Genomic DNA, 57172 nt, shown 5'->3' with positions numbered 1-57172 from the left:
CCGGTCGGATGTGGGCGCGTCGACGCGGACTGTGTGGCGGTGGGCGCCCACGGGGCGTCAGGGGCGGGGCAGCTCGCTCCACCCGGCCTGTGGCCGATTCTCCGGGAACTTCGCCGTCCTCCTGGCCGACTCTTCTGGAGAACGGTGGGCGCACGGCCGTGGCCGGAAACGGGTGGATGTTGGCTCGCTGGCCACTCCCCGGGTGGCGCGGCGTCGGTGAGGATCTGCAGGTGTGATTCGAGTGGATGTGCTGGTCTTCGACGGCGTCGACGACCTGGATGTGGTGGCGCCCTTCGAGGTGCTCGACATGGCGAGGCGGATGGGTGCCGGGATTTCGGCCGGGGTGGTGGCGCTGGCAGGCACCTCGGTGACCACCCAGGGCGGGCTGCGGCTGGGCACCACGGCGGACTGGGCGCCGGGTGGGGCAGGCGTGGTCCTGGTCCCGGGCGGCGGGTACGCGGCCAGGGACGGCGCCGGGGTGCACGCCGAACTGCGGTCCGGGGTGCTGCCCGAGGCGCTGCGCGCGGCGGCGCGGCAGGAGCTGGTGTTCGCGTCGGTGTGCACCGGTGCCTTCCTGCTCGCCGCGGCCGGGCTGCTCGCCGGACGGCCGTGCACCACGCACCACCGGGCCGCGGCCGAGTTGGTGCGGGCCGGCGGCCGGTACCAGCCGGAACGCGTGGTCGACGACGGTGACCTGGTGACCGCGGCCGGTATCACCTCCGGTCTCGATCTGGGCCTCCACCTGGTGGAGCGGTTCGCGGGCCCCGGCTACGCCACGTCCGTGGCGAAGGCGCTCGAATACGATCGGCGGCCGGTCTCGTGCGGGTGATCGCGCTCGCGTTCGTGCTGCTGCTGGCCGGTTGCGGGAGCAGCCCGGCGGCTGCCCCGGCCGGGGCCGTCACCGTGCCGGACTGCCGGGGGCACGAGCGCACCATCGCCGGGCCACCACGCCGGGTGGTCGCGCTGGACGGCTGGGCGGCGCAGTCACTGGTCCGGCTCGGGCTCGGCGACCGGATCGTCGGGGTCGGGTTCACCGGGCCGTTCACCGCCGAACGTGAGCCGTTCCGCGCCGAGCTGGCGAGGATCCCGGTGCTGGCGGAGAACTCGATCCCGGTCACCGAGGTCGTCGCCGCCCAGCGGCCGGACGCGGTGGTGACCGCCTTCTCCAGCTTCGGCGGCCCGCCCGGCACGGCCAAGGAAGCCGACCTGGCCACCATGGGCGCGGTGGGCATCGCGGCCTGCCAGGCCGGGCAGGCGGGCGATCTGTCGGTGACCTACGACTTCCTCGCCGAACTCGGCCGCGTCTTCGGCGTGACCGACCGCGCGGACCAGCTGATCGGCGAGCTGCGGGCACGTGAGTCCGCGGTGGCGAACCGGGTCGGCACCGCGCCGAAACCCCGGGTGCTCGCGCTGGCCGACAACCCGGTGCCGGGGCAGCCGGTCAAATCCCTCGGCGGTGGCACCATCGGCAACGCGCTGATCCGCCTCGGCGGCGGCGAGAACGTCTTCGCCGATGTGACCGCCATGCACGCCGACGTCTCACCGGAGACGGTGGCCGAACGCGATCCCGAGGTGATCTGGGTGATCACCGACTTCAGCTTCGCCAAGGCCACCGGCGCCGAACTGGTCGAGCAGGTGAAGGCCAATCCGCTGCTGGCATCGACCACGGCGGCGCGGCAGGGCCGGATCCTGAGCGGTTCCCAGTACCTGGTCGGCTTTCCCACCCCGCTCAACGTCGACGGCCTGGAACAGCTCACCGCCGGACTGCACCCGGGGGCGAGGTGACCACCATCGAGCGCACGCACCGCTACCTGGCGGTCCTCGGTTCACTGGGCGCGGTGCTGGTGGTCAGCGTGCTCGTCGCGACCGGCATCGGCCCGGTGGGCGTGCCCGCCGGGGAAGTGCTCGGCATCCTGGCCGACCGGCTCTCCGGTGGCACCGGCGGGCCGGGCACCGCGGAGGTGGTGATCTGGCAGTTCCGCTTCCCGCGCGTGCTGCTGGCGGTGTTGGTCGGCGCCGGGCTCGCGCTCGCCGGCGCGGTGGTGCAGAGCGTGGTGCGCAATCCGGTGGCCGATCCGCACCTGCTCGGGTTGTCCTCGGGCGCGTCGGTCGGCGCGGTGCTGGTGCTGACCTCCGGTGTCACGCTGCTCGGCACGCTGACCGTGCCGGTGCTGGCGTTCGCCGGGGCGACCGGGGCGATGGTGCTCGTGCTGGCGCTGGCCCGCCAGCACGGCCGGTTGCTGCCGTTGCGGCTGGTGCTGGTCGGGGTGGCGTGCGCCCACCTGTTCAGCGGGGTCACCTCGTTCCTGCTGGCGAGCACCAACGACGCCGCCGCCCAGCAGCAGATCATCTTCTGGCTGCTCGGCGGGCTCTCCGGCACGCAGTGGCCGGCGCTCCCGGTGCCCGCGCTGGTCGTGGCCGCGACCACCGGCGTGCTGCTGGCGCGGGCCCGGCGGCTCAACGTGCTGGTGCTCGGTGACGACGCCTGTGCCGCCCTCGGTGTGCACGCCCCCCGGTTGCGGTGGCAGCTGCTGATGCTGACCACCCTGCTCACCGGCACCGTGGTGGCGGTGTCCGGCGGCATCGGCTTCGTCGGGCTGATCATCGGGCACCTGGCCAGGATGGTGGTCGGCGCCGACCACCGGCGGGCGCTGCCGGTGGCGGCGGCGCTCGGCGCGATCTTCCTGGTCTGGGCCGACGTGCTGGCCCGGCTGGTCATCGCCCCGGCGGAACTGCCCATCGGGGTGGTCACCGCCTTCCTCGGCGTCCCGCTGTTCCTGCTGGTCATGCGCGGGCGCGGGCAGCGGCTGGAAGGAGCGGCATGAGCCTGGTGGTTTCGGGCGTCAGCCTCGCCCTCGGCCCGGTGCAGGTGCTCGACGACGTCTCGCTCACCGTGCCGGAGGGCTCGTTCACCGCCCTGCTCGGCCCCAACGGCAGCGGCAAGTCCAGCCTGCTGCGCACCGTTTTCCGGGCCCGGCGGCCGGATCGGGGCCGGATCCTGCTCGACGGCGACGACGTGTGGCAGCTGCCCGCGGCCGAAGCCGCCCGCCGCACCGGGGTGCTGCTGCAGGAACAGCACTCCGGCTTCGAGTTCACCGTCGCCGAAACCGTCGCCCAGGGCCGGACGCCGCACCTGAAACCGTTCGACCGCCTCGGCCGCGCCGACCGGTCCATCGTGGACGAAGTGCTCGAGCGCACCGGCCTGCACCCGTTCGCCCGGCGGCGGCTGGCCGAGCTGTCCGGCGGGGAGCGGCAGCGCGTGCTGCTGGCCAGGGCGCTGGCGCAGCGGCCCGGGCTGCTGGTGCTCGACGAGCCGACCAACCACCTCGACGTCCGGCACCAGCTGGAGTTCCTGGAACTGGTGCGCGGACTGGGCGTCACCGTGCTGGCCGCGCTGCACGGCCTGGAACTGGCCGCCACCTACGCCGACGCGGTGGTGGTCCTGGCCGGCGGCCGGGTGGCCGCAGCCGGTACCCCGGCGAGCACGCTGACCGAAGCCACCCTGCGCGAGGTGTTCGGCGTGGAGTCCGCGGTGGACATCGACCCGGTGACCGGCGGACCGCGGTTCGCGCTGCGCCCGGCGTGCGTGTGCCCGCGCCTGGCCTGCCACTGGAGCTGCGCGCGGCGGGCCGTCGATGCCGGCTGATCCCCACACGGTGGCGGTGCTCGCGCCCGACGGCGTGGTCGGGTTCGACCTGTCCATCCCGTGCCAGGTGTTCGGCACCGTCCGCCTCGCCGACGGTTCGCACCCCTACCGAGTGCTGGTCTGCGGGCCCCGCCGGGCGGTTTCCGCCACCGCGGGCGGGACCAGTTACTTCGACATCGAGGTGCCCCACCCGCTCGACGCCGCCGGGGACGCCGGCACCGTGCTGGTCCCCGGGCTCGCCGCGCCCTACCGGGTCCCCGGTGAGCTGCTCGACACCGTGCGGGCGGCGGCAGCCCGCGGCGCGCGGGTGGTGTCGATCTGCACCGGGGCGCACGTGCTGGCCGCCGCCGGCGTGCTGACCGGGCGCCGGGTCACCACGCACTGGGCCACCGCCGCCGAACTGGCCTCGCGCCACCCGGAGGTCACCGTGGACGCCAAGGCGCTGTTCATCGGCGACGGCCGCGTCTTCACCTCGGCCGGGGTGGCCGCGGGCCTGGACCTCTGCCTGCACCTGGTGGCCCGCGACTTCGGCGCGGCCGTGGCCGCCACCGCCTCACGCGTGGTGGTCATGGCCCCGATCCGCGACGGCGGTCAAGCCCAGTTCATCCCCGGGAACGAGCCACCGGCCGACACCGGCTCGCTGGCCGCGACGCTGGCGTGGATGCAGGCGCACGCGGGCGAGCCGCTCACCCTGGCCGACATCGCGCAGCACGCCGCGCTCAGCGTGCGGACGCTGACCCGGCGGTTCCAGGAACAGGTCGGGATCAGCCCGTCGCGCTGGCTGCGCGGGCAACGCCTGCAACTCGCCCGTCGCCTGCTGGAAACCACCGACCTGCCGGTCCCGCAGGTCGCCGAGCGCAGCGGGTACGGGTCCGCGAACGCCCTGCGCGCGCACTTCGGCCAGGATCTCGGGACGACACCGCAGCGGTACCGGCACGCCTTCCGGCCGGCCCCCGGCTAGCATCCGGGCATGGACAGGTCCGAAGAGGACGAACTCGTCTTCGAGTTCTCGCCCGCCCTGGTCGCGGTGCTGCTGGCTGCGGAACGCGCGAAGGGCGATCCTCTCACGGAGGAGGAGGTCCTCGACCTCCGTGACGGGGCGACCTGCATCCGCGTGCCCAGGTCGCTCGCCGAGGCGATGGCGGAACAGCGCGGATACCCCGACCTCGATCCGGAGCGGTGCTGGGAGCAGTGGCGGGCCGTCCGGGCCGAACTGGTGGACCGACCGTGACCGGTACGGCCGATCCTGCGCTCTCCCCACTGGCTGGTGCGCTGGCGCGCACGGATTTCGCGGCGAAGTGGTACCGCTGGTGCGACGCCGGGCGCGACTGGTCCGCGGAAGCGGCAGTTGCCCGCGAGGACGACTCACTGCTGACCACGAGCGGTGCGTTCGCCCCGCTGCCCACGGGCGAATTCGTCCAGGCTTTCCGGGCGGCCGGGGCCGAGGTCTCGCGGGGTTCCCGATTTCCGGGCCCGCGCCACAGGTCGTTCACCGTGGAGGTCGCCGCGGGGCAAGCCGTGTGCAGCTCGGCGATCCGGCTCGGGCGGGGGCTCAACTCCCTGGAGTGCGCCCTGGTGGTGCTCGTGCGCGGCGAGCCGCAGGGTGGATCCGAGATGCTGCACGTGATCGCGCGGAACATCCTCCGGGCCCGCGGCGAGCCCGGCCCGGACCCGAGCGCGCCCTACCCCCGGCCGATCATCGGCAGCCGCAGCCAGCTGGAGGTCGTCTCCCGCGAGCTCGTCGACGTCCTGGAGCAGACCGCCCGCGGCTGGACACCGTGACCTCGCCGACGTGGCGGTAAGCCTGCCCGGCGTCTGATTGGGGCCGGGTGGTCCGGGTGGGACGGCGCGCCGGGTCGTAGGCGGTCATCGCGACGACGCTGTGCCGAGCAGCAGTTCGGCGAGCTCGGCGGGCGTGGTGATCATGCAGTCGTGGCCGGTTGGCAGTTCGCGCACCCGCTCGCCTGCCGGGACGGGCCGCCGGGTGATGCCCGCCGGGGTGTCCCCGACGCAGTGGATGTGCGTGCGCGGGATCGTGCGCGGCCGGGTTGTCCAGCCGGACCGGTTCCTGGAGGCACCGTACCGGCTGGTCCGACAGCATCGAGCGCAACCAGGCGACGTCGTCGGGATCGGTGACCCCGAACAGGCCGAGCGGCGGTGGCTGCTCCGGCATCGGCGGCACCCGCCAGCCGTCCACGGCGAGGTCGATGAGCTGCTTGGTGACGGGAAGGACGTCGACCGCGGTTTCGCCGTCTTCGGGGACCATCGCGTCGAGGAAGACCAGTTGCGCGATCCGTTCCGGGACCCGGTTGGCGACCCCGGAGATGACCATTCCGGCGTAGCTGTGCCCGACCAGCACGATGTCGCCGAGGCGCTCGTCGCGGATCAGGGTGGTGATGTCGTCGATGTGGGTGTGGAGCCCGATTCCGGGGTCCAGCAGGTGTGCCTTGTCGCCGTAGCCGCTCAGCGACGGCGCGAGCACGCGGTGCCCGGCCGACTCCAGCAGCGGCACCACCCGGTCCCAGCTCCGCCCGCTGTGCCAGGCGCCGTGTACCAGCAGGAAGGTGGCCATGATCGTGTGGTTCCTCCTCGTGCCTCGGTACCCTTCGGTAACCGGCAACAGCATGATCCGCACGACGCGCACCGGGCAATACGGCACTTTCCGGTGCCCCGGTTCTCTGGAGGTAACCATGCAGGACCCGTGCCAGGCCCGCGAAGTACTCGGGATCGTCGGGGACAAGTGGGCGCTGCTGGTCGTGCGCGTGCTCAAGGACGGGCCGCGGCGCTTCACCGAACTCAAACGGGCCATCGACGGCATCAGCCAGCGGATGCTCACCGTGACACTGCGCGACCTCGAGCGCGACGGGATCCTGACGCGCACCGTCCGCAACGTCATGCCGCCGCACGTGAGCTACGAGCTGACCACGATGGGCCGGACCCTGCGAGAGGCCACCGCGCCGCTGCTCGAGTGGAGCATCACGCACTCGCCGCACATCGACGCCGCCCGCGAGGCGTACGACAACCGCTAGGTCCCCGCGTCGCCGGCTCGCCCAGCCGGCTGCTTCCCGGCGGAGCGGCAGCTGGCAACTGCCGCTGGTGACCGGTGAGCATCACCGGCACCCCGGACCATTGAGCGCCTTGAGCCCGGAGGTGCCGTTGCCGACGGTCGCAGGGGTTGCAGCGCGGTTCCTGGATCGCGGCCAGCCTTCAGGCGGTCGTCACGGTGCTCGGTTGGTCGGCGCCGAAGCGGCGCCGGCGGCGGGAGTATTCATCGATGGCGGCCAGCAGGTGACGGCGGTCGAAGTCGGGCCAGAGCACGTCGGTGAAGACGAGTTCGGCGTAAGCGGTGTGCCAGGGCAGGAAGTTGCTGGTCCGTTGTTCCCCCGAGGTCCGGATGAGCAGGTCCACGTCGGGTAGGTCCGGCAGGTAGAACTGCCGCACCAGGTCGTCCTCGCCGATCTCCTCGGGCCGGACCAAGCCGGCGGCCGCGTCGGTGGCCAGGGCCCTGGCGGCGTCGAGCACTTCAGCGCGCCCCCCGTAGTCCAAGCAGGACGTGAACGACAACCTGCGGTTGCCCGCGGTCAGCCTTTCCGCTGCCTCGCTCTCTTCCCGCAGACGCGGCGGGACGCGATCGCGGCGACCGCACCAGCGCACCCGTACCCCGAGCTCGTGATAGCGGTGGAGGTTCCGCTGGACCAGGCCGAGGAACAAGTCCATGAGCGCTTCCAGCTCGGTGGAGGCGCGCCCCCAGTTCTCCGTGGAGAACGCGAAGACGCTCACGTGCGGAATCCCCAGTTCCAGCGCCGAGTCGACCAGTCGCTGCAAGGCGTGCTCGCCGGCGCGGTGGCCGTCCACCGGGGGCCTGCCCCGGTCGGCGGCCCACCGCCGGTTCCCGTCCATGATCACCGCGATGTGGCTGGGCGCCGTCACCGTGTTCAAGGGCCGGGGGGAGCGTTGCCGGGCGAAGTAGCGCCGTAGCCGTCCCGGCCTCGACGTTCGGGACGCCACGGGGCGGGTCGACAGCAAGGCGTTCGACAGGGAGAGCGGGGATACCGCCTTCGGCAGCGGGATCCTCTCGCGCAGCACGGCCGATTTGCGTCGCTGGACCTCATCGAGGTACGCGTGGGTCCCCTGGATGCACGTCTGCAGGAACGGGTGGCTCGACGGGTGCACCAGGGGCACCACCGCCGCACCCTGGTCCAGCAGCTGGCGCGTGCGCCGGACCTGGAGTTCGACCAGCTCGTTCAGTGCGCTGCGGTGTCCTCGTGCCCGCAGGTCGTCTTGGGACAGGCCCAGTCGCCGCAGATCCCGCATCGGCAGGTAGCACCGGCCCCGGGACAGGTCGATGGGGAAGTCCTGCAGGATGTCGGCCAGCTGGAACACCTCGCCCAGCGTCGACATCAGCCGCCGCGGCAGGACCGGGTCGTCCGCGGTGGGCTCCAGCAGCGGTGTGAGCAGCTCGGCTGCTGTTCCGGCGACTCCACGCAGATAACGGCGCAGATCGGCGAACGTGGAGAACGCCGGTGGCGCGGCGCTGTCCGCCGAGAGCGCTTCCAGCATTTCCTCGATCAATTCCACGTCGAGGTGCCACAGGTGCACGGTGTGCACGAACGCCCGCCGCAGCGGGTGCTCGCTGTGGCCCGCGCGCAGTTCTTCGAGTGAGTCCGCGCACCACCGTTCGAGGTCGTGGGCGGCCCCGGCCGTGCTGATCTCGTCCGCCAGGTGATCGGTTCGTGCGGCGAACGCGGACACCGCGTGGACGTGGGGCCGGACCTGCGCCGGCAACAGCGCCGACGCGACCGATAGCGGAGCGAGGTCGTCCCGCAATTCGCGCTCGCAGCGCCGGAACGATTCGCGGAGATCCGGTGTGCCGATCCCGGCCAATGCCAATTGCTGGTCCATCGCGCCTGCCTTTCATGCCGATGTCGGCGAATGGTAGCCGAGGCGATTCGTGACCCGTCTCAACCCTTTCGGGTGGTTTGTTGCACTCTTTTGTGGAGCGTGGACGGTGGTAGCGTGCGATTTCGGAAAACAAATTCTGACAACGTTCCGCTCGTGGATCGCGGAACCCTATTCCGGGTGGAGCAAGGTGAATCGGCTGGGACGGGTCGTGGTCCGCCGCGGTGGAATCGTGATTTCCCTGTGGGTGGCCCTGGCGGCCGCGTCCACCGCGCTCCTGCCCCTCCTGCTCGGCGCCGCGGCGCCGTTGTCGATCAACGCGGCGGACACCGAGTCGCACCACGCCGGCAACCTGGTGGTGGAGGGGTTCCCCGCGCTGGGCGACGAGCAGTTCATGCTCGCCTTCGACTCCGCCGAGTGGCTCGCCGCCGAGACCCGTTACCAGCAGGTGGTCGACCAGGCGGTGGGTGCCGCGACCGCTTGGCCGGAGGTGGGCTCGGCGGTCCCGATCCCGGCCACGGACACGCAGGACCCGCACCACCACCACCTGGCGATCGGTGTCACGGGGGACGATCGCGCACGCCAGCTGCTGTCCCGGGAACTGGGCACCGCCGTGCAGCAGGTGGTCGACCGGGCCAGTGACGGCCACATGGTCGTCGGCCTGGTGGGGGTGACGCCGGTGCTGGACCAGATGGTGCGCGGCGAGACGTCCGCCCTGTGGCGCATCGAGATGGTTGCGGTGCCACTGGCGGCCGTGGTGCTCGTGATCGGCCTGGGCACGGTCGGCGCCGCGGCGGTGCCGCTGCTCGTCGCCGGCGCGGGTGTGCTCACGGGCCTGGGCGTGCTGGCCGTGCTGAGCCTGGTCGTCCCCGTCGACGTCACGATGCTGACCGCCATGATGACGGTGGGCTTCGGCCTCGGCCTGGACTACTCGGTGCTGATCCTGCTCCGCTATCGCCGAGCCCGGGCCCGCGGCGCGCCTCCGCGGGACGCGGCGGTGGAGTCGATCTCCACGGCCGGGACCACCGTCGCCTGGTGCGGTCTGGTGATCGCGGTCGCCGCGTGCGCCCTGCTCACCGTCGAGGTCACGGCCGCGCGGACGTGCGCGGCGGGCGCGCTGCTGGCGACCGCGGCGGCGATGGCCTCGGCGTTGACCCTGCCCGCGGCCCTGCTGCCGCGGATGGACCGCCTGCTGGACCGGGGCCGGGTGCGCCGTGACCGGGCGGCCGGGCGGGGCTGGGAACGCTGGGCGCGGCACCTCATGCGCCACCCGTGGCGCTACGTCCTCGGCAGCGGCCTCGTGCTCACGGTGCTGGCCGTGCCGGCCCTGGGCATTGACCTCGGCCTGCGCCTCGACCGCGACGCGCTGACGGACTCCGGTACCGGCCACGGGATGGCCCGGATGGAAGGCGACCAGATCGCCGGCACGGCGGTGCTCGTGCTGCCACACCACCCGCAGGCGGGTCCCGCCGACGTCTACGCGCTGCTGCGCGAGCTGCGGCAGGACCCGCGCGTCTCGCTCGTCGTTCCCGCGGACAACGGCGACGACCTCACCGTCCTGATCGTGGGACAACGCGATCCCGTCGACAGCCCGGCGTCCGCGGCCCTGGTCCGTGACATCCGCCAGGACCTCGGCCCGCGCCTGCTGCCCGCGGGGCAGAAGCTGTACGTGACCGGTCCGAGCGCGATCATCACCGACCTGACCGGGGAGATCGCCGGCCGGTTCTGGCAGGTGGTCGCCCTGGTGCTGGCCTGCTCGTTCGTGTTGCTCGTGCTGGTGTTCCGCAGCCTGGTGATCCCGCTCAAGGCCATCGTGATGAACCTGCTCACCCTCGGCGCCGCCTTCGGCCTGCTGACCGCGGTCACCGGGCACACCTCCGACGGCGTGGTCAACGCACTGCTGCCCGTGGCGATCTTCACGGTGGTTTTCGGCCTGTCGATGGACTACGAGGTCTTCCTGGTGCACCGCGTCGCCGAGCGCTACCGCACCACCGGTGACAACGAAGCCGCCGTCGCACACGGACTCCGGCACACCGCCCAGCCGATCACCCTCGCCGCCGCCGTCATGGTGGTCGCGCTGGTGGGCCTGTGCTTCACGCCCCGACCGGACCTGCGGCAACTCGGCTTCGCCGCGGTCACCGCCATCGTCATCGACGTCACCCTGATCAGGCTCGTGCTGGTCCCCGCCCTGATGCGACTGCTCGGTGACCGCAACTGGTGGCTCCCGGCCCCCCTCGCCCGGCTGCTGCCCCCTGCGCCGACCGCAACCACCGTCGCGCCCGCACCGCCGTCCGGAGCACACCGCCCGGAACAACAGGAGGTCAAAGCATGACCAGTTCCACCACCGCGAAGTGGACCCGCCGCACCGCGCTCGCCGCGGGGATCGCCGCAGTCGTGTTCGGCGCCCTGCCCGCAGTGTCCGCGACCGGCCACTCGCAACCACCGGGCACGACCGGGCAAGCACGGATCGCGGCCGGCCCGGCCTGCCGGATCGAGGTGCCCGAGACCCAGCCGGTCGTCTTCACGCCCGCGGTCCGGCAGACCAGGGAGACCGTCAGCACCAAGGCGACCTACCAGCTGACCGACTGCATCAAGGACGACGGCTCACCCGCCACCCACCGCACCGGGGTGCTCACCTTCTCGGGTTCCGCGCTGGCTGACTGCACGCGTGCCGAAGCCATCAAGGGCACCGCCACGATCACCTGGCGCGGAATCGACGGGGCCCTGCTCGGCACGTCCACCATCACCCCGATCATCGACTCCGTCGACGAGAACAGCACCGCGGAAAGCCTGGTCGCCGGCCGCATCACCAAGGGGCGCATGCTGGGCCTGTACGTCGGCGTCGTGTTCTTCACCAACGACCTCAGCCGCTGCTCGACCGACGGCGTGGACAGGGTCTGGGGCACCGGCCGGGTCTTCTTCCCCGACCAACCGGCTGCCTGATCGGCCGGTGGCTCCCGGTGCCGGGCTCCCCGATCCCCATCGCCCGCAACGTGCTGGAAGCCGGCTGCACCCGGCGGCCGCGCGAGGTCACGGCCACTCGCGGCGTCTGCACCGCCACCGAGCTGGTGTCGCCGCCGCAGGGGCGGGGCACCGCGATGCCGTCCGGTACCGGGTCCCGGCCGACGAGTTCGGTCGTCACTGCGGCGCCACGACCCCCGATCCGGCCGCCGGGCGGTACCAGCCGCCGCCCCCCGGTGTTCGTGCCCGGCACGTGCCGGGCGGCCAAGCCGCGTTCCCGGAGCAGGCGGCCGACTACGGTGTCCGGATCGACCTGGTCCGGCGCCGGCGGCCGGCGGCGAACCCGCCGCCGACCGGTACGCGGACGCCCTGGAAGACCTCTTCCTCGATGCCGGAGGAGGCGACCGCGGTCAGCACCCGGCGGCCGGGTCGTGCCGCAGCACGGTCGCGGTGTCGACCCCGAGCAGCGCGACGAGCAACTTGCCGGGATTCCGGGTGGCTCAGCGCCGAATCGGCAATGGCCTCCAACGCGCGCGACCGAAGGTCTGCGCTGGGGGGTTCCGGCATCCAGCCAACCACTTCGGGGCCGCTTCGGGCCCCTGGCCGGATCCGCTGTGCTTTCGTGCGGAAGTCCTATCCGGCCTGCGTGCTGGCCATCGCCGCCGGGCAACCCGGAGAACTTCGCCGAACAATTGCTGCGCCGCGGGGATGGAAAAGTGAGCGAATGGCGTCCCTGCGCGTCGCACAACCGGGTATCGCGGTGTCGTGTGTTACACATGCGGCATGCTGTGCCCTTCACCGGAGACGCTGCTGTGGAGCGCTTTGCCGATTCGGCCGGGCGGTGTTCGCTGAGCCGCCGCGAACGTCCGAAGTTTTTTTCACTGACCGGGTGAATCTGCAACGGCAGCTTTCGCGGTAGGGCAGGTCGAGCACGATACCGGACCGGTTAAGCCATTCGGCCCATGGACCACGGGGCCGTTCGTTGCAATCCTGGGCGAGGTCGGTCAAAGGGAGGGTCATCGTGCCGGGTTCGACGGTTCTGCTGGCGCTCGGGCAATTGGACGACAGCTCGGTGATGGCCGCCCAGCTGGCGGGCATCTGCCAGCGGCTGGCGGAAGACGGGCACGACGTGGTTCGTGCCGATACCGAGCGGGACGCGCTGGCGCTGACGCAGAGCCGGGCGGACCTGTCGGCGGCGCTGGTGGGCTGGGACCTTCCGGGTGGAGCCGCCGAAACCGTGCTCAGGGCGTTGATGAGCCGGTTCAGCAAACTGCCGGTGTTCCTGGTGGCCACCGGCACGGGGGTGGACGACCTGCCGTTGTGGGTGTCCGAAGTGGTCTGCGGGTACGTGTGGTTGCTGGAAGACACCCCGGACTTCATCGCCGGCCGGATCGACGTGGCCGCTCGGCGTTACCAGGAGCAGCTGCTACCGCCGTTCTTCCGGGAACTGCGCCGGTTCGACGACACCCATGAGTACTCCTGGCACACCCCGGCGCACGCGGGCGGTGTGGCGTTCCTGAAGTCCCCGGTCGGCCGGGCCCTGTTCGACTACTACGGGGAACGGTTGTTCCGCACCGATCTGTCCATCTCGGTGGCGGAACTGGGCTCGTTGTTCGAGCACACCGGCCCCATCGGGGACGCCGAACGCAACGCGGCCCGGATCTTCGGCGCGGACCTGACCTACTTCGTGCTGCACGGTGACTCCACCGCCGACCGGATCGCGTGCCACGCCAGTATCGCCACCGACGAACTCGTGCTGGTGGACCGCAACTGCCACAAGGCGATCTACCACGGGCTGACCATCACCGGCGGCCGGCCGGTCTACCTGGTGCCCACCCGCAACGGCTACGGGCTGATGGGGCCCATCCCGCCCGCCGAGCTGACCCCCGGGGCGGTGGCAGGCAAGCTGGCCCGGCACCCGCTGGCGGAGCGGGCCGCCGGACCGGACCCGGTGTACGCGGTGATCACCAACTCCACCTACGACGGCCTGTGCTATCAGGCCGTGCGGGTGGCCGAACTGCTGGGGCCCAGTGTGCCGCGGCTGCACCTGGACGAGGCGTGGTTCGCCTACGCCCGGTTCAACCCGCTCTACGCCGGGCGCTACGCCATGGCTGTGGACGCCGGCTCGCTGCCCGGGCCGTCACGGCCCACGATGCTGAGCACGCAATCCACCCACAAGCTGCTCGCCGCTCTGTCCCAGTCCTCGATGGTGCACGTGAAGAACTCCCCGCGTTCGCCAGTGGACCACCGGCAGTTCAACGAGACCTTCATGATGCACGCCACCACCTCGCCCTCGTACCCGATGATCGCCAGCCTGGACGTGGCCGCCGGCATGATGGACGGGCCCGGCGGGCAGTGGCTCACCGACGAGGCGATCACCGAGGCGATCCGGTTCCGCCAGGCCGTCGCCAAGATCGGCCAGCGCATCTCGGCGGCGGGGGACCGGCCCGGCTGGTTCTTCGGTACCTGGCAGCCCGACGAGGTCACCGATCCGGCCACCGGTGAGCGGTATCCCTTCGCCGACGCACCGCTGGACCTGCTGCGCACCGAACCGGCGTGCTGGACGCTGGTGCCCGGCGCGGACTGGCACGGATTCCCCGGGATGCAGGACGGCTACTGCCTGCTCGACCCGATCAAGGTGACCATCACCTGCCCCGGTACGGACGCCCGGGGAACGATGGCCGAACAGGGGATCCCGGCGCGCATCCTGACCGCGTACCTCGAGACGCGGCGCATCGTGGTGGAAAAGACCGACGCCTACACCTGCCTGATCCTGTTCTCGATGGGGATCACCAAAGGCAAGTGGGGAACCCTGATCGACGCTCTGCTGGACTTCAAGGCGCTGTACGACTCCGAAGCCCCCGTCCTGGACGTCTTCCCCGGCCTGGTCCAGCAGTACCCGGACCGCTACAGCGGTCTGAGCGTGCGGGAGCTGTGCGAGCAGATGCACGCCCAACTACGCTCCAGCGACCTGATCCCGTTGCTGGACCACGCTTTCACCCACCCCCCGCGGCCGGTGCTCACCCCGGCGCAGACCTACCAGCGGCTGTTGCGGGGAGGTACCGAACCGGTGCGGCTGGCCGAGCTCGCCGGTCGGACGGTGGCGACGATGGTGGTCACCACGCCACCGGGGATCCCGGTGCTGATGCCGGGGGAGAACGCCGGTGACCCCGGTGACCCGACCTTGCGGTACCTGGGCTCGCTGGAGGCCTTCGACCGGGAATTCCCCGGATTTCCCAGCGAAACGCACGGGGTCACCAGGGACGACGCCGGTGACTACTGGATCACTTGCCTGCGCCGTTGACGCGATCCGGCCGAGGGTTCACCGGGTCACGGGCGGAAGTAGGCGCGGATGGTGGTGCCCTGTGCGCTGGTGTGGGTGCGCACCAGGTCGGCCAGGTCGTTGACCAGGAGCAGGCCCCGACCCGAGGAGGCCTCCGCCGGTCGGCGGCCGGCCAGGGGGTCGGTGAGCTGCCCGGTGTCCCGGGCTTCGCAGACGACCTCGTCGTTTTCGCGCCAGATCCGCAGTTCGCACGGCCCACCGGCGTGGCGGAGGCTGTTGGCCGCGAGTTCGGTGGCGATGAGTTCCAGGTCCGCGATCCGGGTCGCGGGCAGGCCGAGGGCCCGGGCCCGGCCGGCGATCCGCCGCCGGGCCGGGGACAGGTCGGCGGCAGCGGTCACGAGGTGGACCTCAGCGTCCTCGGTGTGCTGGAGCGGTTCGTTGTAACGGGCGATGACGCCGTCCGGGGCGTAGTCCGCGCTGGGGTAGCGCTGTTCGCCCTCCCACAGCAGCGGGTGGGTCCTCCTGGCGTCGGCGAGCACGCCGGGTTCGAGACCGGCCACGTCGTACGGGCAGACGATGGTGACCTCGCGCCCGGTGAACGCCGCGTTGATCAGCGCTTCGTGCTGGGCGCAGGCGGGGTACTCGGTGACGGAGCGGCCGGGCCAGATCGGCTCGCCGATGATCCGGACGTGCCGGTCGCGGTGGCGGTCGGCGAAGCGGCGCAGCACGCCGGGGATGATCCGGCCCGGGTTGCGCCCGGCCACGGTCATGTCGAGCAGCTGTACCCGCTCGGCCGCGGGGCCCAGCGCGGCGGTGAGCAGCCGCACCCGGGGACCGGGCACGGCGATGGCGACCGGCTGCCCGGTTTCCAGGCCCTCGGTGACGAACGGGACCAGCCCGTCCAGGTATTCCGCGTCGGAGCGGTAGAACAGCGCGGGGTGGACGAACGGGTCAGGCTTCGGGGGCATCGTGGTGGTCACGCGTGGACCATCCGGACGTCGGTGAGCGCGAGCAGGGCGGTGAGCCGCTCCAGGCCGGGGCGCGGAGCGTGCAGCACCAAGCCGGCGGCACGGCGGCGGGCGTGTTCGACCAGCTGGAGCAGGCTGCGGTGGTCGATGAAATCCAGGCCCCCCATGTCGAGGACCAGCTCTTCGCCGCGCAGCGGCAGATCGGCGCGGTCCAGTGCGGTGCTCAGCAGGTCCTCGGTGGACAGGTCCAGCTCGCCGTGCAGAATGGCGCTGAACGCCGCGCCGGGGGAAGCGTGCAGCCGGAAACGAGCGGTTTCCTGGTTGGTGCTGGGGTGCAGGCAGGCGAGCTGCTCGACCACGTCCTCGCCGAGTTGGCCGACGTCGTAGGCGCACATCGCCGAAAACGGGTGCCCGGCCATGTACTGGTCGATGAGGTGCTCGTACCGGGCGAACGCGTCCAGCTGCGCGGGGGTGCGCACCAGCGGGGTGGCTTCCGCCGCGACCCGCAGCCCGGTGAACCCGGCCGCGAGGGCCTCCTCGGTGGCCGCGGCGTAGGCACGCACCTGCTCGCCCGGCCGGACCACGGCATCGGGCGAGTAGGTGTCAGTCAGCGAAGCGACCACAGCGGCGCCGCGGTCCAGCGCCTCGTCCATGCCGCCGGCCTCCCGCAACTCGGCGAGCATCGCGCCGGTCGAGGCAGCCCCCGTGTAGCACACGCGTTGTCCTAGTGCGAGCCCCTCCCGCAAGAACTCCGCGACCCGCGGGCGCAGCTGCGCCGGATCGTCATATCGCCAGCACACGTGGTCATGAGGGCCAAGGCCCCGCGCATGTCCTACCAAGCCCGACGACCGCACCGCTCGAGGTTAGCCCGCGCGCGCACCGGGAACAACGGGGGTGCCCGGAACGGGTCTACCGGGCGCGCGGTGGCGCGTCCGGGGCCGCCGTGCTGAGGTGGATAGTATTCACGTTCCCCCAGCCGGGGTAACGGGCTGAGACGGGTGTGCGAACGACCAAGGCGGCATCGTGAGGTGGTAATGCGGGAAGAACCGCGGGCGGCTCTGCGGAACGGGCAGCAAGAGCGCGGGACACCGTCGCCAGCCGGTCGGAATGCCCTGCGGCCGGGTCCATGCCGATGACCGTGCTGCATCGGGTGGTCACCGCCTGCGCCGCCGAGGTGACCGCGTTGCGGCGTGCGGTCACCTCCTGGGCACGCTCGCTCCAATTGGACGACGCCAGGGTGCAGGACCTGGCGCTCGCCGTGCACGAGGCGATGGCCAACGTGGTGGACCACGCCTACCGCGAACGCACCGGGCCACTGGAGATGCGCGCCTGGCCGTGCGATGACGGCCTCGTCGTGGAGATATCCGATCAGGGCAGGTGGCGGATGCCGACCCCGCACGCCGAGGGCTACTCGAACCGCGGACGGGGCCTGACGATGATCAAGGCCCTGGCCGACGACGTGGCCATTGAGGTCGGCGATCGGGGTACCGCACTTCGCATGACGTGGTCGCGGGTCACGCGTCCATAAGGCGCGCCCCAGGGCCTGGGCGGACACGGGTTCGCCGAGCCAGCTCCCTGCTCCGCGCCGGCTCGCCTTCACCGGTGTCCCGCACAGATCGGCCGAGCCACCGTGACGGTCGGTCTTCCTTGCGAGAGGGCGCAGGCACCGGGATGCCCTTCGTGCGCCGCCGTAACCCTGCGGGCAAGGCCGTCGTTCAGGAACCGCGGTAGAGCCCGGTCAACTCGGCGGCTGCCCTGGCCATCTCCGCCCGGGCTTCGGGCGGCCCGACGACCTGGACGCCGGTGCCGAACTGCAGCAGGTGACGGACCGCTTCCACGACGGGGTAGACGAGTTCCGCCCGCAGCCACTCACCGGTGCCCGCCTCGGGTTCGGGCGCTCCGGCGAAGTAGGTGCCCGCGATGCGGGTCACCATGTCCAGCCACTCGCGGCGCACCCGGACAGCCACCGTGACGCCGGCGCCGCGCTCCTCCACCAGGCGCCGCAGGTCCTGCCACACCTGGGCGAGTTCCACACCGGAGCGGCGGCGTGCCGTGGCCTCGGCGAGCCTGACCTGCGAGAGCCGATCGGCGCGGAAGAGCCGGGGTTTGCCCCGGTGGTCGGCGACCAGGTACCAGCTACCGGCCTTGACCACCAGGCCGTACGGGTCGACGGTGTAACCGCGCAGCGCGCTCCGGCCGCTGTGGCGGTAGCGGATGCGCAGCCGGCGGTCGCTGAGGACCGCGGCATAGAGCGCTTCCACGTCGGTGCCGGAGGGTGGTGCGGCATGCCAGCGATCGGGGTCGACCAGGATGCGGCGGCTGGTCAGCTCGGCTGCCGGGCGGTGCGGGGCGGGCAAGGCGGCCATCACCTTGCGCAGTGCGGAGCCGAGGGCCTGGTCGAGGCCGAGCGCCGCGTGCGCGCTCTGGGACGCCAGCACGAACAGCGCCCGTGCCTCATCGGTCGTCAGCCCCGTGACGTCGGTGCGGAAACCGGGCAGCAGCCCGATGCCCCCGTCCTTGCCGCGCTCGGCGTACACCGGGACCCCGGCCGCCGAGAGTGCTTCGACGTCGCGGTAGATGGTGCGCTGGGACACCTCCAGGCGCTCGGCCAGCTCCTTCGCCGCGACCAGGCGACGGTGCTGGAGCAGGAGCACGATCGAGAGCAGGCGGTCGAACTTCACCCGCGCAGAATATGACGGCGGATGTCAGGTATGCCCCACAAGATCACTCCCGTCGACACCGACGAAGGAGCAGAACTGTGGACCGCAACGACTTCGATGCCCTGACCGCCCGCTGTGAGGGGCCTGTACTGCTGCCCGGCCAGGGGGCTTACGACGAGGAACGCACGGGTTTCAACCTGGCTGTGCGGCACCGTCCGGAGGTGATCGTCGGTGCCGCGCGGGCCGAGGACGTGGCGGCGGCCGTCGCCTTCGCCGCGGCGCACGGCCTGCCGGTTGCCGTGCAGAACACCGGGCACGGTTTCTCGGTGCCCGGTGAGGGCGGACTGCTTATCACCACCCGCCGCATGAGCACGGTGCGCGTCGACCCCCGGACCCGCAGCGCGTACGTCGGGGCCGGCGTCCGCTTCGAGCAGCTGATTCCCGAGGCGGCGCGGCACGGGCTGGCACCCCTCAGCGGTTCCGCCCCGCACGTGGGCGTCGTCTCCTACACCTTGGGCGGCGGGCTTCCGCTGCTCGGACGCAGCCACGGCTGGGCGGCCGACCGGGTCCTGGCCATGGACGTGGTGACCGCCGACGGCCAGCGGCGTCACGTGACCCCGGAGGCCGAGCCGGACCTGTACGGGGCGCTGCTGGGCGGCCGGGACAACTTCGGCATCGTCACGGGCATGGAGTTCGGCCTGGTACCGGTGACGCGCCTCTACGGCGGCGGCCTCTTCTACGATGCCGAGCAGGTCCCCGCCCTCCTGGAGGCGTACGCGGCCTGGACCACCACGGTGCCCGACGAGATGAACTCATCGGTGGCGCTGATCCCCTTCCCGGACGACCCGCAGGTTCCGGAGCCGATGCGCGGACGCCGAGTGTGGCACGTGCGCATCGCCCACACCGGCTCCGCCGAGACCGGCGGCCGCCTGGTGGAACCGCTGCGCCGGATCGGCCCCCGGATCCTGGAAGACCTGCGCGACATGCCCTACGAGCAGAGCGCCGCCATCCACGACGACCCGCCGGTTCCGATGCCGTGGGCCGCCGACAACGGCTTTCTGACCCATCCGGACGGTGACACGGCGCGTACGATCCTCAAGCACGCCGGCCCCACGGCCGCGCTGCCCGCCATCGTGGAAGTGCGCCACCTCGGCGGTGCGCTGTCCCGGCGCCCCGCGCACCCGAACACCGTCGGCCGGCGCGACGCGCACTTCCTCTTGACGGTCCTCATCCTCCTCGAGGGCATCTCGGCAGCCGACGCGCACGCCTTCCTCGGGCACCTGTTCGACGACCTGGAACCCTGGACCACCGGCCGGTTCCTCAACCTGATGGGCCACGGGGCCGCCGCCGGTCACGACCGCACCCGCACCGCCTACACCGAGGACGACCACAAGCGGCTGACCGCGCTGAAAGCAGCACACGACCCGCAGAACACCTTCCGGCTCAACTACAACATTCCACCGGGCGGCAAGCCGGCGGCCTCAAGCTGACGATCGGCGCGGGCATCGCCCCTCCCGCCACCGGCGGGACACCACGACCACCGGCACGGCTCGAGACGTCTTGCGGGCCGTCCTGTCCCGGTGTTCACCCTCCGGCAACTCACCGCACTGCGCGGCAGACCTGACCACACTCATCCCTGGAGTCCTTGTGACCACACACAGCAACTGCGCCGACACCCCGGAAACCGCCGTGACCTTCATCAACATCTTCGAGATATCCGCCGAACACCTCGACGCCTTCATCGCCGACTGGGAGGAGCGTGCCGCGCTCATGAGCACCAAGCCCGGCTTCATCGACTCCCGGCTGCACCGGGCCCGCCGCTCGGAGACCCGGTTCCAGCTCGTCAACGTGGCCCGCTGGACGAGCCAGCAGGCGTGGGAGACGGCCACCGCTGACCCCCGGTTCCGCAAGCGCACCCAAGCCGCGCAGGAAGACCCGCGGACGCCGATCACGTCGAACCGCGGCTTGTACGACGTCGCCGTCGAGTTGTCCGCCACGGCGACGGGTGGGGGACGACCACGATGACGAATCACCACGCCGGCCGTTCGTAGCGGCAAGAAGGCAGTTCCAGGTCACTGCGGAAATGCAGGCGGGGTGGGAACCGGCACGGGCTGGGGTTCGTCGCAGAGCAGGTGCGAGTCGGTGAGGGGGAGTAGTGCGTTGGTTCGGTGAGTGGGTGCGCTGCCTGGTCGTGGTGGGCGCCGCTGTTCTGGTGGGCTCGCCGGCCGCGGTGGGGGCCTCCGCGGCGGATCCGGGGTATGGCCCGGCCGTCACCGTGGTGGGCACCGGGGAGAAGGGCTATTCGGGTGATGGTCAGCCGGCTGTGCGTGCCCGGATCGGTGAGACCGGCACGATCGACGTCGCCGCGGACGGCACCCTCTACCTCGCGGACCGGTTCTCCCGCCGGGTGCGGGCGGTGACTGCCGACGGGGTGATCGGCACGGTGCCCGGTACCCGGGCGCTGCGGTCACCGGATGGCGGCTCGGCGGACTGGCCGCGGGCGGTCGCCGCGGGCAAGGACGGTGTCGTCTATGTCGCGGGCGAGGAAACCGTCCGGCGGGTGGCGCCCGACGGTTCCTCGACCACGCTCACCGAGGCCGTCCGCAACGGCGAGGACATCGCGGTCGACGCGGGCGGCAACGTCTACGTCAGCGCCAACGGCCGTGTTCGCCGGATCGATCCGGCCGGGCAGGTCACGACCATCACCGGCGACGGGACGCTCGACCCCGTGGACGCCGAGGGCAAACCCGCGGCCGAGGTGGGGGCCGCGTCGGCGTTGTCGATCGCGGTCGACCCGCGCGGCACCGTCTACGCCGTCAAGCATGCGGATTCGTCCTCGCGGCCGGACACCGCGGCCCTGTTCACGATCGGCACCGACGGCGTGGTGCGCACCGTGGTGGGAACGGGCGAGCCCGGGTTCGCCGGTGACGGCGGTCCGGCGACCGCGGCGCGGATAGGACGCACGCTCGGCGGGGTGGCCGTGGACGGCGCGGGCACGGTCTACTTCCACGACAGCGCCAACGGTGTGGTCCGCGCCATCGGCACCGACGGCGTCATCAGGTCCGTGGCCGCGGTCGGGGGAGCGGCGGCCCACCACAGCGATCTGGCGGTGGGTCCGGGCGGAGAAATCTACGTCAAAGGCGGCGCCCGCATCCAGAAGCTGGTGCGCGACGGGGGCGCACCAGCAGCACGCCCGGACCGGCTGCCCGCGGGCCCCGCCCGCTTCCCCGACGCGGAAACGGGTGCGGTGCGCGTGGTGGCCGGGGCACCGGACATCGCGTCTTCGCCGGTTCCCGCCCCCCGGCAGTCGATGTCGCCGCCGAGGCTGCGGATCGCGGAGGGGCCCGACGGAACGCGGTACTACGCCCATTCCGCGGGCCACCGCGTGTTCCGGCTCGCTGCCGACGGGACCAGCTCGGTCTTCGCGGGCACCGGCGAGAGCGGTTACGGCGGCGACGGCGCGGCGGCCACCGGTGCCGCTTTGAGCTCGCCGTCCGGGGTGGAGGCCGGCCCGGACGGCAGCGTCTACATCGCCGACACCGGCAACAACCGGATACGCAAGGTGGATCCAGCGGGTGTCATCACCACGGTCGCGGGCAACGGTGAGCCAGGGCACCCGAACAACACCTCGGCCCACGGCCCCGCAACCGCCGCGATCGTGTCGCCCGACGACATCGCCGTCGGCCCGGACGGCAGCCTCTACCTCGCCGAAGGCCAGAACTCACGGGTCAGCAAGGTGGCCTCCGACGGCACGATCACGGTGGTCGCGGGCGCGGGCTCACGGTACCTGTGGAAGGCCGACGGGCACCCCGCCGCCGAGGCGAGCTTGTTCCGGCCGGTGGGCATCGCGGCCGGCCCCGACGGAGCCCTCTACGTGCTCGACGCGGGCGCCTACGGGATCCGGCCGTCCGTGCGGATGATCGACCCCGCGGGCACTGTCCGCGAAGTCGCGGGCGACAGCTTCCGCGACGTGGAGGAAGCCGGGTTCGGCGGCGACGGCGGTCCCGGGCCCGCGGCCGAGCTGAACAATCCGCACGACATCGCCGTGGGCCCGGACGGCACCCTCTACATCGCCGACACCTACAACGCCCGCATCCGGGCAGTGGACCCGGCGGGGGTGATCAGCACCGTCGCGGGCACCGGCCAGGCCGCGGACTCCGGCGACGGCGGGCCCGCCACGACGACCGGAGTCGACGAGCCACAGGCCGTCAGCGTCGGTGCCAGTGGCGCCGTGCACACCATCAACCTGACCGGGGACCGGATCCGCCGCATCGAGCGGGGCACCACCACGACCGCGGGCGTCATCGCCGCACCCGCGTCGCCACCCGCACCCGCTTCCGAGACCCAGAACGCGTGGAACGTGCAGGACCTCGCCGTCGACCACGACGGCACGCTGTTGCTGGCGCAGCAGGGCAAGGGACTGCGCGCGCTCGGGGCCGACGGCACGTCGAAGTGGCACCACCCCACCGACCCCGCCCTGAGCCGCGTGACCGCCGTGGTCGCGGGCCCGGACGGCACGCGCCATGTCGCCGGGGACGGGATCGTCTACCGGATCACCGGGGACGAAGCACCGGTCCGCATCGCCGGCGGCGGCCCCGCGGGCACCGGCGGCGGTGACCGGGTCGAACCGGGCCAGCCCGCGACCCTCGCCCACCTGCGGGTGGTCTCGGACCTGGCTCTCAGCCCCGCCGGGACCGTGCACATCGCCACCCACGACGGCGCCTACCGCCTCGCCGGCGACGGCACGCTGGTCCCGGTCTACCGCCACACCGGCGGCGGGGCGGTGACCGCCGTGGCCGTGGACGAGCAGGACAACGTCTACCTCGCCGTGCAGGAGGCGAATGAGGTCTACCGGATCACCCCGGCGGGGGAACGCACGACCATCGCGGGCACCGGTGAACCGCCCACCTCATCGCAGGACGACACCGACGAAGCCCTCGAGACGACCTTGTCACCCACCGATGTCGCCGCCACCGGCGCCGGGACCGTGTTCATCAGCAGTTTCGCGGGCATCCACCGGGTCACCGCCGAGGGCACCATCCTCCTGGTCGTGGACAACCCCTTCATCGGCAACAGCCGCAGCACCATCGACTCACTCGCCCTGGACCACCACGGTGATCTCTACTACGCCGACCACACCAGCGAGCAGGTCAAGGTGGTGAAACAACCGGGCGAGATCTCCGCCCCGTTCCCCTGGACCCCCGTCCTCTGGGGCGGCGCCGCCGTCCTCGCCTTGGCCGCCGCGACCTGGCTCGCCTTCTCCTGGCGCCGCCGCCGGGCACCAGCACCGGGACAGCAGCCCCCGCACACGGATGCGGCTGGCGAAGACACCGACCCGGCACGGTGATGACTCCGATCCCGTGGTGCACGCCCGGTGAACACGTCCTTCAGCCCTTCCGCCGGGTCATCCGGGCGGTGGGGCGCCTACCTGGTCCCTCGCGGGTGTGCTCGTCACAGCACCGCGGTGAACGAGGCGGTACCGCTGGAACTGGTGAGGCCCTCCGGGGTCAGGCACGCGGTGAGGTCGGTGGCGGGGAGGACCTTGGTCTGCACGACGGTCGCGCCGTGGAACAGCCCTGCGGTCACGGTGCCGGTGAGGACCAGCACGGTGGTGCCACCGGGCTTGAGGTTCACTTCGAACCCGCCCTGGACGACGCTGCTGTGCCCGTTGTTCCAGTGGTAGACCGAGGTGTTGGTGGTGGAGCCGGACAGGCAGCTGAACGTACCGTTGACCAGGGAAGTGAAGGTGGCACCGGTGATCTCGGGGTGGCTGGGCGACACGCAGCCGGCGAGCGTGCCGTCGGCGGTGAACTCGATCTGACGCGGAAGCAGCGTCATACCGGGGGAATAGGTGCCGACCTGCGTGCCCAGCGGGCAGTTGACGTCAACCACGGACGCCGCCGCTGTGGGCGCCAATGCCAGCGCGGCGGTGCTGGCCAATCCGGCCACCAGGGTGAAGGCGAAAGAACGCGAACGCACGGATTTCCCCCTAGCCGTGAAGAAGAATGCTGCGGACGCCTTGATTGTCGGGGAAATCGCCCCGCACCATCAATCCGCTGAACGGCTTGGACCGGGACACCGTGGGTGGAGGGCCGCTGAGCGCGCAGGAACCGGTCCCGGGCGCGCAGCCAGGCGGCGACCGGGTCGTCACGGCGGGGGAAGCGTTGGTGGACCGGGAATCCGGGCGCGCCATCACCGTGCCGAGATCGTGACCAGGACCTGCGCGCGCTCTGGCCCGACCGACCGGAAGTAGTGCGCGACCCCGCCCCGGAAGTACGCGGAATCACCTGCCTCGAGCAATTCACTGTGACTGGCGAACCGCAGTTCCACCTCCCCGGAAAGCACGAAGACGAACTCGTCGCCCTCGTGTTCCCGGAAGGTGCACGGCGCGGCCTCGGTCGGCGGGTTGAGCAGGAACGGCAGGAGCTGCTTCCCGGCCATCCGGTTCGCCAGGCTCAGATAGGCCGAACTGTCCACGGGCGACGCCGCGGCGGACCAATCGCGCTCGGACGCCCGGGTGATCTCGAACGCCGTGGTCGCGTCGGGATCGCCGAACAACTCCGCGACATCGACCTGCAGCGCTTCGGCCAGCTTCATCGCGACCGCGATGGAAGGCGTGCTGTGCCCCCTCTCGATCTTCGAGAGGTAGGACTTGGTCGTGTCCGCTCGCTGCGCGAGCGCTTCCAGGGTCCATCCGCGCTCGCGACGCAACATGCGCAACGATGCCGCGCCCATCAGCCGTCGCCTTCCAGGTTCATGCGCACAGTGTCGCACAGGACACTTGTTGACGATAGGAAACTTGTGTCCTACGGTGGGTCGTGTTGTTGCCGAGAGGAGCTACCCGATGACCACCGTCACCCCAGCGTCGATCGACGCGTCGAAGCAGTCGTACATGAACCGCTCGCTGGCCGATATGCAGCGCTGGTTCGCCGAGTCCAGCCTGAGCGTGCGGCAGAAGGTCGCCGTCACCTGCCGGGTGCTCTACGACGCCGGCCACGACTCCGGCTTGGCGGGGCAGATCACCGCCAGGGAGGACGACGGCACGTTCTGGACCCAGCGTCTCGGGCTGGGCTTCGACGAGATCACCGCCGACAACCTCGTGCACGTCGACGCCGACCTGAACGTGATCGACGGTGACGGGATGCCCAACCCGGCCAACCGGTTCCACGCCTGGATCTACGACAAGCGCCCGGACGTGCGCTGCATCGTGCACACCCACCCGCTGCACGTCGCCGCGCTGTCGATGCTCGAGGTGCCCTTGGCCGTGTCGCAGATGGACCTCGCGCCGCTCTACGGTGACTGCGCCTTCTTGTCCGATTGGCCGGGGGTGCCCGTCGGGGACGAGGAGGGGCGGATCATCTCCGGCGCTCTCGGCGACAAACGCGCGATCCTGCTGGCCCACCACGGCCAGGTGGTCGCCGCCTCGAGCGTCGAGGAGGCGTGCTCTCTGGCCGTGCTCATCGAGCGCGCGGCGCGTCTGCAACTGCTGGCCATGGCCGCCGGGGAGATCAAGGAACTGCCCGACGCGCTGGCGCGTGAGGCTCATGACTGGACGCTGACCCCGAAGCGCAGCCAGGCGAATTTCGCCTACTACGCCCGGCGGGCCCTGGCCCGTCACGCCGACTGCCTGGGCGAGGCAGCCACGGAAAGGCGGAGCGCATGAGCAGCCCGGCCGTTCACGGCATCGTCGCCTACCCGGTGACCCCGTTCCGGCCCGAATCCCATGCCGTCGACCACGAGCAGCTCGCGACGGTCATCGACCGCCTGGTGGCCAGTGGCGTGCACGCGATCGCACCGCTGGGCAGCACCGGAGAAAGCGCCTACCTCACCGACGCGGAATGGATCGACGTCGCCACCACCGCGGTGCGCACCGTCAGCGGACGCGTGCCGGTCATCGTCGGTGTCTCCGACCTCACCACCACCGGGGCGGTCGAGCGCGCACGCGTCGCGGCCCGCCTCGGTGCCGACATGGTCATGGTTCTCCCGTTCTCGTACTGGAAGCTCAGCCAGGACGAAGTCCGGGCCCACATGACGGCGATCGCGGCCGCGACCGACCTCCCGATCATGGTCTACAACAATCCGGCGACCAGCGGCATCGACCTGCCGCCGGAGTTCTTGGTCGACCTGGTCGAAACCGTCCCCGGCATCACCACGATCAAGGAGTCCAGCGGTGACATCGGCCGCATGCAACGCATCTCCCAGTTGGGCGGCAACGACGTCCCGTTCTTCAACGGGGCCAACCCGCTGGCGTTCCAGGCACTGGCCGCCGGAGCCACGGGGTGGTGCACCGCGGCACCCAATCTGATCCCCCAGCACTGCCTGGATCTCTACGAGGGGGTGTCGAACGGTGAATTGGCCAGGTCACGCGAACTGATCGGGCAGATGCTCCCGCTCCTGGACTTCATCCTCTCCGGTGGCCTGCCCACGACCGTCAAGGCCGGTCTGGCCCTCCTCGGTGTCGACGCCGGCGTCCCACGGCCCCCGCTGATGCCACTCGCCCGGGCCGGAACCGACCAGCTTCGGGCGCTGCTCGCCGACCTGGCGGTGCCCCTAGCCGACTTGGCCGAGCTCCGGTGAACTCCGGCGGAGGCGCACTCGCTGCCCTGGCGTGATCGACCATGCGCGAAATCCATGACCACGAAGAACTGGAACGCCTTTGTGGGAACGACACCCTGTGCGTCTGGGCCGCGCAAGGGCTCGGCAGGCGCAGCCGTGCTTGGGCGGACGCCGACGGCGCGGTAGCGATCGCGTCCCCGGGGCTCTTCCTCCGGGACCGGCTTGTCGTCCGGGGTTCTGTGACGGGGGCGGTGCTGTTGGCGGGCCTGCTCCTGGCAGAAGTGGGGCCCACCTACACCCTGCTGGGTTCACCCGACGTCATCGACGCGCTCATCGGTGCCGAGCCCGCGCTGGGCCCCGCGCTCGGGGTGGGCTGGATGGATCGGGTGGCGCCGGGGGATGACCTGGCTCGCGGCGCCGCATCCTGGCTCACCGAGGACGAATGGCCCGAAGTAGGCGACTTCCTCAGGAACGAGGCTCCTGATTCCTTCGCGAAACCTGGTGTGCCCGGAGTCGAGCGGTGGGCCGGAATCCGGGGCGAGGACGGTCTTCTGCTCTCAGTCGCCGCTCTGGGCTGGTCCGCGCCGACAGTCGCCCTGCTGTCCGGGGTGGCGACCGGCAGGTCGGTTCGGGGGAGGGGACTCAGCCGCCAGGTGTGCGGATTCGTCATCGCGGCCGCACTGCGCAAGCACGGTGCGGCCGCTTTGATGGTCCGTGCTTCGAACCACGCCGCCCGCGCGCTCCACCGGCGGCTCGGCATGCGATATCGCACCATCAGCGCCGCCGGCATCAAGGGTTGATTCCCTCCTCCATTGACTGCAGTCGTGCGACGAACCTGGCTTCCCGGAATGGCAGGCAAGCTCGGTTCGAGGGTCTCGTCCGCCACGGTCCCGCCGCGACCAGCCCGGACCAGCACCGGGCGGCTTCCGGGGGCAGCACACGGTCGTCCGTTCGCGGTGGGCGGCCACGGCGGCCTCGACCTCCTCGTCGACCAGGCCGTGATCGATGGCGAACCCGGCCGCGGCGCCCATGCCGGCCGCGGTGATCGCCAACGCCCGCGGATCGACGACATTGCCCGCGGCCCACACCCCTGCACACTCGTCCGGCCCGCCCGGTCGGTGCTCACCCAGGCGTTCTCGTCCCGAGCGCAGCCCAGCGCCGACAGCGGGTGGTCACGGGGCACCATCCGGGGGAACACGAAGACCGCCCGTTCCGTCGATGACGCGGACGCCACGGGCTGCCAGCCGGTGGCGTTCCTCCTCGCCCAGGTCCACTGCGCCGGGCAGAACACCACATCGTCCGACCACTGCCGCAGCAGGAGCGCTTGCGCCACCGAGCCGGGACCACTGCCGAGCACCCCGATCGGCTGGTCCCGCACCTCGTAGCCGTGGCAGTACGGACAGGGCAGCAAGTCCCGGCCCCACCGCTCGCGCAGTCCGGCGATGCCGGGCAGTTCGTCCCGCAAACCCGTGGCCACCAGTACGTGGGCGGGCCCGCAGCACCGGCCCCTCGTGCACCCCCGCGGTGAACCCGGGCGCGATGTCGCCGACCTCTCCCTGGATGATCTGCACGCCGTACTCGGCCAGTTCGGTTCGCCCCAGCGTCGCCATCGCCGCCGGTGGGGTCCCGTCGCGGGTGACGAAGCCGTGCAGCTGGGCCGACGGCGCATTGCGCGGCTCGCCGCTGTCGACCACCACCACTCGCCGCCGGGCCCTGGCCAGCACCAGCGCGGCGCTCAACCCGGCCGCCCCGGCTCCCACCACGAGCACGTCACACCGCGCACCGTGATCGGCGTTGCCGCCCGTCTTGCCCATCGCGATCACCTCCATGGTTCAGGCCGCTGCCGCCTCCGGCTCGGCTTGAAGCAACACCGTCAACGTCACCGACGCCACCTTCGATGACGAAGTGCTGGGCAGCGGCAAACCGGTCGTCGTCGCGTTCTGGGCCTCCTGGTGCGGTCCCTGCCGGGTGTTCGCGCCGATCCTGGACGAGGCCGCCGGCGAGCACGCCGACGATTCCACCGTGGCCGGGGTGGACATCGACGCCGATCCGGGCACCGCCGCGAAATACCAGATCATGGGAGTACCCACCACGATGGTTTCCAGGGCGGCAGGGCGGTCAAACGATTCGTCGGCGCCAGGCCGAAATCCGTCCTGCTCGACGACCTCGCCGAGTTCGTCCGGTGACAGCGGCGAGCGGAACCGGACCCGCCCGCCTCGATGAATCGGCACGTTTCCAGAAGCGGGGGCGGTGAGCGGCCACCATTCTGGGCGGCGTCGAAAGGGATCGCTGTGAAAAAACGTATCGGTCGAGTCCTGCTGACCGCGGCGGGGCTGCTCAACCTCCTTCCCGGCGCCGCGGTACTGGCACCGGACATGGCCGGCCGTGCCTATGGTGTCGACCTCACCGGACCCGATTGGGAAGCGCTGATCAGGCACCGCGCGTTGCTGCTCGCGCTCGTCGGCGGGCTCGCGGTGGCCGCGGTCTTCCGCCCTCCGCTGCGTTCGGTGGCTGTCACGGTGAACGCGATCAGCATGGGAGCGTTCGCGGTGATCGCCGTCGCGACCCCAGCGCTCAACGCAGAGCTGACCAGGATCGCGTGGGCCGACCTCGGCGGTTTGCTCCTCCTGCTCGGCGGCGCGCTCCTGCTCCGGGAACCACGTCCGTCCGAAGTGGAGGCAGCTGCGGGGTAAGCCGGTGAGCCGGCCGCGTTCGCCCACGACGACCCGGCGCATCCCGCCCCGGCGTCGACGATGTGCAGCCGCGCGGGCGCTCCGGCGCCACGGTTCCGGAGTCCAGCCACGCACCCGCCTCGCGGCCGAGGACCATGGTGAGCGGAGCAGGCGGTGCAGTTCGTCGGCGTGGGCGGGGTCGGCCAGGAACCGGCGCACCCGCTCCGCCGTCAGCCGCCCGGCGCTAGCACCATCACCCGCGGCAGCACGGCTTCGCTGTCAGCGGATCGGGCACCGCCAGTGGGCACGATCGAAGATCACGGGTGCACCAGCTCGTCCGGCGGCGAAGTCGAGGCGATGGGCGGCCGGGTCCAGCCGGGTCGGAGCTAATTCAGTGGTTCACGCGGTGGGGCGTCGCTACCCTCCTGCCCGTGATTCACGAGCACCCCCTCGCTTACCTGCTCGGCCTCGAAGGCATCGCTTTGCTGCGGGCGTTCAACGGCGAATTCGACCGCGACTTCGTGGCATCGCGGATCGCGGAAGTCCGGCGGTTGCTCGGCGACGAAGCGCTGGCGGATGCGGGCGTGGACGTCGATCGGGTGGACACGGTCGCGGGTTACCGGGTGTGGTCGGCGACCTACGACCAGCCCGGCAACGCGGCGTTCGCCCTCGACGAGCCCTGGGTCGAGGAGATCGTCGGCGCGCTGCCGGTGGGCGTCGCACTGGACGCCGGGTGCGGCACCGGGCGGCACGCGCGGATCCTGGCCGAGCGCGGTCACCGGATCGTCGGTGTGGACAGCTCGCCCGACATGCTCGCGAAGGCGCGCGAGCGGGTGCCGGAAGGCGAGTTCCGGCTCGGTGACCTGCACCGGCTCCCGGTGGCCGGCGCCGAGGTGGACCTGGTCGTCTGCGCTCTGGCGCTGACGCACCTCCCGGCGCTGGGGCCGGTGTTCGCGGAGTTCGCCAGGGTGCTGCGCCCGGGCGGGCACCTGGTGATCGCCGATGTGCACCCGGAAGCCGTGGCCAGGGGCTCGGTCCCCGCCCTCCGGGGACCGGGCGGGCGGCCCGGGCGGGTGACCTCCTACCGCCACCTGGTCGGGGACTACCTGCGTGCCGCCCTGCCGGTGGGCCTGCAGCCGAAGCGCTGCGAGGAACCCACCCTGCCGGCGAAGGAAACCAAGACGGCAGCCGAAACGCTGGGGCCGTGGGAGCTGTGGCCGTGGTGCCTGGCCGACCTCGTGCCCGAAGCGGCCCGCGCCGCCAACGCGGGGGTGCCGTCGATGCTCATCTGGCACTTCCAGCGCGGCGAACAGCCGGCGCCAGGCGGTAGGTGAGGACGACGATCCCGGATTCGAGCGCGGTGGTGCCGGCGAGGTCGAACCGGGCCGGTGAGCCGCGGCGGAACAGCAGGTCCGCCGGCTCGGCACTGCGGAGGAGGAACGGGTGCAGCCACAACCGCACTTCGTCGAGCAGACCGTGGTCGAGCAGGGTGTGCGCGATGGGGCCGAAGCCGTAGGTCCCGATGTCCTTGCCCGGCTGGGCCTTCAGCCGCCTCGCGTGCGCTGCGACGTCCCCGCTGAGCACGGTGGTGCGCTGCCAGCTCGGCTGCTGGAGCGTGGTGGACAGGACCTGCTTGTCGATGGCGTTCATGCGGTCGGTGTAGGGATCGCCCGAGCGGTTCTCCCAAACCCCGGCGAAGCTGTCGTAGGTGTGCCTGCCGAGCAGGAGCGTGTCGCAGGCGTGGAGCAGTTCGGTTTGCAGCGTGGTGCCTTTCCCGCCGTCGTCGCCGGTGGACGGCCAGTCCTGCGGCCGGGCGATGACCCCGTCGAGCGTGAGGTAGGTGGAGTTGACGATCCTGCGCATGGCGGTTCCCTTTCAGGACGGGGGGATGTTCGGGTTGAGGTGGAAGACGTTGCTGGGGTCGTAGGCCCGCTTCAGCGCGCTGAGCCGGGCGAGCTTCGCCGGTGGGTAGGCGCGCCGGACGCCTTCGGCGCCTTCGTCGCCGAGGGCGTTCACGTACACGCCGTTGGCGAACGGTTCGAGTGCGCGAGCGCTCCGGCGGGCGGCGGCGATCCGCGCGGTGTCCTCCGCCGGATCGGCCCAGCCGATGCCGGTCCCGTACTCGAACTCCGTGCCGCGGTGGCCGAAGGCGGTGTCGGCGTCGGGCACGTCGGCGATCGCGCCGCCATGGGCTTGCAGACCGGCGTTGGGCAGTCCGGGCTCCCGCGGGTCGGCAGCGCCACGGGACAGGAAGGCGTCGATCGCCGCATCGGGCAGGTCCGGCAGGTAGTGGCCCTTCGAGTAGCGGCGCAGGGCGTGGCGGCCGCGGTGGTCGTCCCGGCTTTGAAGGTCCAAATAGGACAACTCGTGCACCCGTCGTGCGAGTGGGCGCCCGAGGGCGGGCATCCGGGACAGCAGTGGGGCCGCCGCTGCCGGGTCGCCGACCCAGACGAAACCCACCTCGAGCCTGCCGCTCTGCCCCAGTGACGCGGTGAAGGTCGCGCGCCGGGGCGCTTCCCGGCTCAGCTCGCGCCAGGCCCGCATGGCCGCCGCCGCTCGCCGCGGGCCGAATTCGTATTCGGCGACCAGCGCGCGCGTGCCCACGGGGTGCAGCGCGAACTCGAATTCGGTGACCACGCCGAAGTTGCCCCCGCCACCCCGCAGCCCCCAGAACAGTTCCGGGTGCTCCGCGGCACTCACCCGGAGTACCCGGCCGTCGGCCGTGACGACTTCGAAGGAGCGCACGTTGTCGCAAGCCAGACCGTACTGGCGGGCGAGCCAGCCCATGCCGCCGCCGAGGGTGAGCCCGCCGACACCGGTGTGGGACACGTTGCCCGCGGTGGTCGCCAGCCCGTGCCGCTGCGCCGCGCGATCGAGCGCGCCGAGCAGGGCCCCGCCCCCGACGCGGGCGCGGCGTCCCTCGATGCGCACGGAGTTCATCGGCGTCAGGTCGATCATCAGCCCGTCCTCGGGCACGGCCAGGCCCAGTCCGCTGTGCCCGCCGCACCGCACGCCGATCTCGAGGTCCCGTTCCCGGGCGAGGCGGACGGCGCGCACGACGTCGGCGACGCCCGCGCACCGCGCGATCAGGCGGGGCCGGCGGTCGATCATCGCGTTCCAGACGGTGCGCGCCCGGTCGTAGCCGGGGCTGCCCGGCCGGAGGAGCTGCCCGTCGAACCGGGTCGCTTCGGTGGTGGTCATGGAACCAGCGTGACCGGAATCGGTCCCCGGGCTAAAGTCCAATCCCATGCCGGGATCCAGGACCAATTCCGTGGCCGCCGACCTGCTCGTCCGGCTCGACCGCACGGTGAAGGCGCCGCTGCACCGGCAACTCGGCACCGCCATCCGGGACGGCATCCAGTCCGGGAGGCTGCCGCTGGGCACCCCGCTCCCACCGACCCGGGCACTGGCCGCCGACCTCGGCGTGTCACGGGGCGTGGTCGTCGAGGCGTACCAGCAACTGGTGGCCGAGGGCTACCTGAGCAGCCGCTCCGGCGGATACACCCGAGTGGCCGCCGGAACGCGGCCCGCCTCGCGACCGGCACCACCGCCCGCACGGCCGCCCACGCCCTCGATCGACTTCGGCTACGGGCGCGCCGATGTGTCGAACTTCCCCCGCGCCGCCTGGCTCCGGTCGGTCCGCCGGGTGCTGACCGAGACCCCGGCCGAGCGCTTCGGCTATCTCGACGGGCGTGGCGCACCGGAACTGCACCGGGCGTTGAGCGCGTACCTCAACCGCGTTCGCGGCACCGCGGCCGGCCCGGACCGGGTGGTCGTCTGCAACGGGTACGCCCAGGGTGTCGCGCTGCTGCTCGGAGTGCTCGCCGCGCGCGGAGCGACCAGGATCGCGGTGGAGGACCCCTCCGCCGACGACGACACCAGGCCCGTCGCCGCCGCACTGGGCATGACGATCACCGGCGTCCCGGTCGGTCCCGACGGCATCGACGCGACCGCGCTGGACCGCACCCAGGCCGACGCCGTGGTGCTCACCCCCTCCCACCAGTGGCCCACCGGGGGAGTGCTGGCACCGGCGTCACGCGCGGCGGTGGTGCGCTGGGCCGCCCGAACCGGTGCCCTGGTGATCGAGGACGACTACGACAGCGAATACCGCTATGACCGGGCACCCATCGGCGCGCTGCAGGGTTTGGCGCCGCAGCAGGTCGCTTACGCGGGCACGGCCAGCAAAACGCTCGCCCCGGGGCTGCGGCTGGGCTGGCTGCTCCTTCCCGACCACCTCGTCGGGCCCGTCGCCGAGGCGAAGATCGCCGCCGACCGCGGCTCCCCGGTGATGGACCAGCTGACCTTCGCCGATTTCCTCGCCCGTGGTGAATTCGACCGCCACCTGCGCCGCATGCGCCCGGTCTACCGGCGGCGCCGCGACGCACTGCTCGGCGCCCTGCGCGAACACCTGCCCCAACTGGAACCGGCCGGGATCTCGGCCGGTCTGCACCTGATCACCTGGCTGCCGCCCGGCTGGGACGAACGCGCCTTCGTCGGCGAGGCAGCCCGGCACGGGATCGGCATCGCCGGGATCACGCCCTACCACCTCGCCCCGCCCACCCGAGGCGGACTCATCTTCGGCTACGCCACCCTCAACGAGCACACCATCCGGCGCGGCATCGCCCAACTCGCCACCATCGCCGGCTCGGCGGGCCGGTGGTGATCGTGCGTCATCCGGGTGGTCGCCGATCCGGAGTACCCGGAGGAGACGCGACTGCGCACCGCGGTGGTTGAACCGGCCAGTCCGCCCAGGCGTGCGCGGCCACCAGCGGTGCCCGGTGCCGATCGGCGAATTCGAACGCGAACCCGAGGGCACGGTCGCTGGTCGGTGAACACTCACAGCGTCTCCTGGCTCCATCGACTGTTCCGCACTCGATTACCCGTTGAGCCCGGTTCGGTTCAGGCCGCCGGGCGGAGCTGGCTGACGGTGCGGGGGCCTGGTGCGCGGGGCTTCGATCCACGGCAGAATCTCCAGAGCAGGACGCTGGCAAGCCCGCGTACCCGATCCAGGAAGGGAAGGCCGACGATGTGGCTCCACCAGTGGTGGCGATCAGCGCGGCTACCCGCGAATGTGGCGAACGGGCGAGTTCCGTCTGCGCCCGGGCCCGCCGCTGACCCGGGAGACGGTGGTGCGCTCAGCGAGTGGGAAAGGCGGGAACTCGAGTCGATCGAGCGAGGCTTGATCGAGCAAGATCCCGAGTTCGCTCGCACCCTGCGGACGACGACCGGCTCGGCCGCGACCGGGTGGGTGGTACTGGCGGCGCTGCTCGGTTGCGCAGCCCTGCTGGGGGCGCTCGCGGGCGAAGTCAGCCTCTTCCTGGTCGCAGCTGGGTGCGCGGCTGCGACCTGCGCCCTCCGCCGCTCCCGGCATCGCCGAGGAAAGTGATGACGGCCGACACGCGTCCGGTGGTTCCGGAACCAGCGGCGCGCACAGGTCGCCCCGCCGGGGCGGTGGGCACCAACGCCGAAATCGGGTCGATCGAGCTGCGCAACGTCTACGTCGAACGGCCGCCCGATGGAACCCGCCAAGCAGGTGTGTGACAGCGAGGCCGGGGCGGTGCCCGCTCCGATCGGGCAGCGCACCACGCCTGCCTCATCGCCACCGGGTCACAGCGGGGTGATGGTGTCCGCGGCGAGGAAGGTGTCGTTGGCGTAGATCTCGAACAGCGCGGCTTCGCCCAGGCCGTACTGGTCGGCGTATTCCTCGTAGGAGAACTGGCGCACGGTGCCGGTGGCGGTGACGGTCTGGCCCTCGGTGAACTGCTGCTGGTCGCCGCGGAACAGCACGAGCAGGTTCTCGTCACCGTAGGCGCGGGCGTCGAGGATCACGGAGCCATCGGTGAGGTTGGTCGCCACCGGAACGGTGATCGTGACTCGCTCGCCGATGTGTCCCTGGTCGCCGAAGTACTGCGGTTGTTCCCCCGCGGCAGCCGGCGCCTGTGTGGTGACCGAGGCCGTGGGGTCCGTGTTGTCGCCGCCGTCGTCGCAGGCGGTGAGCGAGCAGCCGAGCGCCAGCAGCGCGCCGACGCTGAGAACACGGGCTTTCCACACGATCATGGGGACTCCTTCCGCGAATTCCGGCATCTACGGCATACCCGGCAGGAGCCCGCCCACGCAGGCCACCCCCCGATCGGTCCAACCCACCCGCGGTTGCCGACGGCGAATTGTCAGGAACCGTCGGGTCGGCGCGGCGCAAGGCGCGCGAGGATGGGCCTGCTCGAGAGCGAAGGGCGCTGCACGGTTCCCGATCCGGTTCACCGGTGATCGCGCCGCGGTGAGGCACCTGAACGAGTGGCTCTCGACCGCGGGTCCCGTGGTCTCGCGAGGAGCGCGGTGCCGGTGGAACGGTGCCGCGGCGTTGTGGTTGATCTGCGATGGTTGCGGTGTGCCCGGTCCTCGGTCCGTTCCGGGAGCCCCCACCACGAGGCGTGGTTGCTGTTGTGCGGGGACGGCATCGACTTCACTGCCGGATGAACGCTTCGTTCTCCGGCGACAGCCGGCTTTTCCTCTTGTCGAGCCACGTCATGACTGGTGTGGCGGTCACGCCGTGGATCAGGATCGAGCCGACCACGACGAGTCCCACGATGCGCCACAGGTCTTCCTGCGCGGTGAACCGACCCATCTCCAGCGCGTAGGCCAGGTAGAAGATCGAGCCCACACCGCGAACGCCGAAGAACGAGACCACCAGGCGCTCACGGGTACCGGGCTGCCCGCGCCACAACCCGAGCAAGCCGGCGACCGGCCGCACGACGAGCAGTATCGCCGCCGCCACCAGCACCTCCCGCCAGGTGGTACCGGCGAGCAGGCCGGTCGCCACGGCGCCGCCGAGGAGGAAGATGATGGTCACGGTGAGCAGGCGCTCGATCTGCTCGATGAACTGGTGCAGCACCCGGTGGTAGCCGTGTGCGCGTTCGCCGGCGCGGATGGTGCACGCGCAGACGAATACGGCGATGAACCCGTATCCTTCGGCGAGTTCGGTGATGCCGTACGCCAGGAACGTCGCGGCCAAGGCGACGAATCCTTCGGCGTGTTTGGCCAATTGGAATTTTTCCGACGGCACCGAGAAGAACAGTTTGCGCAGGAGCCACCCGGTGATCAACCCGAAGCCGACTCCCGCCCCGATGCGCCAGAGCACGTCCACCGCCAGCCATTCCGCCAGCCAGCCGTCCGGGGCCAGGCCCACGGAGCTGATCGCCACAGCGGCGTAGACGAAGGGGAAGGCCAAACCGTCGTTCAGCCCTGCTTCCGAGGTCAGGGCGAACCGCGGTTCATCGTCGTCGTCGTCGTGCTCGGCGGGCTCGCCCACCTGGACCTCGCTGGCGAGAACCGGGTCGGTGGGGGCGAGGGCGGCGGCGAGCAACAAGGCTCCGGCCACGCCGAACCCCAGGACCCCCCACCCGAGCAACGCGACCGCCGCGATGGACAGGGGCATCGTGATGCCCAGCAGGCGCCAAGTCGACGACCAGCGACGAAGCCCCACACGACGGTTCAAGGCGAGGCCGGCACCCATCAGCGACACGATGACGCAGACCTCGGCCAAGTGCCGGGTCAAGGTGACTTCCACGATCGGGCTGGCGTCACGGGGCGGGTCAGCGATGGCGAACGCCGCCGCGCCGGCGGCGAGGAACACCATCGGCATGGAGATCGGGAGTTTCTTCACCACCCGCGGCACCACCGCCGCCGCCAGCGCCGCCACCCCGGCGGCCGCCATGATCACCGTATCCGTATCAGCCATGACCTGCCCTCGTACTCGACCCGGCGACTCCGACACCCGTCGCCGAACCAGGGCTACCCCTGCCGAAGGGGCATCAACCGTGTGGGTATCGGGCGCCCGGCTCTGCGCGGCTGGTCCTGCGGTGTGGCGGTTCCGGATGAGGTGCCAGGGGTGACACCGGTCGCAGGTGTGCCGGAAGTTCGCACCTGATCGGAGGGGAGGTCCCGACGCTGCTGGGCCGGTCGGGCGGTCACCGGCACCAAGGGCAACGCCGTCCTGGCTCAGCCTCGGCCTGCGGAGGAGGCGTAGGACCGTGCTACTCGATGGGGCCGGAAGCCGAGCCGGGCGTAGAGGTGGGCCGGTGTGTCACCGATCTCGGCGGAGATGGAGACACGATCGGCGCCTTCGCCGCGCAGAGCGCCGACCGCGTGGTGGAGCAGGGTGGTCGCGATGCCGTGGCCACGGTGTTCCGGATGGACGAAGACGTCTTCGATGACGCCGCACCCGGACGGTGCTTTCCAGTGGCAGATGAACCCGGCGACCTCCCCGAGGCGCTGGGCGCAGGAGTAGCTCACGTGGTGTTCGAGGTCGCGGCGGTGCTCGATGGTGGCAGCGGTCCGTGCGGCCGACCGCGGGGTGACACCGTGGCGTGCGTCCTCTTCGAGGTGGTCCAGCCGGAACATCTCGCCTCTGGCGGACCAGTCCGCATCGCAGTCGTCGGCCCGCCGCACCACGTGGGGCGCCGGTGATCCCGCGAGTGGGGCAGCGGCGTCGAGGACGAGCCGGAGCTCGTGCTCGACGTTCCAGCCACGCAACAGCAACTCGGCCTCGACCCACGAAGGTGTCCGGCTTTCGGCGATCACCCGAGGGCAGCCGGCGCTGGTTGCTTCGGCGAGGTCGGCCTCCAGGTCCTCGACGTTCCGGGGAGCCACCGCGTAAAGGAAGTTGGCGAGACCAAGATCGGGTGCTGACCGCCGGCGCGCCATGACCGAAGAACCCAGTGGGGTCCGAGCACTGGCCAGGCCCCACAACTGGACGGTCTCGTCCTCCGGCGTCAGCACGGCGCCATGCCAGCTCGGTGGCGCCGGTGTTCTCGAAGGGCGGGACGAGCCCTGAACTCCCGGGTGAGCGGGCCCCCTCGGGAAGAACTGTCGTCGCGCCGGGTGGCGGTCACGGTGATGGCGTCGGCGGGTACGGACGGTCTCACATCTCCTCTTTCGGCGTTGTCGAAGGTCAGGCGGTGCGGATCACTTGCCACAGTAGCTCCCATCTTCCCCGCGAAGGGAATTCCACGTCCACATCAGATCGGCGCAGAGCACGAATCTCCTCAGGCTGCGGGAGAATGCCGAACGCGGGGAGCCGCACATCGTCCTCGGCAACCACGGACTCCACCGCATCGCCAACGCGGAGCCGAACCGGTCGCCGACACCGGGAACGGCTGAACCGCCGGGCCTCCTGCGGGCACCGCACGCACAGCCCCTGCACCGGGTGGTGCAGAGCCGCAGGCCCGACTCCAACGGCGGCGTGAGCGGACGCCGCGGTGATGAGCCCTTCGAGCAAGGCTCGATCGCGGAGCAACCGGTGCCATCTCGCGACGACCGGCGAAGAAGAGAAGCATTCTCCGAATCGAGGCTGTTCCCTGTCGTGGGTGTGCGGATCAGCTCTTGTCGAGTTCGGCGTTGACCATCCTCTCGAATTCGTCGCGGCCCCGGGTGCCCATGGCGCCTCCGAGCGCGGTCGCCAGCCTGTCGAACGGGTCCTCCAGCGGCAACGCGGCCAGGTGCTCGGCGAGTTCGGGCACCGTCCAGAGTTCGTTGTCCTTGTTGATCTGCGCACCTCGTGACCAGCCGTGGTTGATCGCGATCGAGCCGCCGCGCACCGACAGGACCTGGCCGGTCAGGGGACAGCCCTCGCTGACCAGGTAGGCCACGATCGGGGCCACCACGGCAGGGTCCTTCGGGTCCAGTTCCCCGTCGGGCGGCGTCTGGTCCATGCCGGGCACCGGGGTGGTCAGCCGAGTGCGCACCATCGACGGGCTGACACAGTTGACCCGGACCCCCAGTCGCCGCAGTTCCAACGCGTGTACCGAGGTCATGGCCGCGACCCCGGCGTTCGCCGCCGCGTAGTTCGCCTGCGTCGGCAGCGGGTTGAGCAGCCCGGAGCCCGAGGCGGTGTTGCCGAGTTCCGGCTTGCCGGTTGCGTTCTCCCTCGTCCTAAGATGCCCGCCATGGCCGATATCGAGTTCTCCACCCCGCCGACGCTTCCGCCGACCAACGGGTACAGCCACGTGGCCACCATCGGCCCTGGCAGCCGGCTGGTCTGGACCTCCGGTCAGGTCCCCATCGCCGCGGACGGCACCCCGGCGCCCGCCGGGGACTGGGCGGCTCAGACCCGCCAGGCGATGCACAACGCCGGTGCCGCCCTCGCCGCCGCGGGCGCGACCTGGCAGGACGTCTTCAAGCTCACCTTCTACGTCGTCGACACCTCTGCCCTGGCGACCGTCCGGGCGGTGCGGGACGAGTTCGTCGACACCGAACGCCCGCCGACCAGTTCACTCGTCCAGGTGGCGGGTCTGTTCCGGCCGGACCTGCTGATCGAGATCGAGGCGGTCGCGGCGGTCAGCGACCGCTGACCGCCCGCACCGAGCCAGCCGGCGCTGAGGTGCGAGGGCGCTCGGGGCCTCGATCAAGCCGCGCCCGCTGTTCGAGCCGCATCGTGCCCGCGGTTGCGTCGATGGTGATCAGCTGCCCGGTCTTGATCTCGTGGGTGGCGTTGCGCACGCAGATGACGGCGGGGATGCCGTATTCGCGGGCGACGGTGGGGCCGTGCGCCAGTGGGGAGCCGGTTTCGGTCACCAGTCCGGCGGTGGTCAGGAACAGTGGGGTCCAGCCGGGGTCGGTGGTGGGCGCGACGAGGATTTCCCCGGGTTCGATGTGCGCGTCGGCGGGATCGCGGATCACCCGTGCCCTTCCGGTCGCGTGGCCCGCTGCTCCGGCCATCCCGGTCAGCAACCCGTCGCCGACCGGTCCCGCCGGGACGAGTGCTTCGAGGGCGCCACCTGGTGGCCGTACCTGGCCGGCGGGGTGGTCCACCGCCGGTTCACCCGCTCCACCGGCTGACCACCGCCGAGCACCACCGCCGAGCACCACCGCCGAGCACCACCGCCAGTGCCACCACCACGACCACCGCACCGGCGAAGTCGTGCCAGGTGAGTGCGACGGCACCAGCCCACCACAGCAGGCACCAGCCCAGCACGGCGAACAACCGTGGGAGCGGACGGGGAACGAGGGCGAAGGCGAGCAGCACCACCGCGGCCGCGAACCCCACCGCCGACGACGGGATCACGTCCGGCCGGGAACCGTGGTGCGGTGCGGCACCGCCTGGATCACCAGCTCCGCCGACGCGGCGTCGTGAACCACCAGTCGCACGGTGGTCACCCGCGCGATCGTCCCGTCGGGAAGATCGATGACCGAACCGGGCGGCAGGGAGACCGCACCCGGTAACCGGACCAGTTCCTCACCGCGGAGCTGGTCCCGGATCACCGTGGTGATCGCGTCCACGTGGTCGGTGCTCATGGGGACCCCTTCGTCGGCGCAGCGATGCCACTGATACCACTGCCGACCAGACTTCCCGGCTCACCTGCCCCCACCTCAACGGCCCGGCTGGTGCGCTCCGGTGGCCAGGGGTGGCGCGGCGAGCTGACCTGGCGATTTGCCCTCGAGGGAGTCCGTGGGGCATCTTTACCCGCGGAGCGCCGGGAAGTCTGGTCGGCAACCTCGTCCTCGCGAACGCGGGTCGAGGAGGTTGTCGAGGGCGGAGAAACCACGTGGCGCTGAACCCGACCCGCGGTGTGACACCGGTGAGGAGTCGTCCCGGGCGTTACCGGCCGGAGCTGCAGGGCCTGCGCGCGGTCGCGGTGGTGCTGGTGGTCGTCTACCACGTCTGGTTCGGCCGCGTCTCCGGTGGCGTGGACGTGTTCTTCCTGATCTCGGGTTTCCTGCTGACCGGTCAGCTGGTGCGCGCGAGCGAGCGCGGGGGCATCGGCTTCCGTGAGTTCTGGGGGCGGCTGATCAAGCGGCTGTTCCCGGCGGCGCTGACCGTGCTGCTGGCGGTGGTGGCCGCGTCGGTGGTGCTGCTGCCGGAGAACCGCTGGTTCCAGACCATCCGCGAGGTCTTCGCTTCCGCCTTCTACCTGCAGAACTGGCGTTTGGCCGCGGACTCGGCGGACTACTTCGCCCAGCACGACAGCGCCAGCGTGGTGCAGCACTTCTGGTCGCTGTCCATCCAGGGCCAGTTCTACCTGGTGTGGCCGTTGCTGATCGCGGCGGTGGCGCTGCTGGCCGGGCGGTTCCGCCGCAACGCGGCCGCGGCCCTGCTCGTGCTGTTCGCGGCTTCGCTGGCCTTTTCGGTCGTGCTCACCGCGGCCGACCAGCCGCTGGCCTACTTCCACTCGCTCACCCGGGTGTGGGAGTTCGCGCTGGGTGGCCTGCTGGCACTGGTGATCGACCGGATCACGCTGCCCGGGTTCGCGCGTGTGCTGCTGGGCTGGCTGGGCCTGGCGGGCCTGCTGTCCTGCGGCCTGGTGCTGGGCGTCGGCGCCGTGTTCCCCGGATACGCCGCGCTGTGGCCGCTGCTCTCGGCGGCGGCCGTGCTGGTGGCCGGGGCGACCGGCAGCCGGATCGGTGCCGATCGGGTGCTCGCCGCCCGGCCGGTGCGCTACCTCGGCGACCTGAGCTATTCGCTCTACCTGTGGCACTGGCCCGTCCTCGTGCTCTGGCTGGTAGCGGCGGAGCGCACCGAGGTCGGCCCGCTCGGCGGTGCCGGGATCATCGCGCTCTCGATCGTGTTGTCGGTACTGACCCATCACTTCGTCGAAACCCCGCTGCGGGAATCGCGGATCGGGGTCCAGCGACGCTGGGGCGCCTACCGGTTCGCCGTGCTGGCGATGGTGCCCGTGCTCGCGGTGACCACGGCGTGGCAGGTCACCGCGCAGTGGAAGGCCGAGGCCAACGCGCTCGCGGTCGGCGACCTCGACCACCCGGGAGCCAAAGCACGCCTGCCGGGTTTCGAATACTGGGGAGCGCCGAACGCGCCTCTGGTGCCGTCGTTCGTGGCGTTGCCCGACGAGTACGCGCACATCGACGAGAACAGCTGCACCACCGCGCAACGCCACCCGGAACTGGTGGTCTGCGTGAACGGGCTGCCGGAAAACCCGGTGCGGCGGATCGTGGTCGTCGGGGACTCCCACGCGCAGCAGTTCATCGCCGCGCTGCGCCCGATCGCCGAGCAGAAGAACTGGCAGATCGTCTCGATGCTGCGCGGCGGCTGCCCGTTCTCCACCGACTCCGAGGCCGTGCCCGGTGACCAGCCCTGCATCGACTGGAACGCCGCGGCCGCCGACGAGATCGTCGACATCGCCCCCGACGCGGTGTTCACCATCGGCACCCGCGACGTCCGCGTCGGGGTCACCGAGCACGTCCCGCCCGGATTCGTGGCGCAGTGGCGCAAGATCGACGCGGCGGGCATCCCCGTGCTCGCGGTGCGCGACAATCCCCGTTACGACTTCTCACCGTCGGCTTGCGTCGAAGCCAACGGACCCGCGGCGGCGGAGTGCAGCACACCGCGCGCCGAGCTGCTGGCACCGGAACCCCCGTACGCCGCCATCCCGGATCTGCCACCACGAGTGTCCTTCTTGGACTTCAGCGACTACTTCTGCGACGCGGAACTCTGCCCGCCGGTCATCGGCAACGTGCTGCTCTACCTCGACGACAACCACATCACCGCCACCTACATGTCCACCATGTCCAGCATGGTCGAAGAAGCCGTCGAAACCACGCTCGGCTGGCGGGAAGCGGGAGCAGGCGACTCGGATCGGTGAGGTGCCCGCCGGCGGCGACGGAGCCGCCACGCCATCGGCGTACCGGATTTGCCCCAGCGCGATCTTTACGGCATCTTTGCGGGTGGTGCGCCGGGAAGTCTGGTCGGCACCCTCGCCCCGCCGGGACGAGGGTTACCCGGCCGGTGGCGTGACCCACCGGCGAGCTGCTGGAGACCGGCATGAACCGCACCCCCCGAACCCGCGCGCCCCTGTTCAGCCGCAGATCTTGGCCCGAAACCCGGCGGATCGCCGACATCCTGCGCAAGGAGACGATCGGTGGCGCGCTGCTGCTGGCCGCCGCCGTGGTCGCCGTGGTCTCCGCCAACTCGCCGTGGAGCGAGTTCTACGAAGCGGTGCGCTCCTTTTCGATCGGCCCCGCCTCGCTGCACCTGGACCTGCCCGTGGCGACCTGGGCCGCGGACGGGCTGCTGGCCATCTTCTTCTTCGTCGCCGGGCTCGAGCTCAAACGCGAGTTCGTCGCCGGTGACCTGCGCGACCCCCGTCGCGCGGTCGTGCCGATCGCCGCAGCCTGCGGCGGGGTCCTCGTCCCGGCGCTGATCTTCATCGCGATCAACGCCGGTGGCGGCGAGGCGGCCCGCGGCTGGGCCATCCCGACGGCCACCGACATCGCCTTCGCGCTCGCCGTGCTGGCCGTGGTCGGGCGCTGCCTGCCCTCGGCGCTGCGCACCTTCCTGCTGACCCTGGCCGTGGTCGACGACCTGCTCGCCATCCTGATCATCGCGCTCTTCTACACCGACGACCTGCGGATCGTGCCGCTGCTGCTGGCACTGGCCCCACTGGGCCTGTTCACCCTGCTGGTGCAATTCCGGGTCCGGTCGTGGTGGCTGCTCCTCCCGCTGGCCGCCCTGACCTGGGTGTGGGTCCACGAGTCCGGTGTGCACGCCACGGTCGCCGGTGTCCTGCTCGGCTTCGCCGTGCCGGTGCTGCGCAGTGAACGTGCCGGGGGACCGGACGCCGGACCCGGCCTGGCCGAACACTTCGAGCACCGGTTCCGGCCGTTGTCCGCGGCGGTCGCCGTACCGGTCTTCGCGTTGTTCGCCGCCGGTGTCCCGCTCGGCGGCTGGGACGGCCTGCGCAGCGCGCTGACCGACCCGGTGGCGCTCGGCATCGTCGCCGGGCTGGTGGTGGGCAAGACGATCGGGATCTTCGGGGCCACCTGGCTGCTGTCCCGGTTCACCAAGGCCGAACTCGACGACGGGCTGGGCTGGGTGGACGTGCTCGGCCTCGCCATGCTCAGCGGCGTCGGTTTCACCGTCTCCCTGCTCATCGGCGAACTCGCCTTCGGTGCCGGCAGCGAACTGGACGACCACGCACGAGTCGCCATCCTCGCCGGCTCGCTGATCGCTGCGCTCCTCGCTGCGATCGTCTTGCGTGCCCGAAACCGCGTCTACCGGCAGATCCACGAATTGGAGAACCTCGACCAGGACGCCGACGGGATCCCCGACGTCTACGAACGCCGCGACGCCGGTCAAAGCTGATCACCGCTTCCGGGCCTCGGCGGGCCAAGGCCCGCCGAGCCGTGTGGTGTGGCCGGGTGCCGGATGAGCACCGGCGAACGGGCGGACGCCGCGCCGGGACAGGTGGTGCGGGTCCCGGCGGGCAGGCCGGACACCGGCTGAACCCACGAACCGTCGCGGCAGCACCGGCACTCGGTCCACGGCCGGGGAACACGGCGGTGAACGTCGCCGAACAACTCCCCTGCTCGACGCGCGCCCGCGGTGACCCCTCCACCGCCGCCTGCGCGATCACCATCGGCGGTGCCGCGATCCCGGATCGCCGGAGCGGGCCCGCATGATCGGCCGACTGCCCCGGCGAGGTGCCGGGCGCGCCGAGCCGGTCGAGCACCGCCGGTCCGCGAATTCGCCCGAGTGCGCGAGGCAGCCCTTCTGCTAGCTTCTTGGCCGTGATCCTCGATCTGGCCGGCGTCGAGCAGCGTCCGTCCGATTCCCCGTATGTGGAGCGGGTTTACCGGGCCGGCCAGGATGCGGTCGCGCCGGCGAGGATGCGGTCCGTCGCGAACTCGAACTGGGAGCTCGTGGTGTGGCGTGACCGGGGCCGGACGCAGGTGGCGGTACGCGGCCCCGAGACGAGTCCCACGGTGCTGGAGCTGGGCGCGAGCGGCAGCGAAACGACCGGGATCATCTTCCGGCACGGCGCGTTCCTGGCGCCGATGCCGGTGCCGAAGCTGGTCGACACCGCCGTGTCCAGTCCGCACACCACGGCCCGCTCGTTCGTGCTGCAGGGCGCGGAGTGGGAAACACCGGCCTACGACAACGCCGAGGTCTTCGTGGATCGCCTGGTCCGCGCCGGATTGCTGGTGCGCGATCCGCTGGTCACCGATGTGCTCCGCGGCGACGCGACCACTTTGGTCACACCGCGGTCGGTGCAGCGGCGGGTGGCCGCGGCGACCGGGCTGACCCAGGGCGCGATCCGGCAGATCGAGCGAGCCAGGCAGGCCGTGCTGCTGCTGGGGCAGGGGGTGGCCGCGGTCGAGGTCGCGCAGCGGGCCGGGTACCACGACCAGCCGCACCTGGCGCGTTCGCTGACCCGGTTCACCGGGTGCACGGCCTCCCAGCTGCGGCGGGCCGGCGGCGACGAGATGCTGTCGCTCCTGTACAAGACCGAGGTCGCCCTGCGTCCCTAGGTTCGTGGTGCCGCCGGGAACGCCCGGCACACCAACGTCCTTGGAGGGCACGTCGTGGCAATCACGCAGATCTACCTGAACTTGCCGGTCACCGACCTGGCGGTGAGCACGAAGGTGTACACGGCGATGGGCGGAACGGTCAACCCGGACTTCAGCGGCGACACCTCGGTACAAGTGGCCTTCGCCGACGCGATCGTGGTGCAGTTGATGACCCGCGAGACGTTCGCGTCGTTCACCAAGCGCTCCACATCGGACGGTCCGATCGAGGTGATCAACGCCCTGGCCGCCGGGTCGCGCGAAGAAGTGGACCGCCTGGCCGACGCGGCACTGGCCGCGGGTGGCACCGAACCACGCGAGGCCCAGGACCTCGGCTGGCTGTACAACCGGGCGGTCGACGACCCGGACGGCCACTGCTGGGAGTTGCTGGCCTACGACCCGGGCGCCACGGGCGGCGACGCGACCACCGGTCAGGATTGACCTCGGAGGGCAGAGCCCGGCGTGGATCTGGGGCGCGGGTGCGCCTGGACCGCCGCGTAGCCGGAGGTTTCCGCCTGGTGCCGAGCCCAGCCGGCAGCTGTCTTCGGCGGCACCCTGACGGTCGACTTCAACGAAGCCACGCTCTCGCACCACCACCTGAACCCCGACGTGTTCACCTGCTCGCTCTCGCCGCCCGGCAACCACCTGCCGATGCGCATCGAGGCCGGCGAACGCGCCCTGGTCCACGCTGCTGCCGCCCGGAGCTGAGCTGCCTCAGCCCGGCTGGAAACCCATCACCCGTATCGAAGGAAGACCGGAGGACGGCCCGCGCCCTGTGCGCCGAGACGGCACCGTCTGGCACAACGACGGCAAGGGCGAGCAGCCCACCGAGGAGAACAGCGCCGGAATGGAGGGGCAGATCGAAGCCATCGAGTCGATGCGCTACGAAATCCTGCGTCAACTCTCCCAGCCGGGCGAAGTCCTCCAGCAGCACGTGGTTCACGTCGCCACCACCAACGGCGTGCGCGGCGAGGTCCACGCCGCCGTCCACTTCGGCTTCGACGACGCCGGGCAGATCGAACGCATCGAGGAGTACGCCAACTTCACCCCCGCCGGCGGTCAGGACAGCTGACGGCGACGGCGCACTGGCGTAGGACCGCAGGTCGTCAGCGGTCAATGCAGCTCGTTCGCCGTGAGGAGGCGGATTTCGGCGCGCAGCCAGGTGGCCGGGTCGGCCGGTGCGGCGCCCCACGCCCGGAGGGCCTCGGCGCAGCGGGTCAGGCCCGTGCGGGTCAGGGCGGCGGCGGGGGCGGCCCTGGCCGGGAACGTGGGCGGCAGGCGGGTCAGGCCGCGGTGCGCGGCTTCGGCGAGCAGGGCGAGCGCGCCCTCGATGGCGGCGGCCAGCGGGCCCGGCCGGGCGGGTCCTTCGGCGGGTGGGACGGCGCCGGTCGCGGCCGCCAGGTCGGGCACGACCACCCCGTCCGCGGTGCGCACGGCGAAGGGTTCGACGACCAGCCCGCCGCCCGCCCGCCGGATGGCGCCGCACACCTCGACCGGGTCCCCGGCCAGTGCCCCGGCCAGCGCGTCGAGGGCGCCGGGCGCGGCCGTGCGGTGGGCGAGGCTGACCGTCGCCTCCGCGCCGCCCGGGTCCACGACGACCGCTTCGAGGCGCTGGGTGCCCGCGAGGTAGCGGACCTGCCGCACCCGCGCCACCGGCACCACCCGGACCAGTTCGGCCGCGACCCTCGGCCGCACCACCCTCGGCGGCAGGCCGGTCAGCTGTGCCAGCGCCTCGGTGACCGACGGGCGCAGCGCGGGCGGCAGTCCGGCCCACGACTCGCCCACCGGGCTGACCGTCGTGCGGGCCACCCGGCCCGCCCCGAACCGCACCACCCGGCCCGCGCTGCGCACCGCCGCCTCGCTGACCACGTTGCCCGCCGCGAGCGCCGCCAGTGTGGTGCCCGCGAGCCGGCGGGAGCCGGGCGACCCGGTGCCCGAAGGCCAGCGGTGCCGCACCGCCAGCACCGTCTCGGTGCCGGGATGGGCGAGGAACACCTCGGCGGTGTCGCTGCCGTCCTCGTGGTCCACGCGGCAGCCCAGCGCCACCAGGCGCACCTGCCGCAGCGGCGTCTCCGCGGGCTCGTCGGTGCCCAGCACCCGCGCGGGTGCCCGCGCCCCGGCGTGGTGGCGGGCGTGGAGTTCCGCGATCAGTTCCGCGACCCGCGCCGGTTCGTGCCGGGCGGATCGCGTGCCGTAGGCGGTCAGCTGCTCGACCAGTTCCGCCAGCGCCGCGGCGGGCCAGCGCAGGTTCGCCCGCTCGCACGCCGCGTGCTCGCGGCGCAGGGCGGCGACCAGCACCTCGTCGGCCGACACGACCCCGGTGCGCAGCAGCTCACCGGCGGCCGCCGCGACCCCGGCCATCGCCCCGGCCCCCGCCGCGGGCCGGTCCGCGGCGGGGGCGAGTTCCACGGTCACCTCGGGGTCCGCGGGCGCCAGCGCGTCCGCCTGCCGGAAGGCCCACACGGCGACCACGACGAGTGCGTCCCTGGCCTCCGCGCGGGCGTCGCAGTCGACGAAACCCAGCTCGCCGGGCACCAGGAAGCGCACCGTGGCCGACGGGGTCTCCACGGTCGTGGCCTGCCTGCGCACCCGGGCGGTGAGCCCGCCGCTCACCGCGCGCCGGGCCGCGGTGAGGGTGCGGGCGCCGAACTGGGCGGTCAGCTCCTCGTCGGTCACCGACCCCGGCCACCCGGCCGGGACCCGCTCAACGGGGGCCGGAGCTCCCTCGGCCCCCGCGGCGTGGTCGCGCTGGTAGGCGAGCACGGCGCCGATGCGGTGGCGGCACACCCCCGGCGCACCGCACGTGCAGCTCGCCGCGTCCAAGCCCTGGCCGGGCGAGAGCACCACCCGCGTGCCGTCGGCGAACACCGCTTCGACCGTGCCGTCCTCGGCCGAGGTGACCGGCGGGACGCCGTCGAGGTCCCGGGTCGCGCGTTTGACCAGGCCCCGGTTCGCGAGCGCGGCGAGCGCGTCGGTGGTCAGCGCGAGCAGGTCCGCCCTCACCGGCCGATCCTTTCCGCCACGAACTCGGCGAGGTGACCCGGGGTCATCGCGCCCACGTGCGCGCCCGCGTCGGCGAGCTGCCGTCCGAGTTCCCGGTCGTAGTGGGGGTTCGCGGTCTCGTCGAGCGCGGCCAGGCACAGCACGTGCGTGCCCTGCCCGGCCAGCTCGCGCACGGTGCGCAGCAACGCCCCCTCGTCGCCGCCTTCGTAGAAGTCGGACACGATCGCGACGATCGCCCGCCTCGGCGCGTCCACCAGACCGGCGCCGTAGCGGACCGCGCGCGCGATGTCCGTGCCGCCGCCGAGCTGCACCTTCATCAGCAGCTCCACCGGGTCGGTCACCTCCGAGGTCAGGTCGACCACGTTCGTGTCGAACGCGACGAGGTGGGTGCGCAGGCCGGGCACCCCCCACAGGCACGCGGCGGTCACCGCGGAGTGGATCACCGAGTCCACCATCGACCCGGACTGGTCCACCAGCAGCACCAGCTGCCACGGCTGGGTGTGCCGCCGCCCGCGCGAGGTGAACCGGGGCTTCTCGATCAGCAGGCGCTTCGAGCCGGGCTGGTAGTGCGCGAGGTTGGCCCGCACGGTGCCCCGGAAGTCGAAGTCGCGGGCCTGCCGGAAGTTGCTCGGCCGGCGCAGCCGCGTGCCGGTCAGGCCGCGGTTGACCTCGGTCGCGAGCCGGGCCATCAGTTCGCGGACCACCTCGGCCACGATGCGCCGCGCCAGCGCGAGCACGTCGGGGTTCATCAGGTGCTTGGTGCGCAGCACGGCCCGCAGCAGCGCCGGGTTCGGCTCGACCCGCGCCAGCACCTCCGGATCGGTGACGATCTCGTGGATGTCGTAGCGTTCGACCGCGTCGCGCTCCAGCCGTTCGATGGTCTCCTTGGGGAACAGGCGGTGCACGTCGTCGAGCCAGTCGACCGGTGTGAGGTTCGACTCCCCGCTCCCGCCGGCGCGCACCCCGCGCTCGGCCAGTTCCGGGTCGCGGCCGTACAGCCACGACAACGCGGCGTCCATGGCCGCGGCTTCGCCGTCGAGCCCGGTCATGCCCGCCGCCGGTGCGCCGAGCACCAGCCGCCAGCGCTCCAGCTCACCCTTCGGTCCGTCGTTCACAGGTCCGCCAGTCCCGCCCGTGTGAGCATCTCGTCGATCGTCTCCTCGATGGCTGCGCCCCCGGCCACCAGCACCGGGTCGGCGTGCACCCGCAGCAGCCCGCGCCCGGAACCGCCGCCGTGCCGCGCCACGAGCGCGGTCGCGAACCGCTCCCGTTCGGCGGGCGGGAAGAACTCGAAAGCCTGCCGCAGCGCGGGAAGCGCGACCAGGAACTCGTGCGCGGTCAGCGCGCGCACGAGGTCGTCGAGCACCGAGGTGAGCCCGCCGTCGTCGAGCACCTCCTCCCGCGCCACCGCGAACAGCCCGGCGAGCCAGTCGCCGAGCACCGCGGGCCCCCGGGGCACGGCTTCGCCCGGGGTCACCGCCGCACCCAGCGCCCAGCACAGGCCGAGCCCGGCACCGCGCAGGTCCGGTGGCGCGTCCCGGTTCGCGGCGAGCCGCCCGCCGGCCCCGATCGCGAGCTCCGCGTCGAGGCCGAGCGCGGCACCGCCGTCGCGGACCGCGTCCCGGACCGCCGCGAGCGCCCGCAACCGGGCCGGTTCGGCGGGGGCGTCCCCGCCGCGGATGCCCTCGGCCAGCCACAGCGCCCGCGTGGTCGCGACGGTGACCACCGTGCCCAGCAGCGCGCTGCCCGCGGTGCCGAGCAGCCGGTCGTGGCGCCACAGCCCCAGCGCGACCCGCAGCGCGGCGCCGAGCGGGCCCAGGTCCCGCGCCGAAGCCACCCCGGCCGCGATCCGGTCGGTCAGGTCACCGGCGAGGTCGGCGAGCCCGCACGACGCCGCGTCGTGCAGCAGGGCCGCGAGCGAACCCACCTCGTTGTGCCGCTCGGCCCGCTCGGCGAGCGTGGCGGCGGCCGCGTCGGCCAGGGTGCCACCGCTGGCCGCGGCCTCGATCAGCGCGGACTCACGCCGGTCGGGAGTGGTGAGCCGCCAGCCTTCGGCGGCCGTGGCGTCCCGGCCCGATCTCTGTTCCACGCCGGGGATCCCGAGCACGCGCAACCGGTGCAGCACGCGGCTGCGCCGCAGGTCGGTCGCGTCGGTGAGGTCGAGCCGGACGTCCCGGGTGCCGTCGAGCCCGAGCGCGGCCAGCTCCGCGGCGACCGCGCCGACCAGCGGCGGCGCCGGGGTGTCCGGGTGCAGGCGGCCGGTGCGGTCGCCGGTGAGCGCGGCGACCATCTCCACCACCACCGGGTGCGCGCCCGGCTGCAGCGGGCCGCGGGCCGACCACGGCAGCGGCTGCTCCAGCGCGTCCGACACGAGCGCGCTCACCAGCCCGTCCAGCACGTCGGTGCGGGCCGGGTGCGGGTGCCCGCGCAGCGCCGCGAGCCCTTCGCCCAGCGCCCTCGCCGAGATCAGGTCGGCGGTGGACACCGATTGCCTGCGGGCACGCAGCCGCGTCACCACGTCGGCCACCAGCCCGGTCGCCGCCTCCCGCGGGCCGGACTCCCAGAGCCGCTGGTAGTAACCGGGGGAGGGCATGCCGGAGGCGTAGCCGGTGAACGCGTCGAGGCGTCGGTTCGAGTACGGCACCAGGTAGCTGCCGACCTCGGTGCCCTCCGGCACGTCCGGCACCGGCGGCCAGGCGGGATCGGGGTCGGCGGCCGCGAGCCGCGCCAGCAGCGCCGGGCGGTGGAACCCGCCGACCACCACCACGACCGGGCCGTCGTCCCGTGCGGCCGCCGCGGCCACCCACCGCGCCATGTACTCCTCGCGGGCGGTGTCCTCCGCTCCCGCGTCCGCCTCACCGCGCACGAGGTCGAAGTACGCGTTGAGCCGCTCCGCCAGCCCGTCGTGCGGGTGCGCCTCGACCAGGTGGTCCCACAGCACGTCGACGTTGTCCACCGACAGCTCGCGGCAGAGCTGTTCCGTGGCGTCGGCGTAGCGGCGTTCCGCGTCGGCGTAGACGTTCTCCGTCTCGGCCGCCCGCCAGCCGGGCAGGTCGATGAACCGCACCTGCGCGCCCGCGGCCCGGCCCTCGGTGAGCGCGATCCACTCGGGGGAGTAGTCGCAGAACGGCGCCCACGACAGCCGGGTGCGGCCGGCGTCGCGCACGTAGCTGAAGACCGCCAGCGGCGGGGTGTGCCCGAGCAGCAGCTCACCGATGCGCCCGGTGAAGTCGGCAGGCCCCTCGACCAGCACGTGCGCGGGCCGGTGCGCGGCGATCGTCTCGCGCACCAGCCGCGCGCACGCCGGGCTGTGGTGGCGGACACCGACGACGTGTACCGGTGCCGCCATCAGCCCGGCAGCCGCAGCCGGGCGCCGTGCAGTTCCGCCCACGCGGGCGAGCCCCTGCGCCGGGCGGCGTCGTGTTCGAGGTAGCGGCGCAGCTTCGCGAGGTCGTCCGGGCTGTCCTTCGCGGCCGTCCCGGCGAGGCATTCGACGACGTCCTCGCCCGTGCCCGCTTCGCCGTGCAGGTACCAGCCGCGCAGGCCGACGGCGTGCGCGACCGACACCGCCTCCGCGGTGCTGAGCACCGTGGACAACCGTTCCCCGCCACCGGCCCCGGTGCCCGCACGCAGTTCCCGGAACGCGGTGACGAGCACTTCGAGCACGTCGCGGCGTTGCGCCACCGGCACCCCGGAGCGGCGCAGCAGCTCCGCCGACTCGGTCTCCACCAAAGCCAGTTCGGTGTCGAGGTCGGGGATCGGGAACACGGTCTCGAAGTTGAACCGGCGCTTGAGCGCCGCGCTCATCTCGTTGACGCCGCGGTCGCGGGTGTTGGCGGTGGCGATCACGTTGAACCCGTCGGTGGCGAACACCATCGCGTCCGGCCCGGTCAGCTCGGGGATCGCCAGCACCCGGTCGGACAGCGGGGAGAGCAGCGAGTCCTGCACCTCCAGCGGGCAGCGCGTGATCTCCTCGAACCGGACGACCTTGCCCTCGGCCATGCCGCGCAGCAGCGGCGCGGGCACCAGCGACCGCGTCGACGGCCCCTCCGCGACGAGCATGGCGTAGTTCCACGAGTAGCGGATCTGGTCCTCGGTGGTGGCCGCACCGCCCTGGATGGTCAGGGTCGACTCGCCGCTCACCGCGGTCGCGATCAGCTCCGAGAGCAACGACTTCGCCGTGCCGGGCTCGCCGACCAGCAGCAGCCCGCGGCTGGTGGCCAGGGTGACCAGCGCCCGGTCCACAAGGGACGGATCGCCGACGAACTTGTTGCGCACACCCAGTTTCGCGTCCCCCACCACGAACCGGCGGGCCGCGTCCAGGCTCAGCGCCCAGCCCGGCGGGCGGGGCGCGGTGTCCTGCTCGCGCAGGCGGACCAGCTCGTCGGCGAAGCGGACCTCGGCGGGCGGGCGCTGCAGTTGCTCCGTGGTGCTCACTTGGCGCTCACCAGCTCGGTCAGGTCGGCCAGCAGCTCGCTCGCCGACACCGCGTCGATCGTGCCGAACGGCGTGTCCTCCTGGTGCCACCAGCCGTCGTGGTCGGTCGAGAGGAACACCCGCCGGATCTCCTGGGTCTCGCCGAGCATGGTGGGATCGCCCGCGACGATGCCCTCCTCCAGTTCGACGACCGCGAACCAGCCGCCCGGCAGCGGCTTGACCACCCCGGCCTCGACGCCGCCGTCCTGCGGCGCGGTCCGCTCCCAGCCGCGTTTGGTCAGCCCGAGGACGCGGCCCACGCTGACGGCGGCCTTGTCGAACCGCGCCAGGGTCAGCGCGGTCCGCTCGTCGTCGGTCAGCGCCAGGACCTGCCTGCCGAGCTGCGGGAACGGTTGCAGGATCTCGTAGTCGGCGAACACCTCCGACCACGTGGTGAGCGCGGCGCCGAGGTGCAGCGGGTGCGCGACGCCGACGGTGGTGCCGCCGGGCGGGGTGCAGGTCTCGTCCTCGGCGTCGGCGAGCGTGCGGTCCTCGGCCAGCCGGAACGCCCCGACCAGGACGTCCTCCTCGTCGTAGACGCCCCACACGAGCCTGCGCACCACGTGCCAGAGGAGCGGGTGCCCGGAGAAGTAGCGGGCGAAGTCCTCGTGGCTCCACCGGCGCCCGGTGACCATGGCCCGCTCCAGCCGCAGGATCTGGTCGGCCGCCAGCGTGCGGACGTCCTTCTTCAACCCGGAGAACCGCTTGTAGGCGGCCGTGGCCAGCTCGTCGTCGTCCTTCGCACCGGGCTTGGGCAGCGACTTGCGGCGGGTGCCGTCCTCGTCGGAGACGGTCGGGCGCAGCGCCTCGTCGAAGCCGACGACGAACCGGCGCGGGCCGTAGTCGAGCAGCATCGTGCCGTCCTCGGCCAGGCCGAGGTCGGGCACCAGCCGGTCGGCGAGCTGCTCGGCGGTGAGCCCGAGCTTGGCCGCCACCAGCTCGATCTTCTCCCCGGCGCGCTGCTTGAGCCCGGAGAACTTGACCTTCTGCGCGATGCCGTTGAGGTGCATCAGCGCCACGTCGGTGCCGATCTCGGCCAGCACGTCCAGCCCGGTGACGGCGCGGGCGTGCCCGCCCTCGCCCGGCCAGGCCCGGATGACCGGCGAGAGCCGCCGCACGGTGTCGTCGTCGCCGATGGCGGCCAGCGCGGTCAGCGCCCAGCCGTCCTTGGGCGGCATACCGGCCTTGCGCCACGCCTCGAACACCGCCCACCCGAATTCGGCGAGCGAACCCGGGTCGCACGCCTCGGCGACCTGCGTGACACCGCCGTAGGGCTCGTCGGGGGTGCCGAGCGCGAACATGGTGATCAGGTCGGCGGTCGACGCCGTGGGCAGGGCGGCCTCCGCGTCCCGCAGGCGGATCTGCGGGAGCCCGGCCGGGTCGGCCCACGCCCCCGGCACCGGCAGCTTCTTCGGCAGCAGCTCCAGCGGATCGGCGGCGAGGATGGCCGCCACGCCGCCGCCCGCCCCGGCCCCGGCCAGCCGCTTCGCCTCGGCGACCACGGCCTCGACGCCCACCTGCTCGGCGAGCGCGCGGAACACGGTCTCCGCCGCTTCCCGCGGCTTGCCCTTGCGGCCGAGCGCCACGGGCAGCAGGTAGGGCAGCGTCGCCAGGCCGTGCCGCAGGAGCCACGCCCGCGCCACCGGCCGGGTCAGCTTGCGGCGGGCCATCGCCGTGGCCATCAGCTCGGCGACCTCGGTGTCCAGGACGGGCAGCAGCGCCTTGAGGTCGTCGTGCCCGTTGTGCTGGACGACCACGGCGATGACCGCCGGGAGCGCGTCGGCGCCGAACCGGGCCAGCAGGGCCGGGCCCGACACGCCGATGTCGTAGACGCGTCTCGGCCGCCAGGCCGCGAGCGCGGGCCGGGCCAGCTCCTCCGGCGCGTTCATCAGCAGCGAGGGCATGTTCCAGTCCTGGGAGCGGCACTTCTCCAGTTCCGCGGCCCAGTCGATGCCGGGACGGGTGTGGCGGCTGGAGGAGTTCCGCGTGCCCCGCGCGATGGCCTGGTCCCGTTCCCCGTCCTCCCACACGACGCGCGTCGGCGCGGGCACGGCCAGGTCGGTCAGCACCACGGGCGGTTCGGAGCTGCGCGGACGGGTCCACGGTGGACTGGCCAGCACCGGCGGCAGCAACTCGGCCGGCGCGTCGGGCAGCCGCACGACCCCTTCCTGGGTGGCGAGCGCGGCTTCCCTGGCCGCCTCCGGCAGCGCCGGCACCACGTCGGTGAGCAGCTCGTGGCGCGCCACCAGGTGGGCCCGCAGCAGCTCGGCGGCCACTTCGCCGCCCTCGGCGGCCGCCTCGGCCAGCAGCCGGGTGGCGCGAACCGGGTAGCGCTGCACGGCCTCCTGCAGCGCGGCACGGAACGGGGCCTTGTCCGCGTTGGCCACCAGGCCGCGGAAAGCGTCGTCGGTCGGCATCGCGACGATCGCCGTGAGCAGCCGCTTGAGCAGGTCGTTGTCGGCTTTCGCGGTCCACCGCACGAGTAGCGGCGCGGCGGCGGGACCGATCGTGCGCACGACCGTCGGCAGCGCCCTGGACTGGCGGTGGAGCCCGTAGCCGCTCCCGAGCGCTTCGAGCTGCTCCGCGCTGTGCACGGCACACAGGTACAACCACTCCGTGAGGTGGTCGCAGTCGTCGACCTCGGCGGGCAGCTCGTCCACCCACGCCCGCTCCGTGGGCGCCAGGAACGCGGCCACCAGCCGGGTCGTGGGAGTCTTCCGGAAGCCGCCGAGTACCTCGACGACCCGCGCGTACTCGTCGTCGCCCGCCGCCGCGATCGCCGTGCGGACCTCCGCGAGCACGTCGGGGCCCGCCCAGCGCCACGGCACGTGCTCGCCCTCGTTCAGCCGGCGCAGCGTGGTCACCGACCGCCGCCCGTCGAGGCCGTGGGTGGTGAGCGTGGGCAGCCGCATCGCCGCCTCGGCCGCGAACAGCAGCCCGTGCTCGGCGAGCCAGAACTGCCCGAACCGGCCGGCGTCGTCCCGGTCGTAGTAGGTCGCGGAGGAGCTGAGCACGGTGAGCACCGCCGCGGCGCCCAGCGGGTCCGGGGTGCCGCCGAGGTGTGCGCGCGCGGCGGCGACGACCAGCTCGTCACTGCCCGGCGCGTCGAGCAGTTCGTCGACCTTGCGCCGGTGCCTGGCCAGGAGCCGGTCGGCCACCACGCGCGCGTCGGGGGAGGGGCGGTAGCGGGGCTTGCCCTGGTCGCGGCGGGGGTACGCCAGCCGGACCACGCCCGCCGGCGGGTCGAAGGTGTCCTCGTCGACCGCGGTCGCCGCGGGCGTCCGGGCTGCCGGTGCTTGGACGGCGGCGGTCGTCCGTGTGTCCGGTGCCCGGGTGACCGGTTCCTGCGTGGCCGGTGCTTGCGTGTCCGGTTCCTCGGCGGCCGGGGTGGGAGCCGCGGTCACCGCGCCCGTGTCGGCGTAGCCCTTCTTGATCTTGTCATCGGCCTGCTTCGCGAGGAACGCGGCCGCGTCCTGCGCCGAGGCGAAGCCCTTGCGCTTGGACTGCCCGCCGGTCCCGATCCGCCCCCAGGTGACGACCACGTCGGTGCCCTCGACCACCCCCTCCCAGAACTTCGCCGAGCCACCACCGATGTACTCAAGACGCCGCACGTTCAACTCTCTCCTGCCGTACTCCTGCCGACCCTGTGCACAAACTAGCTGTATGAGGCCATGACATTGGTGACACCGGTGTCGAGCCGGGATGCTGGTGGCTGATTTCCAGCAGCAGTGTGGGGACGATGATAGTTGTAGTGC

51 protein-coding genes and 3 pseudogenes are annotated in these 57172 nt (G+C 72.2%); 30 read left to right on the top strand and 24 right to left on the bottom strand.

The features are described 5' to 3' along the window. Positions 1-232: 232 nt before the first annotated feature. Genes AC07EG_RS14570 through AC07EG_RS14540 form a run of 7 tightly spaced genes read left to right on the top strand, consistent with a single transcriptional unit; the run spans position 233 to position 5428 of the window. Positions 233-829, top strand: coding sequence for a DJ-1/PfpI family protein (locus AC07EG_RS14570; protein WP_478253573.1), 597 nt, complete (start codon positions 233-235; stop codon positions 827-829). Then, positions 820-1785 carry an ABC transporter substrate-binding protein gene (locus AC07EG_RS14565; protein WP_478253572.1) on the top strand — a complete coding sequence of 322 codons (966 nt, stop codon included), beginning with the start codon at positions 820-822 and terminating at the stop codon, positions 1783-1785. Before AC07EG_RS14570 ends, AC07EG_RS14565 begins: the two co-directional genes overlap by 10 nt. Beyond that, positions 1782-2825 carry a FecCD family ABC transporter permease gene (locus AC07EG_RS14560; protein WP_478253571.1) on the top strand — a complete coding sequence of 348 codons (1044 nt, stop codon included), beginning with the start codon at positions 1782-1784 and terminating at the stop codon, positions 2823-2825. Before AC07EG_RS14565 ends, AC07EG_RS14560 begins: the two co-directional genes overlap by 4 nt. Then, the gene (locus AC07EG_RS14555; RefSeq protein ID WP_478253570.1) at positions 2822-3646 is read left to right on the top strand and encodes an ABC transporter ATP-binding protein; all 825 of its coding nucleotides are present in this window, start codon (positions 2822-2824) and stop codon (positions 3644-3646) included. Before AC07EG_RS14560 ends, AC07EG_RS14555 begins: the two co-directional genes overlap by 4 nt. After that, on the top strand, positions 3636-4607 hold the full coding sequence (locus tag AC07EG_RS14550; protein ID WP_478253569.1) for a GlxA family transcriptional regulator: 972 nt from the start codon (positions 3636-3638) through the stop codon (positions 4605-4607). The genes AC07EG_RS14555 and AC07EG_RS14550 overlap by 11 nt, the downstream gene beginning before the upstream one ends. Positions 4608-4616: 9 nt before the next feature. Next, the gene (locus AC07EG_RS14545) at positions 4617-4877 is read left to right on the top strand and encodes a hypothetical protein (protein ID WP_478253568.1); all 261 of its coding nucleotides are present in this window, start codon (positions 4617-4619) and stop codon (positions 4875-4877) included. After that, the gene (locus AC07EG_RS14540) at positions 4874-5428 is read left to right on the top strand and encodes a hypothetical protein (protein WP_478253567.1); all 555 of its coding nucleotides are present in this window, start codon (positions 4874-4876) and stop codon (positions 5426-5428) included. Before AC07EG_RS14545 ends, AC07EG_RS14540 begins: the two co-directional genes overlap by 4 nt. On the opposite strand, the gene AC07EG_RS14535 is transcribed toward AC07EG_RS14540, so the two are convergent. After that, entirely contained in the window at positions 5343-6218 is an 876-nt protein-coding gene (locus AC07EG_RS14535) for an alpha/beta fold hydrolase (RefSeq protein ID WP_478253566.1), read from the bottom strand. The genes AC07EG_RS14540 and AC07EG_RS14535 overlap by 86 nt on opposite strands. Positions 6219-6336: 118 nt before the next feature. Between AC07EG_RS14535 and AC07EG_RS14530 the strand changes: the two genes are divergently transcribed. Beyond that, on the top strand, positions 6337-6675 hold the full coding sequence (locus AC07EG_RS14530) for a winged helix-turn-helix transcriptional regulator (RefSeq protein WP_478253565.1): 339 nt from the start codon (positions 6337-6339) through the stop codon (positions 6673-6675). 178 nt (positions 6676-6853) lie between these two features. Here the strand turns inward: AC07EG_RS14530 and uppS are convergent, their stop codons facing one another. Next, on the bottom strand, positions 6854-8548 hold the full coding sequence (gene uppS, locus AC07EG_RS14525) for a polyprenyl diphosphate synthase (RefSeq protein ID WP_478253564.1): 1695 nt from the start codon (positions 8546-8548) through the stop codon (positions 6854-6856). 229 nt (positions 8549-8777) lie between these two features. Here uppS and AC07EG_RS14520 point away from each other — a divergent pair, with 229 nt between their 5' ends. Together AC07EG_RS14520 and AC07EG_RS14515 are read left to right on the top strand one after the other, a co-directional pair. After that, complete coding sequence (locus AC07EG_RS14520) at positions 8778-10877, top strand: MMPL family transporter (RefSeq protein ID WP_478253563.1); 2100 nt, start codon at positions 8778-8780, stop codon at positions 10875-10877. Beyond that, entirely contained in the window at positions 10874-11488 is a 615-nt protein-coding gene (locus AC07EG_RS14515) for a hypothetical protein (RefSeq protein ID WP_478253562.1), read from the top strand. The genes AC07EG_RS14520 and AC07EG_RS14515 overlap by 4 nt, the downstream gene beginning before the upstream one ends. 312 nt (positions 11489-11800) lie before the next feature. Here AC07EG_RS14515 and AC07EG_RS14510 read toward each other — a convergent pair whose 3' ends face one another. Continuing rightward, positions 11801-11923: a hypothetical protein gene (locus tag AC07EG_RS14510; protein ID WP_478253561.1), complete on the bottom strand. Its 123-nt coding sequence runs from the start codon at positions 11921-11923 to the stop codon at positions 11801-11803. Between the two features lie 604 nt (positions 11924-12527). Between AC07EG_RS14510 and AC07EG_RS14505 the strand changes: the two genes are divergently transcribed. Then, positions 12528-14810, top strand: coding sequence for an Orn/Lys/Arg family decarboxylase (locus tag AC07EG_RS14505; protein WP_478253560.1), 2283 nt, complete (start codon positions 12528-12530; stop codon positions 14808-14810). Positions 14811-14836: 26 nt separating this feature from the next. On the opposite strand, the gene AC07EG_RS14500 is transcribed toward AC07EG_RS14505, so the two are convergent. Further along, on the bottom strand, positions 14837-15757 hold the full coding sequence (locus AC07EG_RS14500) for an anti-sigma factor RsbA family regulatory protein (RefSeq protein WP_478253919.1): 921 nt from the start codon (positions 15755-15757) through the stop codon (positions 14837-14839). 8 nt (positions 15758-15765) lie between these two features. Next, a complete protein-coding gene (locus AC07EG_RS14495; RefSeq protein WP_478253559.1) occupies positions 15766-16557 on the bottom strand; it encodes an MEDS domain-containing protein in 792 nt (263 codons plus the stop codon). A 332-nt stretch (positions 16558-16889) separates the two neighbouring features. Between AC07EG_RS14495 and AC07EG_RS14490 the strand changes: the two genes are divergently transcribed. Beyond that, entirely contained in the window at positions 16890-17285 is a 396-nt protein-coding gene (locus AC07EG_RS14490; protein WP_478253558.1) for an ATP-binding protein, read from the top strand. A gap of 187 nt (positions 17286-17472) precedes the next feature. On the opposite strand, the gene AC07EG_RS14485 is transcribed toward AC07EG_RS14490, so the two are convergent. Continuing rightward, the gene (locus AC07EG_RS14485; protein WP_478253557.1) at positions 17473-18438 is read right to left on the bottom strand and encodes a helix-turn-helix transcriptional regulator; all 966 of its coding nucleotides are present in this window, start codon (positions 18436-18438) and stop codon (positions 17473-17475) included. Positions 18439-18515: 77 nt separating this feature from the next. Between AC07EG_RS14485 and AC07EG_RS14480 the strand changes: the two genes are divergently transcribed. The 3 genes from AC07EG_RS14480 (at position 18516) to AC07EG_RS14470 (ending at position 23764) form a co-directional block, all read left to right on the top strand. Next, complete coding sequence (locus AC07EG_RS14480) at positions 18516-19907, top strand: FAD-binding oxidoreductase (protein ID WP_478253556.1); 1392 nt, start codon at positions 18516-18518, stop codon at positions 19905-19907. Between the two features lie 157 nt (positions 19908-20064). After that, on the top strand, positions 20065-20442 hold the full coding sequence (locus AC07EG_RS14475; protein ID WP_478253555.1) for an antibiotic biosynthesis monooxygenase family protein: 378 nt from the start codon (positions 20065-20067) through the stop codon (positions 20440-20442). Between the two features lie 130 nt (positions 20443-20572). After that, a complete protein-coding gene (locus AC07EG_RS14470) occupies positions 20573-23764 on the top strand; it encodes an NHL domain-containing protein (RefSeq protein WP_478253554.1) in 3192 nt (1063 codons plus the stop codon). Positions 23765-23868: 104 nt separating this feature from the next. On the opposite strand, the gene AC07EG_RS14465 is transcribed toward AC07EG_RS14470, so the two are convergent. Both AC07EG_RS14465 and AC07EG_RS14460 read right to left on the bottom strand, forming a co-directional pair. Continuing rightward, the gene (locus tag AC07EG_RS14465) at positions 23869-24396 is read right to left on the bottom strand and encodes a hypothetical protein (RefSeq protein WP_478253553.1); all 528 of its coding nucleotides are present in this window, start codon (positions 24394-24396) and stop codon (positions 23869-23871) included. A gap of 213 nt (positions 24397-24609) precedes the next feature. Then, positions 24610-25152, bottom strand: coding sequence for a helix-turn-helix domain-containing protein (locus AC07EG_RS14460; protein ID WP_478253552.1), 543 nt, complete (start codon positions 25150-25152; stop codon positions 24610-24612). A 109-nt stretch (positions 25153-25261) separates the two neighbouring features. Here AC07EG_RS14460 and AC07EG_RS14455 point away from each other — a divergent pair, with 109 nt between their 5' ends. Genes AC07EG_RS14455 through AC07EG_RS14445 form a run of 3 tightly spaced genes read left to right on the top strand, consistent with a single transcriptional unit; the run spans position 25262 to position 27773 of the window. Further along, positions 25262-26080, top strand: coding sequence for an aldolase (locus tag AC07EG_RS14455; protein WP_478253551.1), 819 nt, complete (start codon positions 25262-25264; stop codon positions 26078-26080). Further along, entirely contained in the window at positions 26077-26994 is a 918-nt protein-coding gene (locus AC07EG_RS14450) for a dihydrodipicolinate synthase family protein (protein ID WP_478253550.1), read from the top strand. The genes AC07EG_RS14455 and AC07EG_RS14450 overlap by 4 nt, the downstream gene beginning before the upstream one ends. Before the next feature lie 41 nt (positions 26995-27035). Continuing rightward, positions 27036-27773, top strand: coding sequence for a GNAT family N-acetyltransferase (locus AC07EG_RS14445; protein ID WP_478253549.1), 738 nt, complete (start codon positions 27036-27038; stop codon positions 27771-27773). 372 nt (positions 27774-28145) lie between these two features. Here AC07EG_RS14445 and AC07EG_RS14440 read toward each other — a convergent pair whose 3' ends face one another. Continuing rightward, positions 28146-28787, bottom strand: a complete 642-nt coding sequence (locus AC07EG_RS14440; protein ID WP_478253548.1) for an FAD-dependent oxidoreductase — start codon at positions 28785-28787, stop codon at positions 28146-28148. A gap of 91 nt (positions 28788-28878) precedes the next feature. Here AC07EG_RS14440 and AC07EG_RS14435 point away from each other — a divergent pair. The 3 genes and pseudogenes from AC07EG_RS14435 to AC07EG_RS14425 all read left to right on the top strand — a co-directional run bounded on the left by AC07EG_RS14435 (position 28879) and on the right by AC07EG_RS14425 (position 30979). Further along, positions 28879-29159 (top strand): annotated as a pseudogene (locus AC07EG_RS14435) (thioredoxin family protein). A 33-nt stretch (positions 29160-29192) separates the two neighbouring features. Then, complete coding sequence (locus AC07EG_RS14430; RefSeq protein ID WP_478253547.1) at positions 29193-29666, top strand: hypothetical protein; 474 nt, start codon at positions 29193-29195, stop codon at positions 29664-29666. 410 nt (positions 29667-30076) lie between these two features. Beyond that, complete coding sequence (locus AC07EG_RS14425) at positions 30077-30979, top strand: class I SAM-dependent methyltransferase (RefSeq protein ID WP_478253546.1); 903 nt, start codon at positions 30077-30079, stop codon at positions 30977-30979. Here AC07EG_RS14425 and AC07EG_RS14420 read toward each other — a convergent pair. Both AC07EG_RS14420 and AC07EG_RS14415 read right to left on the bottom strand, forming a co-directional pair. Next, positions 30930-31508, bottom strand: coding sequence for a dihydrofolate reductase family protein (locus tag AC07EG_RS14420; RefSeq protein WP_478253545.1), 579 nt, complete (start codon positions 31506-31508; stop codon positions 30930-30932). The two genes, AC07EG_RS14425 and AC07EG_RS14420, sit on opposite strands and share 50 nt — an antisense overlap. A gap of 12 nt (positions 31509-31520) precedes the next feature. Next, a complete protein-coding gene (locus tag AC07EG_RS14415; RefSeq protein ID WP_478253544.1) occupies positions 31521-32846 on the bottom strand; it encodes an FAD-binding oxidoreductase in 1326 nt (441 codons plus the stop codon). Positions 32847-32892: 46 nt separating this feature from the next. Between AC07EG_RS14415 and pdxR the strand changes: the two genes are divergently transcribed. Further along, positions 32893-34308 carry a MocR-like pyridoxine biosynthesis transcription factor PdxR gene (pdxR, locus tag AC07EG_RS14410; RefSeq protein WP_478253543.1) on the top strand — a complete coding sequence of 472 codons (1416 nt, stop codon included), beginning with the start codon at positions 32893-32895 and terminating at the stop codon, positions 34306-34308. A gap of 363 nt (positions 34309-34671) precedes the next feature. Beyond that, on the top strand, positions 34672-35031 hold the full coding sequence (locus AC07EG_RS14405) for a DUF3040 domain-containing protein (RefSeq protein ID WP_478253542.1): 360 nt from the start codon (positions 34672-34674) through the stop codon (positions 35029-35031). A gap of 221 nt (positions 35032-35252) precedes the next feature. On the opposite strand, the gene AC07EG_RS14400 is transcribed toward AC07EG_RS14405, so the two are convergent. The 4 genes from AC07EG_RS14400 to AC07EG_RS14385 form a co-directional block, all read right to left on the bottom strand. After that, positions 35253-35702, bottom strand: coding sequence for a hypothetical protein (locus AC07EG_RS14400; protein ID WP_478253541.1), 450 nt, complete (start codon positions 35700-35702; stop codon positions 35253-35255). Positions 35703-36105: 403 nt separating this feature from the next. Further along, positions 36106-37380 carry a cation:proton antiporter gene (locus tag AC07EG_RS14395; RefSeq protein ID WP_478253540.1) on the bottom strand — a complete coding sequence of 425 codons (1275 nt, stop codon included), beginning with the start codon at positions 37378-37380 and terminating at the stop codon, positions 36106-36108. 260 nt (positions 37381-37640) lie between these two features. Next, positions 37641-38291: a GNAT family N-acetyltransferase gene (locus AC07EG_RS14390; protein ID WP_478253539.1), complete on the bottom strand. Its 651-nt coding sequence runs from the start codon at positions 38289-38291 to the stop codon at positions 37641-37643. Positions 38292-39016: 725 nt separating this feature from the next. Beyond that, the gene (locus tag AC07EG_RS14385; RefSeq protein WP_478253538.1) at positions 39017-39646 is read right to left on the bottom strand and encodes an SDR family oxidoreductase; all 630 of its coding nucleotides are present in this window, start codon (positions 39644-39646) and stop codon (positions 39017-39019) included. On the opposite strand from AC07EG_RS14385, the gene AC07EG_RS14380 reads away from it, so the two are divergent. Then, entirely contained in the window at positions 39587-39991 is a 405-nt protein-coding gene (locus AC07EG_RS14380) for a RidA family protein (RefSeq protein ID WP_478253537.1), read from the top strand. The genes AC07EG_RS14385 and AC07EG_RS14380 overlap by 60 nt on opposite strands. Here AC07EG_RS14380 and AC07EG_RS14375 read toward each other — a convergent pair. From AC07EG_RS14375 to AC07EG_RS14365, 3 genes are read right to left on the bottom strand one after another with little or no spacing between them, the layout of a single operon-like run. Then, positions 39978-40451: a PEP-utilizing enzyme gene (locus AC07EG_RS14375; RefSeq protein ID WP_478253536.1), complete on the bottom strand. Its 474-nt coding sequence runs from the start codon at positions 40449-40451 to the stop codon at positions 39978-39980. The genes AC07EG_RS14380 and AC07EG_RS14375 overlap by 14 nt on opposite strands. A gap of 7 nt (positions 40452-40458) precedes the next feature. Next, entirely contained in the window at positions 40459-40704 is a 246-nt protein-coding gene (locus tag AC07EG_RS14370) for a hypothetical protein (protein ID WP_478253535.1), read from the bottom strand. Next, complete coding sequence (locus AC07EG_RS14365) at positions 40701-40934, bottom strand: hypothetical protein (protein WP_478253534.1); 234 nt, start codon at positions 40932-40934, stop codon at positions 40701-40703. Before AC07EG_RS14365 ends, AC07EG_RS14370 begins: the two co-directional genes overlap by 4 nt. Positions 40935-41218: 284 nt before the next feature. On the opposite strand from AC07EG_RS14365, the gene AC07EG_RS14360 reads away from it, so the two are divergent. From AC07EG_RS14360 to AC07EG_RS14335, 6 genes and pseudogenes are all read left to right on the top strand, one after another. Further along, the gene (locus AC07EG_RS14360; RefSeq protein WP_478253533.1) at positions 41219-43237 is read left to right on the top strand and encodes an acyltransferase family protein; all 2019 of its coding nucleotides are present in this window, start codon (positions 41219-41221) and stop codon (positions 43235-43237) included. 179 nt (positions 43238-43416) lie between these two features. After that, the gene (gene nhaA / locus AC07EG_RS14355; RefSeq protein ID WP_478253532.1) at positions 43417-44736 is read left to right on the top strand and encodes a Na+/H+ antiporter NhaA; all 1320 of its coding nucleotides are present in this window, start codon (positions 43417-43419) and stop codon (positions 44734-44736) included. Between the two features lie 425 nt (positions 44737-45161). Then, positions 45162-45902, top strand: a complete 741-nt coding sequence (locus AC07EG_RS14350; protein ID WP_478253531.1) for a helix-turn-helix domain-containing protein — start codon at positions 45162-45164, stop codon at positions 45900-45902. Between the two features lie 54 nt (positions 45903-45956). Next, positions 45957-46379 carry a VOC family protein gene (locus AC07EG_RS14345; RefSeq protein ID WP_478253530.1) on the top strand — a complete coding sequence of 141 codons (423 nt, stop codon included), beginning with the start codon at positions 45957-45959 and terminating at the stop codon, positions 46377-46379. Between the two features lie 111 nt (positions 46380-46490). Further along, positions 46491-46646, top strand: a pseudogene (locus AC07EG_RS14340) (DUF1684 domain-containing protein); the annotation flags it as partial. Positions 46647-46713: 67 nt separating this feature from the next. Beyond that, a complete protein-coding gene (locus AC07EG_RS14335) occupies positions 46714-47010 on the top strand; it encodes a hypothetical protein (RefSeq protein ID WP_478253529.1) in 297 nt (98 codons plus the stop codon). Positions 47011-47051: 41 nt separating this feature from the next. Here AC07EG_RS14335 and AC07EG_RS14330 read toward each other — a convergent pair whose 3' ends face one another. The 6 genes and pseudogenes from AC07EG_RS14330 to AC07EG_RS14305 form a co-directional block, all read right to left on the bottom strand. Then, a complete protein-coding gene (locus AC07EG_RS14330) occupies positions 47052-48941 on the bottom strand; it encodes an SWIM zinc finger family protein (protein ID WP_478253528.1) in 1890 nt (629 codons plus the stop codon). Then, a complete protein-coding gene (locus AC07EG_RS14325; RefSeq protein WP_478253527.1) occupies positions 48938-50056 on the bottom strand; it encodes a VWA domain-containing protein in 1119 nt (372 codons plus the stop codon). Before AC07EG_RS14325 ends, AC07EG_RS14330 begins: the two co-directional genes overlap by 4 nt. Next, a complete protein-coding gene (locus AC07EG_RS14320) occupies positions 50053-52290 on the bottom strand; it encodes a DUF5682 family protein (RefSeq protein ID WP_478253526.1) in 2238 nt (745 codons plus the stop codon). Before AC07EG_RS14320 ends, AC07EG_RS14325 begins: the two co-directional genes overlap by 4 nt. Continuing rightward, positions 52290-53378 (bottom strand): ATP-binding protein, encoded by a 1089-nt coding sequence (locus AC07EG_RS14315; protein WP_478253525.1) that lies wholly within the window; start codon positions 53376-53378, stop codon positions 52290-52292. Before AC07EG_RS14315 ends, AC07EG_RS14320 begins: the two co-directional genes overlap by 1 nt. After that, positions 53375-57028 (bottom strand): DUF4132 domain-containing protein, encoded by a 3654-nt coding sequence (locus AC07EG_RS14310; protein WP_478253524.1) that lies wholly within the window; start codon positions 57026-57028, stop codon positions 53375-53377. The genes AC07EG_RS14315 and AC07EG_RS14310 overlap by 4 nt, the downstream gene beginning before the upstream one ends. Positions 57029-57072: 44 nt before the next feature. Beyond that, positions 57073-57172 (bottom strand): annotated as a pseudogene (locus AC07EG_RS14305) (IS481 family transposase); the annotation flags it as partial.

This window comes from Amycolatopsis sp. NPDC045836, assembly GCF_056431745.1.
The sequence above is the reverse complement of the archived record's forward strand: the minus strand, read 5'-3'. Positions and strand labels throughout refer to the sequence as shown.

Excerpts from the sequence above, each read along its gene's own strand:
- AC07EG_RS14555 (WP_478253570.1), top strand. The coding sequence starts at position 2,822 with ATGAGCCTGGTGGTTTCGGGCGTCAGCCTCGCCCTCGGCCCGGTGCAG.
- AC07EG_RS14550 (WP_478253569.1), top strand. The coding sequence starts at position 3,636 with ATGCCGGCTGATCCCCACACGGTGGCGGTGCTCGCGCCCGACGGCGTG.
- AC07EG_RS14545 (WP_478253568.1), top strand. The coding sequence starts at position 4,617 with ATGGACAGGTCCGAAGAGGACGAACTCGTCTTCGAGTTCTCGCCCGCC.
- AC07EG_RS14535 (WP_478253566.1), bottom strand. The coding sequence starts at position 6,218 with ATGGCCACCTTCCTGCTGGTACACGGCGCCTGGCACAGCGGGCGGAGC.
- AC07EG_RS14530 (WP_478253565.1), top strand. The coding sequence starts at position 6,337 with ATGCAGGACCCGTGCCAGGCCCGCGAAGTACTCGGGATCGTCGGGGAC.
- uppS (WP_478253564.1), bottom strand. The coding sequence starts at position 8,548 with ATGGACCAGCAATTGGCATTGGCCGGGATCGGCACACCGGATCTCCGC.
- AC07EG_RS14515 (WP_478253562.1), top strand. The coding sequence starts at position 10,874 with ATGACCAGTTCCACCACCGCGAAGTGGACCCGCCGCACCGCGCTCGCC.
- AC07EG_RS14500 (WP_478253919.1), bottom strand. The coding sequence starts at position 15,757 with ATGCCCCCGAAGCCTGACCCGTTCGTCCACCCCGCGCTGTTCTACCGC.
- AC07EG_RS14490 (WP_478253558.1), top strand. The coding sequence starts at position 16,890 with ATGACCGTGCTGCATCGGGTGGTCACCGCCTGCGCCGCCGAGGTGACC.
- AC07EG_RS14460 (WP_478253552.1), bottom strand. The coding sequence starts at position 25,152 with ATGGGCGCGGCATCGTTGCGCATGTTGCGTCGCGAGCGCGGATGGACC.
- AC07EG_RS14455 (WP_478253551.1), top strand. The coding sequence starts at position 25,262 with ATGACCACCGTCACCCCAGCGTCGATCGACGCGTCGAAGCAGTCGTAC.
- AC07EG_RS14450 (WP_478253550.1), top strand. The coding sequence starts at position 26,077 with ATGAGCAGCCCGGCCGTTCACGGCATCGTCGCCTACCCGGTGACCCCG.
- AC07EG_RS14445 (WP_478253549.1), top strand. The coding sequence starts at position 27,036 with ATGCGCGAAATCCATGACCACGAAGAACTGGAACGCCTTTGTGGGAAC.
- AC07EG_RS14440 (WP_478253548.1), bottom strand. The coding sequence starts at position 28,787 with ATGGGCAAGACGGGCGGCAACGCCGATCACGGTGCGCGGTGTGACGTG.
- AC07EG_RS14430 (WP_478253547.1), top strand. The coding sequence starts at position 29,193 with ATGAATCGGCACGTTTCCAGAAGCGGGGGCGGTGAGCGGCCACCATTC.
- AC07EG_RS14420 (WP_478253545.1), bottom strand. The coding sequence starts at position 31,508 with ATGCGCAGGATCGTCAACTCCACCTACCTCACGCTCGACGGGGTCATC.
- AC07EG_RS14415 (WP_478253544.1), bottom strand. The coding sequence starts at position 32,846 with ATGACCACCACCGAAGCGACCCGGTTCGACGGGCAGCTCCTCCGGCCG.
- pdxR (WP_478253543.1), top strand. The coding sequence starts at position 32,893 with ATGCCGGGATCCAGGACCAATTCCGTGGCCGCCGACCTGCTCGTCCGG.
- AC07EG_RS14405 (WP_478253542.1), top strand. The coding sequence starts at position 34,672 with ATGTGGCTCCACCAGTGGTGGCGATCAGCGCGGCTACCCGCGAATGTG.
- AC07EG_RS14400 (WP_478253541.1), bottom strand. The coding sequence starts at position 35,702 with ATGATCGTGTGGAAAGCCCGTGTTCTCAGCGTCGGCGCGCTGCTGGCG.
- AC07EG_RS14395 (WP_478253540.1), bottom strand. The coding sequence starts at position 37,380 with ATGGCTGATACGGATACGGTGATCATGGCGGCCGCCGGGGTGGCGGCG.
- AC07EG_RS14380 (WP_478253537.1), top strand. The coding sequence starts at position 39,587 with ATGGCCGATATCGAGTTCTCCACCCCGCCGACGCTTCCGCCGACCAAC.
- AC07EG_RS14365 (WP_478253534.1), bottom strand. The coding sequence starts at position 40,934 with ATGAGCACCGACCACGTGGACGCGATCACCACGGTGATCCGGGACCAG.
- nhaA (WP_478253532.1), top strand. The coding sequence starts at position 43,417 with ATGAACCGCACCCCCCGAACCCGCGCGCCCCTGTTCAGCCGCAGATCT.
- AC07EG_RS14320 (WP_478253526.1), bottom strand. The coding sequence starts at position 52,290 with ATGGCGGCACCGGTACACGTCGTCGGTGTCCGCCACCACAGCCCGGCG.